42 protein-coding genes, 1 tRNA gene and 1 pseudogene are annotated in these 47,589 nt (G+C 47.7%); 20 read left to right on the top strand and 24 right to left on the bottom strand.

Going from position 1 to position 47,589, the window contains the following annotated elements; translation table 11 throughout:
* The coding region (locus METPAY_RS15565) for a substrate-binding domain-containing protein (protein ID WP_048152975.1) at positions 1–732 on the top strand (732 nt) is incomplete at its 5' end.
* Positions 733–1,142: 410 nt separating this feature from the next.
* Here METPAY_RS15565 and METPAY_RS12770 read toward each other — a convergent pair.
* The 6 genes from METPAY_RS12770 to METPAY_RS12745 all read right to left on the bottom strand — a co-directional run bounded on the left by METPAY_RS12770 (position 1,143) and on the right by METPAY_RS12745 (position 7,169).
* The gene (locus METPAY_RS12770) at positions 1,143–2,423 is read right to left on the bottom strand and encodes a formylmethanofuran dehydrogenase subunit B (RefSeq protein ID WP_048152948.1); all 1,281 of its coding nucleotides are present in this window, start codon (positions 2,421–2,423) and stop codon (positions 1,143–1,145) included.
* Positions 2,420–2,803: a molybdopterin dinucleotide binding domain-containing protein gene (locus METPAY_RS12765; protein ID WP_048152947.1), complete on the bottom strand. Its 384-nt coding sequence runs from the start codon at positions 2,801–2,803 to the stop codon at positions 2,420–2,422. The genes METPAY_RS12770 and METPAY_RS12765 overlap by 4 nt, the downstream gene beginning before the upstream one ends.
* Positions 2,804–2,899: 96 nt before the next feature.
* The gene (locus METPAY_RS12760) at positions 2,900–3,703 is read right to left on the bottom strand and encodes a formylmethanofuran dehydrogenase subunit C (RefSeq protein ID WP_048152946.1); all 804 of its coding nucleotides are present in this window, start codon (positions 3,701–3,703) and stop codon (positions 2,900–2,902) included.
* Positions 3,704–3,719: 16 nt separating this feature from the next.
* Positions 3,720–5,438, bottom strand: a complete 1,719-nt coding sequence (locus tag METPAY_RS12755) for a formylmethanofuran dehydrogenase subunit A (protein WP_084600892.1) — start codon at positions 5,436–5,438, stop codon at positions 3,720–3,722.
* A 4-nt stretch (positions 5,439–5,442) separates the two neighbouring features.
* Positions 5,443–6,762, bottom strand: coding sequence for a formylmethanofuran dehydrogenase subunit B (locus METPAY_RS12750; protein WP_048152944.1), 1,320 nt, complete (start codon positions 6,760–6,762; stop codon positions 5,443–5,445).
* A 2-nt stretch (positions 6,763–6,764) separates the two neighbouring features.
* Positions 6,765–7,169 (bottom strand): molybdopterin dinucleotide binding domain-containing protein, encoded by a 405-nt coding sequence (locus METPAY_RS12745; protein ID WP_013329562.1) that lies wholly within the window; start codon positions 7,167–7,169, stop codon positions 6,765–6,767.
* Positions 7,170–8,108: 939 nt separating this feature from the next.
* Between METPAY_RS12745 and fdhF the strand changes: the two genes are divergently transcribed.
* Positions 8,109–10,175 (top strand): formate dehydrogenase subunit alpha, encoded by a 2,067-nt coding sequence (fdhF, locus tag METPAY_RS12740; protein ID WP_048152943.1) that lies wholly within the window; start codon positions 8,109–8,111, stop codon positions 10,173–10,175.
* Between the two features lie 3 nt (positions 10,176–10,178).
* Positions 10,179–11,435, top strand: coding sequence for a Coenzyme F420 hydrogenase/dehydrogenase, beta subunit C-terminal domain (locus tag METPAY_RS12735; protein ID WP_048152942.1), 1,257 nt, complete (start codon positions 10,179–10,181; stop codon positions 11,433–11,435).
* A gap of 374 nt (positions 11,436–11,809) precedes the next feature.
* Here METPAY_RS12735 and METPAY_RS12730 read toward each other — a convergent pair whose 3' ends face one another.
* The 3 genes from METPAY_RS12730 to METPAY_RS14465 form a co-directional block, all read right to left on the bottom strand.
* Positions 11,810–12,202, bottom strand: a complete 393-nt coding sequence (locus METPAY_RS12730) for a cupin domain-containing protein (RefSeq protein WP_048152941.1) — start codon at positions 12,200–12,202, stop codon at positions 11,810–11,812.
* Between the two features lie 46 nt (positions 12,203–12,248).
* Positions 12,249–13,241: a TIGR03557 family F420-dependent LLM class oxidoreductase gene (locus tag METPAY_RS12725; protein ID WP_048152971.1), complete on the bottom strand. Its 993-nt coding sequence runs from the start codon at positions 13,239–13,241 to the stop codon at positions 12,249–12,251.
* A 493-nt stretch (positions 13,242–13,734) separates the two neighbouring features.
* The gene (locus METPAY_RS14465; protein WP_052418830.1) at positions 13,735–15,888 is read right to left on the bottom strand and encodes a PAS domain S-box protein; all 2,154 of its coding nucleotides are present in this window, start codon (positions 15,886–15,888) and stop codon (positions 13,735–13,737) included.
* Between the two features lie 112 nt (positions 15,889–16,000).
* Between METPAY_RS14465 and METPAY_RS12710 the strand changes: the two genes are divergently transcribed.
* The gene (locus METPAY_RS12710; RefSeq protein ID WP_048152940.1) at positions 16,001–16,369 is read left to right on the top strand and encodes a SpoIIAA family protein; all 369 of its coding nucleotides are present in this window, start codon (positions 16,001–16,003) and stop codon (positions 16,367–16,369) included.
* Positions 16,370–16,600: 231 nt separating this feature from the next.
* Here METPAY_RS12710 and METPAY_RS12705 read toward each other — a convergent pair whose 3' ends face one another.
* The 5 genes from METPAY_RS12705 to METPAY_RS12685 form a co-directional block, all read right to left on the bottom strand.
* Positions 16,601–17,080, bottom strand: coding sequence for a chemotaxis protein CheW (locus METPAY_RS12705; RefSeq protein ID WP_048152939.1), 480 nt, complete (start codon positions 17,078–17,080; stop codon positions 16,601–16,603).
* A gap of 12 nt (positions 17,081–17,092) precedes the next feature.
* Positions 17,093–18,988: a methyl-accepting chemotaxis protein gene (locus tag METPAY_RS12700; RefSeq protein ID WP_048152938.1), complete on the bottom strand. Its 1,896-nt coding sequence runs from the start codon at positions 18,986–18,988 to the stop codon at positions 17,093–17,095.
* Between the two features lie 503 nt (positions 18,989–19,491).
* Positions 19,492–19,971, bottom strand: a complete 480-nt coding sequence (locus tag METPAY_RS12695; protein WP_048152937.1) for a chemotaxis protein CheW — start codon at positions 19,969–19,971, stop codon at positions 19,492–19,494.
* A gap of 11 nt (positions 19,972–19,982) precedes the next feature.
* Positions 19,983–21,878, bottom strand: coding sequence for a methyl-accepting chemotaxis protein (locus METPAY_RS12690; RefSeq protein ID WP_048152936.1), 1,896 nt, complete (start codon positions 21,876–21,878; stop codon positions 19,983–19,985).
* A 515-nt stretch (positions 21,879–22,393) separates the two neighbouring features.
* Positions 22,394–22,900, bottom strand: a complete 507-nt coding sequence (locus METPAY_RS12685; RefSeq protein ID WP_048152935.1) for a hypothetical protein — start codon at positions 22,898–22,900, stop codon at positions 22,394–22,396.
* A gap of 221 nt (positions 22,901–23,121) precedes the next feature.
* Between METPAY_RS12685 and METPAY_RS12680 the strand changes: the two genes are divergently transcribed.
* On the top strand, positions 23,122–24,501 hold the full coding sequence (locus tag METPAY_RS12680) for an alpha/beta hydrolase family protein (RefSeq protein ID WP_048152934.1): 1,380 nt from the start codon (positions 23,122–23,124) through the stop codon (positions 24,499–24,501).
* Positions 24,502–24,651: 150 nt separating this feature from the next.
* On the opposite strand, the gene METPAY_RS12675 is transcribed toward METPAY_RS12680, so the two are convergent.
* Positions 24,652–24,736, bottom strand: a tRNA-Leu gene (locus tag METPAY_RS12675).
* Between the two features lie 159 nt (positions 24,737–24,895).
* On the opposite strand from METPAY_RS12675, the gene METPAY_RS12670 reads away from it, so the two are divergent.
* Complete coding sequence (locus METPAY_RS12670; protein ID WP_048152933.1) at positions 24,896–25,396, top strand: regulator of amino acid metabolism, contains ACT domain protein; 501 nt, start codon at positions 24,896–24,898, stop codon at positions 25,394–25,396.
* Here the strand turns inward: METPAY_RS12670 and METPAY_RS12665 are convergent, their stop codons facing one another.
* From METPAY_RS12665 to artA, 6 genes are all read right to left on the bottom strand, one after another.
* Entirely contained in the window at positions 25,397–25,888 is a 492-nt protein-coding gene (locus tag METPAY_RS12665; RefSeq protein WP_084600890.1) for a TIGR00295 family protein, read from the bottom strand.
* Complete coding sequence (locus METPAY_RS12660; RefSeq protein WP_048152932.1) at positions 25,885–26,406, bottom strand: transcription factor; 522 nt, start codon at positions 26,404–26,406, stop codon at positions 25,885–25,887. Before METPAY_RS12660 ends, METPAY_RS12665 begins: the two co-directional genes overlap by 4 nt.
* On the bottom strand, positions 26,400–27,485 hold the full coding sequence (locus METPAY_RS12655; protein ID WP_048152931.1) for an ATP-grasp domain-containing protein: 1,086 nt from the start codon (positions 27,483–27,485) through the stop codon (positions 26,400–26,402). Before METPAY_RS12655 ends, METPAY_RS12660 begins: the two co-directional genes overlap by 7 nt.
* Positions 27,482–28,006, bottom strand: a complete 525-nt coding sequence (locus tag METPAY_RS12650) for a tRNA (cytidine(56)-2'-O)-methyltransferase (protein WP_048152930.1) — start codon at positions 28,004–28,006, stop codon at positions 27,482–27,484. Before METPAY_RS12650 ends, METPAY_RS12655 begins: the two co-directional genes overlap by 4 nt.
* A gap of 8 nt (positions 28,007–28,014) precedes the next feature.
* A complete protein-coding gene (locus METPAY_RS12645; protein WP_048152929.1) occupies positions 28,015–28,305 on the bottom strand; it encodes a helix-turn-helix domain-containing protein in 291 nt (96 codons plus the stop codon).
* Positions 28,306–28,392: 87 nt separating this feature from the next.
* A complete protein-coding gene (gene artA, locus METPAY_RS12640) occupies positions 28,393–29,220 on the bottom strand; it encodes an archaeosortase A (RefSeq protein ID WP_052418829.1) in 828 nt (275 codons plus the stop codon).
* Positions 29,221–29,729: 509 nt separating this feature from the next.
* On the opposite strand from artA, the gene METPAY_RS12635 reads away from it, so the two are divergent.
* Positions 29,730–30,125 carry a hypothetical protein gene (locus METPAY_RS12635; RefSeq protein ID WP_048152928.1) on the top strand — a complete coding sequence of 132 codons (396 nt, stop codon included), beginning with the start codon at positions 29,730–29,732 and terminating at the stop codon, positions 30,123–30,125.
* 2 nt (positions 30,126–30,127) lie between these two features.
* Here the strand turns inward: METPAY_RS12635 and METPAY_RS12630 are convergent, their stop codons facing one another.
* From METPAY_RS12630 to METPAY_RS12620, 3 genes are read right to left on the bottom strand one after another with little or no spacing between them, the layout of a single operon-like run.
* Entirely contained in the window at positions 30,128–30,832 is a 705-nt protein-coding gene (locus METPAY_RS12630) for a UPF0280 family protein (protein WP_048152927.1), read from the bottom strand.
* A gap of 3 nt (positions 30,833–30,835) precedes the next feature.
* Entirely contained in the window at positions 30,836–31,222 is a 387-nt protein-coding gene (locus tag METPAY_RS12625) for a 4Fe-4S binding protein (protein WP_048152926.1), read from the bottom strand.
* Complete coding sequence (locus tag METPAY_RS12620) at positions 31,219–32,727, bottom strand: homocysteine biosynthesis protein (protein WP_048152925.1); 1,509 nt, start codon at positions 32,725–32,727, stop codon at positions 31,219–31,221. Before METPAY_RS12620 ends, METPAY_RS12625 begins: the two co-directional genes overlap by 4 nt.
* Positions 32,728–32,821: 94 nt before the next feature.
* Here METPAY_RS12620 and METPAY_RS12615 point away from each other — a divergent pair, with 94 nt between their 5' ends.
* The 13 genes and pseudogenes from METPAY_RS12615 to METPAY_RS15200 all read left to right on the top strand — a co-directional run.
* Positions 32,822–33,535: a Nif3-like dinuclear metal center hexameric protein gene (locus METPAY_RS12615; protein ID WP_048152924.1), complete on the top strand. Its 714-nt coding sequence runs from the start codon at positions 32,822–32,824 to the stop codon at positions 33,533–33,535.
* A 17-nt stretch (positions 33,536–33,552) separates the two neighbouring features.
* Positions 33,553–33,912 carry an SWIM zinc finger family protein gene (locus tag METPAY_RS12610; RefSeq protein WP_048152966.1) on the top strand — a complete coding sequence of 120 codons (360 nt, stop codon included), beginning with the start codon at positions 33,553–33,555 and terminating at the stop codon, positions 33,910–33,912.
* Between the two features lie 30 nt (positions 33,913–33,942).
* The gene (gene alaS / locus METPAY_RS12605; RefSeq protein WP_048152923.1) at positions 33,943–36,681 is read left to right on the top strand and encodes an alanine--tRNA ligase; all 2,739 of its coding nucleotides are present in this window, start codon (positions 33,943–33,945) and stop codon (positions 36,679–36,681) included.
* Between the two features lie 10 nt (positions 36,682–36,691).
* Positions 36,692–37,489 (top strand): ArsR/SmtB family transcription factor, encoded by a 798-nt coding sequence (locus METPAY_RS14460; protein ID WP_052418828.1) that lies wholly within the window; start codon positions 36,692–36,694, stop codon positions 37,487–37,489.
* Between the two features lie 978 nt (positions 37,490–38,467).
* Positions 38,468–39,133 carry a winged helix-turn-helix transcriptional regulator gene (locus METPAY_RS12595; protein WP_048152922.1) on the top strand — a complete coding sequence of 222 codons (666 nt, stop codon included), beginning with the start codon at positions 38,468–38,470 and terminating at the stop codon, positions 39,131–39,133.
* 358 nt (positions 39,134–39,491) lie between these two features.
* A complete protein-coding gene (locus METPAY_RS12590) occupies positions 39,492–39,893 on the top strand; it encodes a hypothetical protein (RefSeq protein WP_048152921.1) in 402 nt (133 codons plus the stop codon).
* Positions 39,894–40,084: 191 nt separating this feature from the next.
* Positions 40,085–41,173 (top strand): PepSY domain-containing protein, encoded by a 1,089-nt coding sequence (locus tag METPAY_RS12585; protein ID WP_084600888.1) that lies wholly within the window; start codon positions 40,085–40,087, stop codon positions 41,171–41,173.
* A 210-nt stretch (positions 41,174–41,383) separates the two neighbouring features.
* Positions 41,384–42,307 carry an ABC transporter ATP-binding protein gene (locus METPAY_RS12580; RefSeq protein ID WP_048152919.1) on the top strand — a complete coding sequence of 308 codons (924 nt, stop codon included), beginning with the start codon at positions 41,384–41,386 and terminating at the stop codon, positions 42,305–42,307.
* Between the two features lie 3 nt (positions 42,308–42,310).
* On the top strand, positions 42,311–43,321 hold the full coding sequence (locus tag METPAY_RS12575) for an ABC transporter permease (RefSeq protein WP_048152918.1): 1,011 nt from the start codon (positions 42,311–42,313) through the stop codon (positions 43,319–43,321).
* A gap of 14 nt (positions 43,322–43,335) precedes the next feature.
* Positions 43,336–44,325 (top strand): ABC transporter permease, encoded by a 990-nt coding sequence (locus METPAY_RS12570; protein ID WP_048152917.1) that lies wholly within the window; start codon positions 43,336–43,338, stop codon positions 44,323–44,325.
* Between the two features lie 288 nt (positions 44,326–44,613).
* Positions 44,614–45,699, top strand: a complete 1,086-nt coding sequence (locus METPAY_RS12565; RefSeq protein ID WP_048152916.1) for a hypothetical protein — start codon at positions 44,614–44,616, stop codon at positions 45,697–45,699.
* Positions 45,700–45,946: 247 nt separating this feature from the next.
* Positions 45,947–47,071 (top strand): hypothetical protein, encoded by a 1,125-nt coding sequence (locus METPAY_RS12560; protein WP_048152915.1) that lies wholly within the window; start codon positions 45,947–45,949, stop codon positions 47,069–47,071.
* A 178-nt stretch (positions 47,072–47,249) separates the two neighbouring features.
* Positions 47,250–47,589 (top strand): annotated as a pseudogene (locus METPAY_RS15200) (phosphohydrolase); the annotation flags it as partial.

Raw genomic sequence — 47,589 nt, 5'->3', positions numbered from 1 at the left:
GGAATCGAAACAGGCGAAAGATCGGAGATCACTCTTCTTGCCGATAAACACCTGATCGACAGTGCATTCCTGATCACCGGAAGCCACGACCCCTGTCTGGATTACGTTGCCGATATGGCGGCAGTAAAAGGGACAAACGTGTACTCCTGCCATGTCGGAAGCATGGGAGGAATTCTTGCGCTTAAGAGGCGCATGTGCCACGCGGCACCGACCCATCTTCTCTCCCCCGACGGCGACTACAACACGCAATACCTGAGGAAATACCTGCCGGGCGAGGATCTGGCCCTCATCTGCGTAGCCGACAGGCAGCAGGGGATCGCCTCGAAAGACGGGATTAGGTTCGAGGAGCTCGAAGAGCATACGTATGTCAACCGCCAGAGGGGATCGGGAACAAGGGTGCTCCTCGACTACATGCTCGGGCAAAAGGGAATGGACAGCTCGAAGATCAGCGGATACGAACGCGAGATGAGCACCCATCTCGATGTAGCGCTCGCGATAAAGAACGGCGATGCCGAGGCGGGGATGTGCACTCTGAGCGCCGCAAACATACACGGCCTGAAGTTCGTGCCGGTCGCGACCGAGAAGTACGAACTTGCGATGTATGCCGAAACTCTCGAAGACGAGAGGGCGAAGATCGTCTGCGACGCCATCCGCTCCCAGGCCTTTAAGGATATTCTTGCAGGGATCGGGGGTTATATCACGGAAAATACGGGCGTTATGAGATATGTTTGATTTTTTTATTTCATAATTTACTCAGGCAACCCCTCGCCGCGGGCCGCACAGCAGCCCCGCGGACCGGCCCCGGCCTCGGGGCCTCTCCCTGTGATAAGCCACTCCGGGGATAGCCGAGTATCCCCTGCGTGGCGGGACGCGGTAACACTATACAAAAACTAAATTCAACAGCCCGGGGACCCTTGCCGGTCCCCGGGCGTGCCGTGAGAAAATTATCTTCGGGCAAGGCCCCTGGGCAGGGGCCGTCCGGCGGCCTGACCGCCGGTGCCGGGGTTGCCTAAGTGAAATCTTTAGATATTTTATTATCTGCCGATTTCTCAAATTGCAGTGGGAATAATAAAAACGCTGAAAAAATTATCTGGTGGGGCCGCGGCGAGGGGATGCCAGCGATGTGCTTAATGGAGAGATCATCAGCCTACAACAATCTCATGGATCCTGTTTATTATCTCCGTATCCGTAGGAAAATCCGTCTCAATCAGTTTTTTCGTCATAAGAGGAACTCCGTCCATACGATAGGCGGTCCCGCTCGTCTCTATTCCTGCAATCGCCACGGGAATCTGGACGTCGGCGAAGACGGATGTGCAGTTTACGTGCGGATCTACCAGGATGACGGGAATCTTCGACATATATTCCAGGCACTTTCGCGGGAGATGAGCACCCGGATCGCTCCCGATGACAAACATGACGTCGCATTCCCTTCTTGCAAGAATATCGACGGCACTCGTCTCGCCGGGATTATAATATGCGGTTCCTCTTGCAAAATCGACGGCATACGGATATCCTGTCAGCCATGTAAACGCTTCATTTGCACCATAGACGTTCCAGTGTCCTCTCATTGGTGTTATCGTAAATTTTGTGTGCCGCGAGAGTTCACGTGTCAGTTCGATCGCATTCCGGACGTTTTTATATTTGTTTTCTGACATCGTCAGCCCGAGCCCGAAGAAGATTGCCCCGAATTTTGCCTCCTTGCAGATATCGACAATCCTTTTTAGCTGTGCTTTGGGAACTCCCGAGACGGTTTCCGGGATAAAATCCGATCTGCCCCGGACTATCGCCCTGAGTGCGGACAAAACGGCATAATCGCCGCCGGGATTAATCTGTACAAATTCGTCCGCGAGATCCGCCGATTCTGTCTTTCTCACATCCACCACAATCAGTTTTCTCTCCCTGTGGGCATTTTTCACGAAGAAACCCGACGCATAGGTAGTATATTTGCTTAAATGTCTTGGATGCGATTCCGAGGGATTGCAGCCCCAGTAAATTACGAGGTCGGCCCTGTTCTTCACCTGCCCGAGCGTACACCCGGGGTGACCTACCTCCTGTATCGCAAGAATAGACGGCCCGTGGCATATCGAAGACGTGTTGTCGATAACTCCACCGAGGACTTCACAAAGATTTACCCCGGCACACTGTGCTTCGACCTGTGTGCCGCTCCAGCCGAAGAAGAGAGGTCTGTCGGCATTTTTCAGCAGATCCGCTGAAATTTCTATTGCTTCCTCGTAAGATGACTCTCTCAGCCGGTTGTTTTCACGGATCACAGGGTGCTGAAGCCTTTTATCATCGAGAAACTTTGCATTGGCGAGGGCACAGCCGTTGTCGACGGAGATGATCCTATTATCTTCGATAGTAACCGAGAGGTCGTCGCAGAGGCAACCGCAAAAGGGGCATGTCGCATTCGCCGTGGTTTTCATAATTCCTTGCCCCCGGCTTCGGACAAGAGATCGATTACGGATAAAACATTCTCGTCTGTACGCCCGATTTCGATCTCACACGATTTGAAATCAGGCATCCCCGATCCATGTGTAAGCTCGGAGATCAGCATATTGCAGTACGGTCCGTACGGGATGAACACCGTCCCGGACTTTAGTCCCTCGTCTCCGGCGACATGAAAGACCACCGATCCTGAATCAGAGATCGCCCTGATGTTCTCCCCGTCTTCAAGTTCGAGGTTGACCATGTCGAGAAGATTCATGAAACATGTCGAAGTAATCAGGCTGTAATTTTGCGAGAGTTTTTGCTCTATGCTCTCGCCCTGCTTAATCGATCTTCCGGTCAGCATTATGTACTTCATAAAATAACTCCCGGGAAGTTCCGGGAAAAAAGATCCAGGAGATCTGTTTTCATACAATCCCCACAGATATCTGATTTGCAAAAACGTTCGTGCAAATCAGGCCTTTACGTACAGGTGCGCGTAGACGGTCTTTCCACTCTTCTTCGGGTGGCGTTCCCCGAGGTCTCCTTCATAGACCTTAAAGGTCTCTTTCGCTCCGTCGACCTCAAGTTCGGCATCTTCGGTATATGCAAATCCGGGCATCATCAGGTCAATCGTTCCGAATACGAAGATGTCTCCCTGGACCATCTGGCCGCCGACCTTGCTCTTCGCATTCCCTTTTATGACGATCCTGCCGCCTTCCTGGTGGTTGCCGACATGGACATCGACATTTCCGCCGATCACGACCTCGCCGCCACGCATATAAGTTGCAAGATCCGAACCTGCATTGCCACCGACACGGATAACCCCATCCATCATGCCGCGCCAGTCGCCGCGGTACGCTGCACCGAGATAATTGCCGGCATTCCCTGCGATTATCATCTCCCCGTTCTTCATGCCGAGAGCGGTAAAGTGACCGACATTTCCTTTAACCTCGATCCTTCCGCCCTCCATGAAGGCCCCGGTGTACATATCCGAATCCCCGAAGATTATCACCTCGCCGCCCGTCATCCTGCTGCCGATCCATTTCACGCGGCCGAGACTTTCGCCCCTGACCTCGATCTTCGTCTCTGCTGCAGTCTCACCGGGTTTGCCCGTGACCTCGAAATACTCGCCGAGCTTATAGGTCCGGTTGCCCTCGTATATCGGAAGCTCCCTGATCTCTTCGGGAGTCTTGCCTGCAAAAATATCGGGAACGATATTTTCGGCCTCGATATAGAGCTTCGGGTCCTTTATCATTGTTACCTGAACAGTATTCATCACAAATCACCTCTTTTCAGGCTCCTACCTCGATCACGTACGGGTTCGGGACGTAGTGGTGCTCCTTTACCCCGTAGTTGTTCCTCGTGACCGTATAGTACTTCTTGAAACGCTCGGATATGTCGCGTTCCACCTGATCCGTCAGCTGCATCGGGTGGCTCACCCAGAATGTCCGCTTGTTTCCGTTGCTGACGAACTCGCCGTTGTCGATTATCAGCTCGCCGCTCTTTATGAAGTACTTCGCATTTCCGAATGCGTACTCGATCTTATCAGGGTCGCCGAGATCTTCCACCGGGTTGATTGGGTAGACCGAGACGTCGCCCTCCATGCCCGGCTTAAGAGATCCGAACATGTGCGAGAGACCGAGCGCCTTTGCAGAACCTGCACGCGTCATCTTTGCGATATCCATAAGAGTGAGCTCCCTGTCCGAGAGTTCACTGATATAGCACTGCGAGCGGACGCTTTCGCCGTACTTGCATGCATCGAGGATATCGTCGCGGGCCTTCGAGCTCATGAGCCATTTGATCACACGCGGGTAGCGATGAACCGGGCCGGCGTTCGGTGCGTCCGTCGTAACATAGCACTTCATCGGGTCCTTTGCAAGGAGACCCAGTTCAAGACCGATAGCCCACTGGGCGACCCCGATGAACGAATTCGGGTTGTAGATAAACGGAACTACACCTGCGGCTGTCTCAAGTTCGACATCCTTGTTGACCCACTTCAGGTGGTTCATATGCGAGAGGTGGTATTCGAACGGACCATCGGCTGTCATCGTCGTGGTCTCGTCCAGTGTTATCTGGCCTATATCGAACGTGATGTTGTCTACGCTGTTGATGTAGTCCATTACTTCCCTCGACCTCGACTCGAAACTCTTTGACGAGTAAGAATCCCCGCCGTAACAGTGGAACTGGAGATGTGTATGGTGAAGGACCTGGTCACGATTGAAATCGCCTGCTGGTTTTATGCCTTCTGCGCATTTCAGCGAATCTATCGTAATCTGGTAATTGCCCGGTTCCCCGAGCGAGTTCGAGTGAAGATGCATCGAGTGGGGAAGTTTCAGGTATTCGTTCGCTTCGATAAGACCTTTTATGATCTCTTCGGGCGTGATATCGAAGAAAGGAACGGGATCTTTCGGCGTTATGCAGTTCATTCCCCATGCCCATGCCTCTGTTCCGCCGGGATTTACACATTTTATGCCGTATCCCTTTGTCACACGCAGGAGCCATGCGATATAGCTTGCCGTATTATCGATCTCGTGGTTCTTCAGGTAATCGAGGACGAACCAGTTGTTGCCGAAGACAGGAAGTGCCGCCTCGTCGATGATCGGCGTATCCCTCATCTCTTCATGGGTGTGCTTGGCATAGAGCGGGGGCATCGCGGCCTCGGTCGCAAAGCCGTAGCCCATCCTTGAAAATATGTAACCGGACGAGTATGCTGTGGGTACTGAAAAACCTGCCTCCATCTTCTTAACGCCCGACCGGGGCCTTGTGAATTCCGGGTGATTTCCCTTGTCCTCTGGACGGAAGTTCCTCCCGACATTTACCTTCGGGCCGGCACTGTGCGAATGGATATCCACGCCGCCGGCCATGACGAGCATTCCGGACGCGTCGATAACCTTTGCGTTCGGGCCGGCATCATCGACGATTTTGCCGTCCCTTACCGCAATATCCATCTTTTCGCAGTCTGCCCCGAGAACAGGATCGACGACGAAACCGTTTTTGACTATGTATTCCATCAGGTCACACTCCCTTGATCTCTTTCATCCGTTCGTAGACCTTTTCCAGGAACTCTTCGTCAGTGAGAACACCCTCGGGCGGATCGACGACCTTGTGCGTCTCGATCGGAACGCTGTCCATGCGGTATGCACATCCACCTACCTCCACACCGACAAATGCCACAGGCACGTGGAGATCCGCGACTACGGTAGTCGGCGTGATATGCGGGTCTACGCATACGCACGGCAGTTTGTTCATCTTCTTTACGGCACTGAACGGGAAGTGGGCGCCGGGATCGCTGCCGAGAACGAAGACCGCATCGAGTTCGCCTCTCTCGATAAGATCGTTGGACGAGGACTCGCCCGGATTATAGCGTGCATAGCCTCTCGAAAGATCTATGCAGAAGGGATAGCCGTATTGCCATCCCCACACCTCACCTGAACCCGTGACGTTGTAGTGGCCACGCATCGGCATAATGGACCATTTCGAAAATTCATTGAGGTCGCGGGTGACATTGATCGCCATGTCGATATTATGGTTCTTCGAGATCGACTGGGTCACACCCATGCCGAAGAATATGCAGCCGAACCTGGCCGCCTTCATCTTTTCTCCGACTTCGATTATGGTCTCCTTCGGAATTCCTGCAACAACTTCAGGGAGTCTGTCGCCTTCACCGTGGAAAACGACACGTAGTGCGCTTAAAAGTTCGTAATCCCGCCCCTGCTCTACAGGGAGGTGGTAATCCGTAAGACTCGCCGTATCTGTATGACGGGGGTCTACTACTACGAAAGTCCTTCCCTTGTGCCCTTTTCCGGTAAAGAACCCGCGTGGAAAGATCGAATAGCGTGACATATGGCGCGGGTGGGCGTGGGCGGGATTGCAGCCCCAGAATATTACGAAATCCGCACGGTTCTTGATCTCACCGAGGGTGCAGCTTGGAACGCCGGCATCCTGGATTGCGATGAGTGTAGATCCGTGGCAGACCGTCGCCGTATTGTCCATCTGGGCACCGCAGAGCTCTCCGACCTTGGAACCCATGCTCTGGGCTTCGCAGTTTGTAGAGCTCCAGCCGTACATAAGCGGTTTTACGGCATTCGTAAGCATTTGTGCGGTAAACTCTACCGCCTCTTCATAAGAGATGCTCTTCCAGGTTCCGTCCTCTTGTCTCATCCTCGGGAGGACAAGACGGTCATCGGACTGGGAGTGCATGAACTTCTCGGCACCGATCGCACAGGCGTTATAGATCTCAAGGATCTTCTTGCCGTCGTCACTGATGTCGCATTCGAGATCGTCGCACAATGTGCCGCAGAAAGGACACACTACATCCGTAACTCTGACTACCATTTTTAATCATCCTCCAGGAGTCCCTGCTCGATAACCTCAAGGGAGAGCAGAACTTTTTCGTTTGGTGCGGATTCGACTACGACGGGGATACCTTTGAAGGTGGGCATTCCCATCGAGTAAGTATTCGGATCGGTCAGGCGATTCGCCCACGGCCCCATCGGGATCCAGCCGAGGCCGGGGTGAGGGCCCTGTTTCGTTTTGACTACCTTTACAACAACCGAGCCGTATGAACTGGTAACACGCACGGGGCTGCCTTCCCACAACCCCAGCTTCTTCAGATCAACCGGATCGAGTTCCAGGATTCCGCAGGCGTCCCGGTAGTCGGATTTCTCTTTTCCCCCTTCCATCGATACGCCCTGCTGGATTGTCCTGCCCGTAATCAGGTTCAGTTCAATTTTTTCAGTCAATAACAACACCTCTCGCTTGAGGGCACATTCATCCGGCCCATAGCCTTTAATTTCCCGGAAATCAGATCAAAGGGTTTCATTTCTTATCGCCTCTTCAAATTCGCCGTTCAATTTATTATCGGAGTTTCAGGCGGCATTTATTTACATGAACGTTTTTTTACAAACTGCCATACGCGGGTTCCTTTTGGGCCAAGCCCTGTCTTTAATAACCGGAGAACAATAGCAAGAGGTGTACTAACCGCTTTGCTATCTTTTACAAACAGTTTGGATGGGTGGCCTGTACCAAAGTAAGGTCCTGTTGCCTGCACATATGGCAATCCCGTGTATTCATCTTAACAACTTTAAATCTGGGAAGTGTCTATTTATAATTACTGATTATTTTGATGAATATTGAGTGTATCATTGTAATGATTATTAATGAATATAGTTTGATTTATTGAAATAATTAATAAATATTTGTTAATGTGTTTGGCTCATTTCAGGTTTTGGAATGGGTGAAGCGCAGAATTGATCACTAAAATGATTAAAAATGGGTGGGTGTCGCCACACTCGATAAATCATAACAACATATATTTTGTATATGTTAACTAAACTTATTGTATCTGATCCGGGTGATTCTTCACGGTCAGAATCCGAGTTGTAATAAATTATCGTCACCAACGATTATTGAGATCAGGGCAAAACGACGGAAAAAGATGGTATGCACTCAAATTATTTCGATATGAAACACACTGAAAACCAGGGCGGAAATGGCTGCCCGAATCCGCGCATCAGTTTTGCCCAGCCGAACTGATATGCAGTTTACAGTGTTTAATTAATATATAACAATTATAAATTACAATTGATTGACTGGGGCTCGTTTTACACACCCAACATTAATCAATAGTAATGTAATTTGTTTAATTAGCGATTTTTAGAAATTGCAGCAGAGGTGAATTAGTGGATTTCAAGTATGTCCAGACAACATGTCCGTACTGCGGTACCGGTTGTACGTTTAACCTGGCGGTCAGGGACGGAAAAGTAACCGGGACAGCACCGTATTATCGCTCCCCTATCAACGAAGGGAAGGTCTGTCCGAAGGGAACATATGCATGGCAGTTTATCAATCACAAGGATCGCCTGAAGAAGCCGCTCGTCAGAAAAGACGGAAAATATGTTGAGACAACGTGGGATGAAGCCTACAGTATAATCGCGGAAAATTTTAAAAAATACCAACCCGAGGAGTGTGCGGTGCTCTCGTCTGCACGCTGCTCCAACGAGGACAATTATGCCCTGATGAAATTTGCGAGGGGTGTCCTTAAAACGCGTCATATAGATCACTGCGCTCGTCTCTGTCACGCCTCCACCGTGGTCGGTCTTGCCGCCTCATTCGGCTCCGGGGCGATGACGAATTCGATTCCGGATATATCCGAGTCGAAGTGTATATTCTGTCTCGGCAGCAACACATTCGAGCAGCACCCTTTGATCGGGCGCCAGATTATGAAGGCGAAGGCTGCCGGAGCAAAGTTCATCTATGCAGACCCGAGGTTTACGCCGACGGCACGACAGTCTGATCTGTATATGCAGTTTTACAGCGGCGGAGATGTCGCGATCCTTAACTGCATGATGGGGGAGATCATAAGAAACGGCTGGGAAGACAAGGAATTTATCGAGAAGAGAACGAAGGATTACGAAGAACTCAAAAAGATCGTACTTCTCGAAAGATATACTCCTGAGGTCGTCGGAGAACTGGTCGGCGTTCCTGCAGAATCTCTCAGGACCGCTGCCGAATGGTTCGGCAAGGCGGAGTCGGCGACGGTTCTCTATTCTATGGGTCTCACCCAGCACACGGTCGGTGTCGACAATGTTAAGTCCACCGCGAATCTCCTGATGCTTACGGGCAATATCGGTATTCCCGGCGGCGGTGTCAATGCACTGCGTGGCCAGAACAACGTGCAGGGTTCATGCGACATGGGTGCGCTTCCGAATGTATTCACGGGATACCAGAAAGTAGTCGACGGTCCTGTCCGCAAGAAGTTCGAAGATGCATGGGGATTTCCGGACGGGATCGCAGAGCCGAAGAACGGCTTTGAGATTACGACCATGTTCAATGTCCTTCATGACGACCCGGGCAGGCTGAAGGCGATGTACCTTATGGGAGAAAACCCGCTGCTCTCAGAACCTGACTTAAACCACGTCGAGGAAGCGATCCAGAACCTGGATTTCCTGGTGGTTCAGGATATTTTCTTTACCGAGACCTGCGAGTACGCACACGTCGTGCTCCCCGCGACATGCTTCGCCGAGAAGGACGGATGCCAGACAAATACCGAACGACGTGTCCAGCGCTGGAGGAAGGCGCAGGAACCGCCGGGAGAGGCGAAGGAAGACTGGAGAATTATCTCAGAGCTCAGTGCAGTGATGGGCTATGCCGACCAGTTCCCGTACACGTCCCCGGAAGATGTCTTCAACGAGATCGCCGAGCTCACTCCGTCCTACCACGGCATGAACTATGAAAGGATCGGAACTCCCGAGGCACTCCACTGGCCATGCCCGACAGTGGATCATCCCGGGACTCCGATTCTTCATACGGAAAAATTTGCAACACCCGACGGACTTGGAGTATTTCATGCAATAGAGTGGAAAGCGCCGGCAGAGGTTCCCGACGAGGAATATCCGTACCGCTTCACTACCGGCCGTATAATCTGGCATTATCATACCGGTTCTATGACACGGCGCTCGAAGGCTCTCGACGATGAGGTCAAGACCGGCTGGGTCGAGATCAACGAGGAGGATGCAAAGGAGCTTGGTGTCAGGAACGGTGAGATGGTCAAGGTCGTATCCAGGAGAGGCGAGCTCACGGTTGCCGCGAAGGTGATGGAGGACATCAAGAAGGGCGTCATGTTCATGCCGTTCCATTTCGTGGAATGTGCAGCCAACAGGCTGACGAACAATGCGTTAGACCCGCTTGCAAAGATCCCCGAGTTCAAGGCATGTGCCGTGAAGATTGAAACTATTGAGGAGGCCTGAGATATGACAACTAAAGGCGATATGGTATATGCATGGGCCGAAGATGCGGATATTCTGAAGAGAGGGGAATGCGGCGGTGCGGTTACGGCACTGCTGAAATACGCTCTCGAAAGCAAACTTGTCGATGCCGTACTCGCAGTGAAGAAAGGGCAGGACCTGTATGATGCAGTCCCCACTCTTGTTACCGATCCTGAAAAGATTGTTGAGTGTGCGGGTTCTCTTCACTGCGGGACACTGCTGTTGCCGAAGATCTTCAAAGAGGACTTCAACGGCGGCCGCGACATGAAGATTGCAGTCACTCTCAAGGGCTGTGACGCAAAGGCGATGTATGAGCTGGCCAAGAGAAACCAGGTGAATCTCGACAACTTCTTAATGATCGGTCTCAACTGCGGGGGGACTGTAAGTCCCATGACCGCGAGAAGGATGATAACTGAGAAGTACGGTGTCGATCCGAATTCGGTCATAAAGGAAGAGATCGACAAGGGACAGTTCATCATCGAGTACGAAGGCGGAGAGATGGGTATCTCCATAGACGAACTCGAAGAGGAAGGGTTCGGCAGGCGTGCGAACTGCCAGCGGTGCAAGACGAAGATCCCGCGGCAGTGCGATATCGCGTGCGGAAACTGGGGTGTCATCGGTGATAAAGCCGGTAAAGCGACGTTCATCGAGATATGCAGCGAGAAGGGTGCAAATCTCGTATCCGGGGCGGAGAAGGCGGGTGCAATTTCGACATCCGCACCAGACCCGAAAGGTCTCGCTATACGCGATAAGGTCGAAGGCGCTATGCTCAAACTTGCGGACAAGTGCAGGGAAAAACAGTTCGGTGCGCTTGGAGAAGGTACGGAGCGTCTCAAATTCCTGATGGATGAGACCTCGAAGTGCATCAAGTGTTACCAGTGCATCGAGGCGTGTCCGATCTGTTATTGCAAGGAGTGCAGCACCAAGAAACCGTACCTTGTGCCGAGGGGACAGATCCCGCCTCCTTTCATGTTCCACCTGATCCGGTACTCGCATATTGCGGATTCATGCATCAACTGCGGCCAGTGCGAGGAACGTTGTGCAATGGACATCCCGAATTCTCTCTTCATGCACGCAATCCAGCTTGAGATGCAGGAGATGTTCGGTTACGAGCCCGGTGTCAATCTTGACCTTCCTGTGCTAGCTCTCGTCGAGGAGCCTGCGGAGAGAAAGCGCCTGAACGATACGGGTGACGACCAGATCTTCAACATCTTCGGCCAGGCCCAGGGTTGCCAGAAATAATTCCGGCCCTTCATTTTTTTCATTTCCCCGGTTCGCCGGATAGTGGAAATAAGTGCTTGGGCCTCATATGAAATCTCTCTACAACAACGGTGGAATGATCGATCGGACAGGAATCCGGTGGGCAGCCGGATGGTCTTCGATTGTTCCCCATTTTCGATGGTAATTTGTAATCATTATCTATTTTTTCATAAAATAATTCAGACAGAAAATGCCGGTGGCATACTCCAGTACAGAAGTGGTTAGTTTACTGCTTCTGGGCGATATGGTGTTCCTGTTGTAACTGGCAGACGACCGGGAATCCCCGGTTCCCGAAGAAAAAAAAGATTGATGGAATTTTATCTGAGATGAAGCGAGAGGGAATTTGTGTGCTGCAATCATGCCAGTGCCGGAACGAATACCGCAAGAAGCGATAATTCGTCGTCATATGCACTTACAGTATGATGGATTCCCGGTGGTGTGACGAAAGTTTGCCCGGGGGCGAGAACGACCTCTTTGTCTCCCATCAGGAAGACTCCTTTCCCGCCGATAATCCTGTTGAACTCCCACTGGGTTTCATGGTCGTGATCCGTAACCTCACAGTTTTTCTGTACGCGGACAAGGTGATAGCTGAATTTGCCGTCCGTATCCTTGCCTGTTACGAGATCCTTGAGAAACACCCCTTTGCATGCCGGGTGCTCGTACCATTCCTTCTTGTCGCTTTCTATCTCGATATCGGAGAAGAAAACGACTCCTTTATCAAACGCGTCTCTGGTGTTTTTATGGTACATTTTTATCCTCCTGTTCTTAAAGCTGAAAAGAATGAGGTGGATTTATTTAGTCTTTTACCGCCGGAATTACTTCCTTGAATACGTCGATACCGTAGTTGACGTTCGGGCTCGAGTTGCCGAGGCAGAAGTGGGTAATGCCTGCTTCTTTGAACCTCTCGATCTCTTTGATCAGCCCTTCGGCATCGGTTGCGCAAAGGTAGTTCTTCTTGAGCATGTCGGGACCGACCATATTTGCATGTGCCTGTACTTCCGGCGGGTCGCTCACACGGTACTTGAACATCGACGGAACGAGACATCCGGCCCAGAACCTGTTGCCTTCTACGGCTTTCTCGAAGTCGGGATCCACTGAGTACCAGATAAGCATGGCCTTCTCCATCTTCTTCGGGTCCTTGCCCGCTTCCTTTGCGCCCTCTTCGAACTTCGGGATCGTCATGTTCTTGAGAGTGTTGGTGTCGGCTGCGACGGTCATCAGGTGGTCACCGTACTTACCCGCGAGTTTTGCACCCTTGGGCCCCATTCCACTGAAGTAAAGCGGGACTTCATCTTCGGGCTTGGTGTACATGAACGCCTTTTCAAGGGTGTAATACTTGCCCTTGAAGGTGACGGGTTTGTCACTCTCCCAGAGTTTTCTCATGACCTCGATTGCCTCGACCGTCATCTCCTGCCTTTCCGGAACACTGGGCCACTGTCCGGTGACCGGGACTTCGTTCAATGCCTCTCCGGCTCCTACCGCAATACCGACACGCTTCGGGTACATCTGGCGGAGTGTGGCGAAAGTCTGTGCAACAACACCCGGGTTGTACCTAAGGATAGGACAGGTGATGCATGTCGAGACAAAGACCTTCTTGGTCGCCTGGAGGGTTGCACCCATCCATGCCCATGCCTGGCCCGACTGTGCGTCGTCATGGTACCAGGGATGGAAGTGGTCGTCGACCCAGATGGAATCGAATCCGACTTTTTCTGCACGTACTGACTGTTCAAGTGCATCCATTGGCTTGTACTGCTCAATCGATGCGAAATAACCCATTTTTGTATCCATCTTTAATACCTCCTTTCCGGAAAAGAGGTAATGCATGGAAGGCGGAACCGCGACCAAAATATTGAATAACACTTCGGATCATATATTGATCGGCGTGTTCAGCTGTGTTCACGTATATGAGGGACCTGTCGTAAGCTGTCACCTCTGGTTTTATGTGAATCAGGCTGCCTCGCCCATGCTTTAGTCTGCTTCCGGTTTTCGTGGAATCTTATCCACATTCTGTAATTTCTTTAGGTTGGGCATAAAGCTATTTTTTATTGCTCGCCATTGGGCGGGATTTTCGGGTGTCACCAATTAAAGGTATATTATATCAGCTTAACCGGTTGTAGTCGCCAAATTATCCGATTAAAGATGATATTCGGTGTGTGAAGAGGGATTCTATTGCTCGTCAATGAGCTGTGGAATCATACGTGAAATACAGGTCTGGTATGCAGTGGCGCAAAAAAGGAGTTGATGGTCTGTGGAAATTGTGTATGTTATCGTATTGCTGTTCTCACTTTGCTTTCCGTTTTGAAGGCTTCACATCGTCCTTCACGACATCGGTCACATCTATCATGAAAGATGCAATCTCACCGGAAGGAAGCTTGAACACATAATGCGAGATCCAGGGGAACTCCTCGCGGTTCCTGTACTTCAGCGGTGCGACGAACTCGGGTTTCTCGGTGATCAGGACACGATGAAGCAGATCCCGTACATACGGGTCGGGGAGATCGGGAAATTCTTCGAACAGTTTCTTTCCCACGAGATTTTCCTTCTCCATACGCAGGAGCGATGCGGTCATCCTGTTGACGTCCTTTATGATATAATCCCTGTTCTCGATCGGTTCGTAGATCAATACGCCGTTGCAGGTGTTCTCGAAGAACGAGTGATACCTGGCTTCCTTCAGTTCGGTCCGCCGCAACGCCTCTTCGGCCTTCCTGCGGTCCGTAATATCGAGAATGATACCGTTCCATACGGTCTCGTTTCTGAGACTGACCGGCTGCGATAACACCCTGATATACATCTCCTCCCCGTCCGGTCTGATGAATCTTCCTTCAAACTCCCAGTTCTTGACTGTCTCTATCACGTCCTGGATCGAGTTGAGCCATCTTTCCTGGTCCTCGGGGGCGATGTAATCACCGTAGCGCAGGATCCATGTATCCACCGGGTCCGGGGGTATGCCGTAGACTTCGGTGGAGCGTTCGTCTACATAGTAGGTACCCCATTCTCTTGGACTTCGTGCATAGAACTGGTATACTATGCCCGGCAGGTTGCTGGTTATACCCCTGAGTCGTTCTTCACTCATGCGCAATGCCTCCTCGGCCATCCTCCGATCGGTAATGTCCAAAAATATTCCGTTCCATACGGTCTCGTGCTTCAGGCGTACAGGCTGCGATATTCCGCGGATGTACATCTCCTCCCCGGACGGTTTGATGAACCTTCCTTCAAACTCCCATGGTGCTACCCTTTTTATCACATCGTGGATCGATTCAAACCAGCGCTCTCTATCCTCCGGTGCTATGCATTCCCCGTACCTGTCGAACCAGTTGTTCAGCGGTTCGGTGGGCACCCCGTAGATCTCCTGCGTACGTTCGTTGACATAATAAACTCCCCATTCTCCCGAATCGCGTGCGTAGAACTGGTATACTATACCCGGCAGGTTGTTTACGATCCCCTGGTAGCGCTCCTTCAGCTGCTTTTCGGCGATCTTTTTGGCGGTGATGTCGAGGAAGAGGATGAAGAATTCGCTGGACGACTTGCCTGTTTTATCCGTGACAGGTGCAAAGACGATCTGGAAATACGCGACGCCGGATTTTTTTGTCGATGTTAGGGTATGCGACTTCAGCCGATCAAAGTTGCATGAGAGAGTCAGTTCGGCGATCTCCCCCTGCCTGATCAGGTTCAGGATTATCTCCCTCGAGCACATGATGTCGTAGAGCTTGAACTCTTCAAGGTCTGTGAATCTTGTAAGGCCGAGGATGTCGAGCGACGCCCTGTTTGCATTCAGGATGGTCCCGTCCTCCCGGAAGAGAATGATTCCGCTCGGCACTTCTTCGAAGAGGGTGCGGATCTTCTGCTCGCTGCTCTTCAGCGCCTCTTCGGTCTTCTTCCATGTGGTGATGTCGCGGAGGCTTATCATGATGCCCGGTTTCCCGGTAAACGAGATGGACGGGATTACGGTCGATACGAATTCTGTAAGAAATATCCTGTCCGTCCCTCTTTCGATGAGCAGCATCTCGTTGATGAAGACACGTGAATTGAGTATCCTGTCAATGTTCTCAAGGACCGTAGGATTGTCGAAGAGAGCCAGGTTGATCCTGGATAATTCATTTCCTATGATCTTCTTCCCGGATCTTATATTGAAGGTCTCGATGAAGCTTTTGTTGACCATCAGGATATGCAGGTCCGCATCGAGAATGACGATGGCATCGGAAATATAGTCGAAGAGATCGTCGAATGCCACGTTTTGGGCAATGGTATATAATTTCGATTTTCCGTATGGTTTCATTATCACGTTGCCGTGAGACTGGAGGACTTCGAGATATTTGGCAACCGACCCCCTGTTCATATTCAGCTGCCTTGATATCGTGGAGATCGAAACCGCTTCAGGGTACTTTTCCTGCAGGAACTCCCTGATCGTTGCATAACGGTCTTCTCTTTCACTCATATGTAAGTAGTATGCGGCACCTGATGTTAAGTTAACGCTAACGTCTTCGTATCCGGGAATCTTTCGGATTCCTCCAAAGTATAATATATTCCGCCTGCATTAATAGCGGATTATGATATCCATAATGCCTGAGAGCTCCGGGAAAAATACCGGGTTTTTGATCAGGGGAAAACTGACGGATGAAGACTACAGGAAGACGCTCGTTCCTGTCCTGGAAAAGGCCCTGGAGGAACATGAAAGGATCAACATAATGTTTAAGATGGAGAATTTTGAAGGCTGGACCCCCCATGCAGCGTGGGACGATTTTATCAACTGGCCTAAGATCGCGGCAGTCAATAAGGCTGCGGTTGTATTTGATGAAAAATGGGACGATTTTATGAGCTGGCTTTTCAAATCCTATGCCCTTATATCGCACATTGATATGAAATTCTTCAAAGAAGACAGAATTGACGAAGCGTGGGAGTGGCTCAGGTCCGGATAGCGGATTAAAGTTATGCTCAGTTCCCGGGCGATACCGAAAGACGGCAGAATGAAAATAATGTAAAAAGGGTATTTTATAATGGGGAATTGTTTGAATTCCCTGCCGACATATTTTTTTAAGGTCTTTTGTTCCTTTCCCAGTAAGGATATTTTTGATCCCCCGCGGATCTAAATATCGAAATTTGTTTCATTTAGTTGGAAATCTGAATGGCTTTTTGATTATATGAGATAATCACGCGGCAACTGCAGCATCTTCCTCGTTCAGGGTGTCGGAGAGTATCTTTGCAATGTCAATCCATATGACGAGATTTTTGTTTTCGCTGTTGTTTTTGCCTATCTTTATTATGCCTTTTACATATGCCTCCCTGGACATGGACTCATCCATCTGGTCTATATCCTCGTCTGATACCTGGAGAACACTCTGGACGTCGTCGACGATAAGGCCGACATTCGATCCGTTTGCCGCCTCGGACACGAGTACAATTATTTTTCTGTTCTCAACACCCTCTCCCGGCGGAAGACCCATCAGGTAGTTGAGGTTCAGGATATTGGTAATCTCTCCCCTGAGATTTATTATTCCCGCGATATGTTCGGGGGCTCTCGGTACCGGTGTTATCGGCATCATTTCAACAATTTCGCGTGCAATGTTGATATCCAGTGCGTACTGAACCCCGCCTATTTCAAACTGCACGACATCCTTCATTTCGACCATGTTATCACCCCTTTAGTATTTGAATTTCGAATTAGCATCTTCGAGGTTTTTGATGAGTGCATTTACTTCCTGTATTGCACTTCCGATCTCTTCCACCGATGCACTGGCTTCTTCAGCAAGGGCCGCAAGCGCTTCGGATTCTTTTTGGACTTCTTTTGTCTTTGCAGTGCCTTCTTCGACGGAATGGACTACATTATTGGATATTTTTGCCTGGTCTTCCATAGCTTTCGTTATTTCACCTATATCGTCGGTTACCTGGCCTGCATTTCTTATAATCGTATTCAGGGCCTCGATCGTTTTTGTTACGCTTTCAACTCCGTTTACGATCTCCTGGTTGGCGGATGTAATCGCCGACGCTGCTTTTTCACTGCTTGACTGGACGGCAGAGACTACATTTTCTATAGAATCCGTTGCAGCCCTTGCCTCTGCGGCGAGATTCTTTACTTCTCCCGCGACAACGGCAAATCCGCGTCCATGTTCTCCGGCGCGTGCGGCTTCGATTGCCGCATTCAGGGCGAGTAAATTGATCTGGCTGGCAATATCGTTAATCATCTTTACTATATTGCTGACTTCTTTTATCTTTACAGTCAGGTCATTGATTTCTCCGACACTTTCACTGGCAATCTTCTCGACATTTCCCATCTTGTTATTGGCATCCTTGCCCAGATCCTGTGCTTCTTTTCCGATCTCGACAACGTGAGTGGCAGCATTCAGAACTTCCTGTGAAGTGCTCGCGATCTCCTCGTTGGAGGCTGATAGATCTGCAATCCGGCTGCTGATGCTTTCAATAGTTCCAAGGAGCTCTTTTGTAAGATCTGCCGTCTTCTGGCTAGTATTGGCGACACCTTCCGCAGCTTTTGCAACCTCGTCGGTTCCCTTTGCGACTTCTCCTGAATTAACGGCTACCTGATCGGTAACCCTGTTTGTGACGCCGAGGGTCTCGGAAACGTTTATTCCGATATTGTTAAGCGCCTCTTTGAATTTGAGGAAGTCTCCTTTTACATTGATCTCATCTGAGAAACGTGCTGTAAAATCGGCATCTGCATAATGATTACAGATATCCATTGCCTCGTTGACAGGGATCGCGACGGATTTCAGGAGATCGTTGGTGCCTCCCATCAGTTCAATGTATGCACCTTTGTACCTGTTGCTGTCGACCCTGAACTCGAGCCTCCCGTCATTTCCCGCTTCAACGAGTTTTTGGATGTCGGTCACGATCTCAAGAAGTGTTCCATTGACAAGCTTGACATTGGAAGTTATTTCAAGGAACTGATTCCTGACTTCCCTGGTGTATTCATCTGCTTCTCCTACCTCGAGCCTGATCTCTTCAGGCTTCCCTTCGGCGATACAGTTGAGATCGTGTGCAACGTGTCCTACTTCGTCTTTAATGTAATCTATTATCCTTGCCGATTCGGTGACGTCGATGAAAACGGCATTGATATTTTTAATTCCTCCATGTTCGTTTAATAGCGGGATGCCCTGGATCTCGATAGTTTTTACGTCGCCCCTGAATGTCATGTAAAATTTCCCTGAAATTCTTGATTTGGTTTCAAGGACCTTTTTGACACTGTCGCCTTCAATTGGCCTGAGGTTAAACTCTTTGTAAAAATCCTGGAGATTCAGTCTGCATAATCTTTCTTTTGAGGTGCCTGAGATTTCGACAAGATCGTCGTTTGCGTCAATGATGTTTAAGGCCGGGTCCATAAGAACCATCGAAACCGGAATTTTCATTATGACATCATGAAGAAAGTCGGCCTGGTTTTCTCTTTCATTTTTTTCTTCAACAATCTTGTTTATTATCTCCCCGAGATGAACTGATTCGGGATCGAGTAGTTTTGTGTCGATTTTTGCATTTTTATTTCCGTTTACATAACTTTCAAGAACGGTTTGAATTGATTCGATGGACATGGTATCACCTGAAATTTTTCTTTTGGTTGAAATCACCGCGGGTTTTCATGATTTTTCCATAGCCTTAGCTGTCAATATCGCAAACACTGGAGATAATTAACAAGCAGCCTATGTTCAATGAAAGCCGCTAAAAATTAATTATGAATAATGATATATAAATATGATCAAAATAAATAATATTCTAATAATAATATTCAATAAATATGATCAAATATTGATTATATAAATCAAAGAATTAAAATAACATTTTTACTGTAAAAAATGGCATTTATGTTTCTCAAAAATGCCATATGAGAAATGTTATTTCCATTATGATCAATCCCTCCTGTCCGGTCAGATATTGTTAATCTGCATCCCGGCCGCCTTTATCTTCTTTGTTACGAATTAAAAGACTTCATCTCCTGAATATCAAAAATCCGATGTGAAAGTAAAAAGAAATGGGGCAGGTATTTTTATGTCATCCATATATTCCGGATAAATAATCCTCTCGCATTATATGGCGATCATACGGCGACTGCAGCGTCGGATTCTCTGAGTGTATCGGAGAGTATCTTTGCAATGTCAATCCATATGACGAGATTTTTATTCTCGCTGTTTTCTTTTCCTATCTTGATTATCCCTTTTACGTATGCCTCCCTGGACATCGCTTCATCCATCTGGTCTATGTCGTCCTCTGATACCTGAAGGACGCTCTGGACATCGTCGACTATCAGGCCGACATTCGATCCGTTTGCCGCTTCGGAAACCAGAACTATAATTTTTCTGTTGTCGACTTCCCCTCCCGGCGGAAGGCCCATAAGGTAGTTAAGATTCAGGATATTGGTGATCTCTCCCCTGAGATTTATTATTCCTGCAATATGTTCGGGCGCTCTCGGTACCGGGGTTATGGGCATCATTTCAACAATTTCACGCGCGATATTTATATCCAGGGCGTACTGAACCCCGCCGATTTCAAATTGTACGACATCCTTCATTTCAGCCATATTATCTCCCTCTAATATTTGAATTTCGAGTTTGCCTCTTCGAGGTTCTTGATGAGTGCATTTACTTCCTGTATTGCGCTTCCGATCTCCTCGACCGATGCACTGGCCTCTTCTGCCAGCGCAGCAAGCTCCTCGGATTCTTTTTGGACTTCCTTTGTCTTTGCAGTCCCTTCTTCTACGGATTGGACTACATTATTGGATATTTTGGCCTGATCTTCTATAGCTTTTGTTATTTCGCCTATGTCGTTGGATACCTGCCCCGCGTTGGTGATAATCGTATTCAGGGCCTCGATTGCTTTTGTTACGCTATCTACTCCGTTTACAATCTCCTGGTTGGCCGATGTAATCGCGGAAGCGGTTTTTTCACTGCTTGACTGAACAGCCGATACGACGCTCTCGATAGAACCTGTTGCGGCCCTTGCCTCCGCTGCGAGATTTTTGACTTCCCCTGCAACGACCGCGAATCCTCGCCCGTGCTCCCCGGCTCGTGCGGCTTCGATCGCCGCATTGAGTGCGAGAAGATTTATCTGGCTGGTGATATCGTTTATCAGCTTAACGACATTGCTGACTTCTTTTATCTTTTCGGTAAGCTCATGGATCTCGTTTACACTCTCGCTTGCGATCTTTTCGACGTTTTCCATCTTTTTGTTTGCATCTTTGCCGAGGTTCTGAGCCTCTTTTCCTATCTCGACGACGTGATTTGCGGCATTGAATACTTCCTGCGAGGTGCTTGCGATCTCTTCGTTTGAGGCGGATAAATCTGAGATCTGGCTGTTGATGTTTTCGATGCTTGCATTAAGCTCCTTTGTGAGGTCGGCTGTCTTCTGGCTCGTGTTGGCGACGCCTTCAGCCGCTTTCGCGACTTCATTCGTTCCTTTGACGACTTCAGTTGAATTGGCAGCTACCTGGCCTGTAACCTTGTTTGTGACGTTGAGGGTCTCGGCTACGTTGATTCCGATATTGTTCAATGATTCTTTGAATTTTAGGAAATCTCCTTTTACCTTTATGTCGTCGGAGAATCGCGCTGTAAAATCGGCATCCGCGTAATGATTGCAGATATCCATCGCTTCGTTTACAGGAACCGCAACCGATTTGAGGAGATCGTTGGTACCTTCGATCAGGCCTGTGTATGCGCCTTTATATCCGCTGCTGTCGGCCCTGAATTCGAGTCTTCCGTCATTTCCTGCAACGACGAGTTTGTGGATGTCGGCTACAAGGTTGTGAAGCGTCTCATTGACAAGTCTGACGTTGGATGTAATTTCAAGGAACTGTTTTCTGACTTCCCCGGTGTATTCGTCAGCTTCTCCTACTTCGAGCCTGAGCTCCTCCAGTCTCCCCTCTGCAATACAGTTGAGATCGTACGCTACGTTCGAGACCTCGGCTTCAATGTAATCTATTGTCCTTGCCGATTCGGTGACGTCAATGAATACGAGGTTGAAATTCCTGATTTTTCCGTATTCGTCGAGCAACGGGATTGTGTGAGCCTCCATTATTTTCACATCGCCTTTAAAGGTCATGTGAAATATTCCTTCTACCCTGGATTTAGTTTCAAGAGCTTTTTTTACTCCGTTTCCTTCCATAAGTTCGATTTTGAACTCCCTGTAAAAGTTCTGGAGGTCCAGTTTGCAGAATCTTTCTTTTGATGTACCTGAGATTTCAACAAGATCGTCATTTGCATCAACTATATTGAGGCTCGGGTCCATGATGGCTATAGGGACAGGAATTTTCATTACGACGTCGTAAAAGAAATTTTTCTGGTCCTCGTTTTCATTTTTCTCTTTGATAACCTGATTTATCATCTCTCCAAGACGGACCGATTCCGGTCCGAGTAAATTTGTATCAATTTCTGCATTTTTATTTCCATTTACATAGTTTTCAAGAACGTTCTGGATAGTTTCGATGGACATAGTATCACCTAAGGTTTGTTTTTCGTTGAAATAGCAGCGATTTTCAATTTTCTCCAATAGTACAAGGTGAAATATACCGCTTTTACGGGCAGTTAACAAGCGGCTGATGTTTAGTGAAAACCGCTAAAAAATAATTATTGATAATAATATATAAATATGATCAAAATAAATAATATTCTAATAATAATATTCAATAAATATGATCAAATACTGAATATATAAATCTGAGAATTAAAATATCCTTTTTATTGTAAATTATGAAATATACATCTCATAAAAAATACAATTATGGAAATTATATTTCTTATAGCTTAATATTGTCGTTCATGTGTCACTATATTGATAAATATTTTCTCCTGCGATCCTGCCCTGGATTATCCGTCGGCAGATCAATGGAAAATTCGGGTGTTATGGCCTGCATTTTAGAATTCAAAGTTGCCGGTATGGTTCAGGTTCGGTCACCTGAAACACGGAATTCTTGTCAAAAAAGTTTAGGAGATCAAAAGACCGGTTCGTTATACCAGCCCGAAATTGATCTTTAGGTTATTCATCCATTTCATGGTTTTTTCTGATTTTATTATCATATTGATCTTTCTTTCCCCCGCCATAATGAAATCAAGGTTGAAATGCGCCTTTTCCAGGTTGAATTTGGGTTCCGCGTTGTATGCGATGATTACGGCCTTTTCAAGGGACTGAATTATTGAGTAGAGATCGTCTTCGATGTCCACCGCTCCGAAAGGTTCCCTCCTGATCAGCTCCTCCTTTCTTGAGGGTAGTTCTCCGAATTTCATATATATTTCCTGGTTGATCTGGTTCTCCAATGTTCCCGACAGGTCGAGTCCGGCATCGATAACAGGGATTTTAAAGCTGACTTCTCCTCCCGCACTGGTAGCTATTATCGTTTTCAATGTCAATTCGAAGGATTTTACTTTGATATTTTTGGCACCTGAACTAATGATTGCTCTCTTGATCTTATCGATTATTTCTTCGACATCTATTCCTTCGATCTCCTTTTCGGGCATAATCTGGATTCGAGATTTATAATATAAATGAATTTTGGTGAAACAGGGGTCTTCGAATATTATTGTAGTTCAAATACCTGTTATGAATGAATTTCGTCCGAAACTGAATCAGGATTAACTTTCCGATCCTGTTGATCCGATGAAAACCGGGATTATAGTTCTTCCTTAGGGATTTTCGTAACTCTTATCATCATTGTTATTCTATCATTTCAAAGTCCACTATGAAATCCGGGAGAACCTGTATAATCACGATCACCGTCCTGATAGCAATTGTATTTTCTATTTCTGCAGGCTGTACCTGCCCGATTCAGCAATCGCAGGATTCATCTGCTGTAACTCCGGCCGACGAATCTGCCTATGACTCAACTTCGCTCATATTTGACGATCAGGAATTTGCTTTCGAGCTCCAGCGGACACTTGGCGCCACGTATTCGGGAGAGGCCGATATCGGTGAGTGTCTTGCCACTGCCTCCCGGATCGAAGAAGGAGACTTTGAGAGTTGGTACAGCGAATGGAAGAAGACCGCGGACGCCATCAGGACTGCGGGTGACGAGAGCCTCGCAGCCGGGCACAATGTTACAGCAATGGAAGCATACTACCGGGCCGCAACATATTATCGCACAGCCGAGTTCTTCCTTCATGGCAACTCAACCGATCCCCGCATCGTTGAGACCTGGGGATTAAGCCGGGAAACGTTTCGCGATGCACTAGCGCTCGACGACGTTCCTTACGAGATTGTCGAAATCCCTTACGAGAATACGACGCTTCCGGGGTACTTTTATATGGTCGATGATTCCGGCACACCTCGTCCGCTCCTCATCATCCAGACCGGATTTGACGGCTGTCAGGAAGAGCTCCATCCTTATGTGATGGAGGGAATAAAACGCGGATACAACGTCCTGACATTCGAGGGGCCGGGCCAGGGAGAAGTGATACGGGTCCGGCACATACCGTTCCGTGCCGACTGGGAGAATGTGATCGAACCTGTTGTGGACTATGCGGTGAACCGTTCCGACGTCGACGAAGACCGGATTGCACTCTGGGGAATTTCCCTAGGGGGCTACCTCGCTCCCCGCGGTGCCGCATATGATCCCCGGATCACGGCGCTGATCGCCGACGGAGGCACTTACGACGTCGGGCAGAACCTCCTCCGGAACCTGCAGGAAGGCGGGGGAGCGGCCGCGAACATGACGGAAGAAGACCTGAAGGAATGGCTGCAGACGGACCCGGTCGAGTTCAACGATGCCATCTGGGCTGTCATGGCTAACGATACCGGAACCCGCTGGCTGAACGAGAACGGTATGTTCGTCTTCAATGTGAGCTCGCCGGCACAGTTCTGGGCGAAATGGATGGATTTCTCACTCGTTGGAATCGCCGAAAATATAAGCTGCCCTACGTTGGTCACTGCCGGTGCGACAGATCATTTCGACCCGGACGGAGAACAGGCAAAGGAACTTTACGACCACCTAACCTGCGATCGTGAACTAATAATATTCTCCGAAGAGTACGGTGCAGGGTCACACTGTCAGCTCGGGGCGTTCGGGCAGTCTTTTGCCGCCAAGTTCGACTGGCTCGATGAGAAGATGGGACTAACGGGATAATGGGCCGGGATGACGGCTACCTTTTTTTATTTTGTAGAGGAGCTGGGAAGAGAGATCTTTTTTAGCAAACTCTGAAATTTATATTAATGCCATAAATGAATTTTAGTCAACACGGACATTTTGAAGAAAAAACTCAAAAAAACAGAACAATGCGAGGGAAGGGATTCGAACCCTCGAACACCTACGTGACTAGGCCCTCAACCTAGCGCCTTTGACCTGGCTTGGCAACCCTCGCCTGTGACCTTAATAAAAAGGACTTCCAAGATAAAATAACTTGCGATTTTGATGTCAGGATTTTGGCTGTTTTTGATTTTAAAAGAGATCCGGTATTTAAAGTATCCTGCATTTCCTCAAACCGATGTATATTTACATACAAAGATGGATATGATTATTCATGTGGACTCAAATTCTCCGTGAATTTGCCGATTCGCCGTCTCAGACGATGGTAGTCAAGTATTTTTTGGAGAATGGACTGGGAATAAACGAGAAGGGGCGCATAGTCTGCAACGGGATCGAGATCCCTGCGACGCATATCGCAAAGAAGATCGGAACCGACCGGAGAGTAATCGACGCCACCGCAAAAAGGATACTCAGCCTTAAGGAGATCAGGGATATATTTCTCAACCTGCGGGTGACGCCCGACCTGACGCAGGTTGCAGACGCACTCGGCCTAGCCGTTATCACGATATACCCGAAGGACGCCGCCCAGAAAGGAATTGTCGGTGCGGCAGTCAAGGTGATAACCGATCACAATCTCTCGATAAGACAGATATTCGTAACCGACCCCATCCTCTCCGAGGACCCGAAACTCGTAGTAATACTTGAGTCCAACCTTCCCGCAACCGTATATGAAGAGCTCAGGTCGCTTCCGCAGGTCAGAAAAATAATAATCTAATTACCTGTACTTCTCGATCTCGTCCGAGAGATCCTTCATCCTTTTCCTGGCAGCCTCCGGCAGGTTTGCCGAATGGTCGAGTCTTTCATCGATTGTAATCTCTTTTGTTCCCTTGATCAGGTTGTCCGCGTGGGCGACAATCTTCTCTTCCAGAGTTTTCGGTACGCAGTCGACCGGCTTAAGCCCTTCTCTGCGGCATTCTTCGGCGGTAAGTCCTGCACCTATATGGGTCTCGACGATGCGGCAAATCTCTTCCGGGAGCCCGTAATCCCTGCAGATCTCCGCACCAACCTGTCCGTGGGCAATCGAATGCGTCCTGCAGCGTCCGATGTCATGAAGAAGTGCTCCCTTTTCGACAAGCTCTTTGTCCACCGGTGCATTCCGGGCGAAGACCATCGCAAGATCCCGTACTGCAATACAGTGTTCGATGACGTTGTCGGGACAGCCTGATTTTTTTAAAAGAGGTATTGGATCTATATCGGATATCTTCACGCTTTTCCCAGGTTTTCCTTTATCGCGTCGACACGGCGCTTCAGCGCTTCGGCAAGGAGATCGTTGTCGAAATGGTCCATCTTCTCATCGCAGTTGATGCATATGAAGTCCCTTGCCATCGCCTCGTCGAACGTATATCTCAGGCCGCATTTACCGCAGATATAGAAGTCGTTGAGGAGCTCGTAATCCTCTCTCGCCTTGAGAATATCGAGGATGTCGTCCATCTCTTCCGAGAGCGTGGCATCAAGGTTTTCGAACTTCAGGACCCAGAGATAGGTGAGCCAGCCGGTCTCTGAATTCTTTATACGGCGGTATTCGGCCAGGCGCTTCCCATAAAGGGTGTATAGAGTGTGCCTGACGCTGTTTAAGTTGATCCCCGTGCTCTCGGCAAGATCTTCGTCGCTGTATTCACCCTCCACAGGAAATTTATCGATTAAATCAAGCCCCTCTTCCCCGACGAGGCGGAAGAGATATGCTCTTACCGCATCGCTTTTAAGTGCATCTTCTACAGCTACCATCTGCTTATATATCTGCCAATTTCTTTAATAGTTTTATCCAGTGATGATTCGGCACCAGCAAGAGTGTCTCCTTCCCCGTAAACACTGATTATCGCTCCGCCTTCCTCGATTTCGCTGTTTTCCCGGGGAATATCGGCTACATGCGGGTGGAATTTCTTCAGGTCGTCCCTGATGATCAGGTCGCGCTCCGCGAACATGATCCTGCGTGCGACCACTTTTTTCGCTTTCGGGGAAGATTCCGGGAGAATCCCTTTGCAGGCGTTGATATGCGCTTCGAAGATGTTGAATCCTGTCGACATCTCGATGATATCGAGTGTCGCCTGGAAACGCGGGTTGACCTCGATTGCATAGATCCCCTCATCCGAGAGGATGAAGTCGATTCCAATCGAGCCGGTACATCCTGATAAAGAGGCGATCCTTTCTGCCTCTTTCATGAGTTCGCCGGCCTTTTCGTTCGTAAACGGAGTTGCGGCGCCTGCAAAACCGTAGGCCCTATCGCCATCTCCTCCCCTGAGATACTGGAGATTCACGGCGATCGCCTTCGCCATTCCGCCGGACGCGATGCACGATACGCTGCATGGCACTCCTTTCACAACCTCCTGCCGGATATATGGAGTTTCAGGCCACATTTCGCAGAAGTTGTTCTCTTCCGGGGGAGATTCTACGACCGTATTTCTCCATCCCCCCGCTCCTTTGCAGGGCTTGAGCATAGCCGGGTAGCTTCCGTCGGCAAGAATCGCAGGAACCCTGATCGAGTTTTCCTGGAAAAAATCCTGTATCTTCTGCTTGTCCGTAAAGATTCCTGCCTTATCCTTACAGCTCCCGGAAATCTTCTTAGAGACAGAGATCTCCTCCGCACCCGAAGTTACCACGAGATAATCGGGATTGATCTCTTTGCAGATCTCTTCTATCTGCCCGGGAAGCGATTCGAGATCCTCAAAGATAGTGCATGATTCCGTGTTCCACTGCAGGTCCTGGTCGCAGAACGCATCTATCGCATGGACCTCGTATCCGGCATTTTTCGCAGAGCAGGCAACATGCCGTGTTGCAAACCCGGCGATAAGAACACGCCCCTTCAATACTTGAACCTCTTCCCTCTCTCGCAGGGATCTATCTTCAGATCTGCATCCGGAAATTCGAGATTGAGGTTTTTGCCGTCGGAGAGGTGGTCGAGAAAAAGAGCAAGGCTCGAGATCTCTGAATGCGGCTGGGTGGTAACCGAGACGTTATAATCGGTCATGTTGTAGATGTCCGCCGGAACCTTCTCTGCACCCACGACCACCAGAACCTTTTCGTGTTTTTTGATCTCTTCGATGGCTGATGTCATGGGAACGCCGTACATCGTAAGATGGACAACCACGCCCCCGTTGGCCTTCCAGTCGTTGACGCATTTCTTCCATCCGACTCCCGTTTCTACGAAGAAATTTCCTCCCCATCTTTCTGCAACGTCATCGATGGACTGTTTTATATTCTTGTCTTCGGATGCCAGGTACATACCTTCGGCACCAAGTGCACGGGCTGTAAGTCCGACATGGGTTGTAACTCGTCTGTCCCTCTCCGGCCTGTGGCCAAGACGGAGGACACATACTTTTTCTGTCATTCGGCACCTTATCTCTTGTAATTCGGGTTCTCTTTGATAACGCCGTTTTCAATAATTATGGGGCTCTCGGGATCTGCTGCGGCATTTTTGATACTGCATTTGAGGAGCATCTCGTGAAGAGAGAGTATCCTTGCCGTTTCGCCGTCATATTCTATAAGACTGCCCGACTCGAGCCTTTTCAGCGATCCCGTTACTGTTTCCCTGTCAAAACCGGTTTTGGATAAAATATCGTCTGCGGAAACGCTGTTTTCGTCGACGACAATATGGTATATTTTCCAGTCGATATCTTCCTGACGCACGCAGTACTTATTTTGCGAAGAGCGGGATATAATTATCTTAATTGCTCTATAAAATCCCCGGAAGTTCAGGGAGTTCGGATATGTGGGTCAAATATCTTTCATGTCTAACCGGCACCCGGATATCCTTTTCAATCCGTTATAGTAAAAATAGAGAATCTCGCGGTAAAATCTCCTCAAATCCGGGATGAAATACGTCAGCCCCCACCCGACGAGGATTATCGCCAGGAACGTGAAGCTGATCCTGCCTATGACATTGTGCGCCCAGAAGAAGCTCTCGTGTCCCGGAAATCCGCCCGATGCAAAGTCCGTGAAATAGGGGAACCACTGCTCCGAGTACGCCTTGACTACGAATACGAGCCTTGCTATATTGAGGGCGGCCAGCGAGAGGATCACGAATCCGGCAGCGAAGATCTTCTGTTTCAGGTTTGCATCCACACCTGTTGCCATTCCGAGCATCACCGCAGTTCCGACGATCGGTGTGCACGAAAATGTGATTATAATCCCGTAACCGTTGCTCAGGATGCAGTCCCATGAAGGGGCGGCGGCAGGATGTCCGATCATGGCGAGTGCGAGGATCGTGTTGTCCACCTGCATCCTGATCAGCCATTCCGATATCGCCTGGTTGGGTGCGATTACCGAATAAATGATGAACGCCACTGCCGCAACCGTCGTTATCCGGAATGCCGTCCTGTTCCCGGAATAAGATGCTGCGATCGTTATAATGAACAACGGGAGTGAGAGCACAGCGGCCACCGGGTAGATGAATTCGTTCTCCGCCACGTGGCCGAAAGAGAAGAGGACAAAGAAGATCCCGAGGAAAGACCAGCCTCCCGCTGCAAAATATCTCCTGAATCTTGAGGGGATCAGGAATAGGACAAACAGGACTAATGACAGTATCAGGAATACCTGGAACATCGCTGATGAGTAACTGCTATCTTAAATTTGATAAATGATACGCTTTGCTATAAAATCCGGGTCCTTTAGGCGACCCCGGCACCGGCGGCCAGGCCACCGGACGGCCCCTACCCAGGAGCCTTGCCCTAAGAGAATCATCTCACGGCACGCTCAGGAGACCGGCGAGGGTCCCCTGAGCTGTTGAATTTGTTTTTTTATATTCCGTTCCGTACACACTATGAATCTACCGCGTCTCTCCGCTCAGGGGATACTCGTCTATCCCCTAAGCGGCTATCATGGTATAGAGGCTCCGAGGTCGGGGCCGATCCGCGGGCCTGCCAAGCGGCCCGCGGCGGGGGGTTGCCGGCGATGCAACAGATGGATATAGGTCTGGGTATATAAGCAGATCTCAAATTATTTCGGGATGGAACACACAGGTAAGACCGGTCATCCGTCATCATTCAGGTATTTTTATTATTGCATATTCTAAATAGGATGAATCAGGGAGGATTAGAATAGAAAGAATAGTTATGACCGACAGCATCGAACTTGCCGAACTTGCCGATCAGATACTTGATATTGCCGAAGACAATTATGACAGGCTGTCATCGATTATCGACGATCTTGACGATGAAGTCAAAAATGAGCTCCTGGTATCCGATTTTCTGCATGCGTTTCAGGTGTTCTATTATTATTTCAGGATGGACCCCTCGGAGATCGTAATCGACCGCCTGATGCTCCAGCCCGCCTCATCGCTCGAGAAAGGAGTTTTTATAGAAAATTTCGATATCTTCGAACTATGGTTTATTATCGAGGATAATAACGGGATCATCTATGTTTCCGACGGGGAGAAAATCCTGAAGAAGTTCTCGGGAAGGAAAGCGTACACCGAAGCAGTAGAATATGCAGATTCCCTTGAGTGGTAGGTTCAGCCCGAAGTTATCAGGCCGGTGTCAACTATCGCCGCCCTGATCTCAGGCAGAATACCCCACCCTGAACTCTCTTTTCCGAACGTTGCGAATACGCCGTCTACCCCCATCTCATCGATATTCATGGGATATTCAGAGATCGGCGATCTCAGATCATTGCAGATCATCGTCGCCCATGCATCGGCAAGGGAGACGTCGGCTGAAAATACGGTGACAGAATCGGCGATGCCGAACGAGATCGACGGGCCTACCGTTGCAGAGGACGTGCACACTCCATAGATCTTTTCTTTCGGCGGAATGACGAACGCCGATTTTTTGCTCATCGCAGAGTTCCCCGCATACAGTCCGATCCTGATCTCCTTATCCGAGAACAGGGCGATGTCCCCGCCGTTGTCTATCACCGCAGCTTCGGCTCCGCGGTCTTTCATCGCCTCCACTCCCGCCCATGCAATCGTTCCGGCGACCGCGGCCATCGGACCCGTTCCGGTTTTCTTTGCGGCATCGACCATCCTCTCCACGTGTAGCGATTCGGTTTCGTTTTCTACCGGAACAAGGCTGGATAAAAAAAGAGGGTTTACCGAGATCTCGGATTCGATCTCAAGTCTCGCGTCTATCATCGCCTTCTTTGCCGGTTCGAAGAACTTCGCATCGTCGGCAAGTATCGTGGCGAATGTGGTCTTATACCTGAACAGTTCCCTGAGCATATCCTACTGGTGAATGGAGAGTGCCGAATGCGGGCACGACTCAACACATTTTCCGCAGAGAACACAGTTCTCCTGCTTCATCGTGATGTTCCAGTCCTCGTCGAAGGAGAACACTCCCTGCGGGCAGATGCTGATGCACTCCCCGCAGTCGATGCATTCCTCTTCTTTGCGCCTCACCGATTCTTCGAGCCTCTCGACTTCGGCCCCGAACGCCTTCAGCCTCTCGCATACAAGCTTCGCCTTGTCGTTGGGGACATCTATCAGAACCTCGCCGTCCATGGATTCGATGTATGCCCTCTCCACGTTTATCAGTACACCTGTGTCGAGGACGGTCCTCGCGATAATCGGTTCCTGGCCGCGTCTTTTATGGAACCTGACAAGGAGTTTCACTTGTACCACCTCCTTCCGAGCAGTTTGCCGAGATCCGTTCCGGTAAGAATACCGAGAAGTTTTCCTTCGGGATCTATAACCGGCAGGGCGCTGATGTTGTTCCTTTCGAGTTTCATCGCCGCGATATCGACCGCCTCTTCGGGAGTCGTCGTGATTACGCTCCTCGACATAACCACCGAGACGTTGTCGTTGACATTCTCTTTTATGATCGCCTTCGAGACATCGTAAGTGGTCACGATTCCTACGACCTTGTTCTCGCTATTCAGGACGGGAAGATGGTTAGTCTCGCCCCGGAGAAGCTTCTTCGCTGCGGTTTTGATATCGGCGTCCTCGGAGATGCAGGTAATGTTGCGCTCCATGATCTCCATCACCCGTGGTGTCCGTTTCGACTCTTTCATCGGTTTGACCGTCCGTGATGCATCCGAGGGCCTTGTGGGAAGCGCCATCGTCATCTGGCCGGAGGAGACCCACCTCTTCAGCTCCCCTGCGATCTCGCGTGCCTTCTTGAACGAAGAGAGCGACGAAGTTTTGATCTCCTCGCCGTTGATCTCGACGCTACCGCTTTTGAGTTCAGCGTAGCTTACTGTCTTTATTGTCGGCCTGTTCCTGCTCGGGACACCGTAGTCGACGATGTTTGTCATAATATCCTCATCCCGTACCGCCGTGTTCCTCACGATCTCGGTGTCGGTCACAGGGATCGGCACACCCAGACCTATGTAGCATGAGACCCCGTAATTTTTGAATGTCGCCGCCCGCAGATATTTCGGGGACATCTCCTTGAGATCTCCGGTCGTCATCAGGGTTGCGAAGAGCGTGCCGGGCGAGGACTGTGTTCCCTGCCCGACGATCATTCCCTTTGCTCCGCAGAGGAATATCGGAACCCCGCTTCCGATCATTCTCAGCTTGGGATCGTTGATCAGAGGCGAAAGGAGTCCCGCTCCCGAGTAGCTCACGTTTCCGTGCTCGGGAAGGAGCGTTCCCATGTATGTATTCAGGGTATTCTCCGTGGAATTCGTCGCGGCCGCATACCTCTGGTACGCGTTCCTGGGGTTGCACATTATCGCTTCGTTGAGATCGTGGAGCAGCAGATCCGTCGAGAGAGTTTTTCTCGGGTAGCAGTCCGTGCCTTTCGAAGACGCACGGAGTTCGACGGACTTCCCCGATATGAGATCCTCGATGACATGAGCTCCGCCGTACGCACTTCCCTGCGTTTCGGACTCCTGTGTCGCACCCAGGTATGCGTCTACCGCCGCAATGCCGGAATATAGCTCGACATCGTTCATCCATGCCCGCTCCATCCGTATCGGCGGATCGGAATGGCCGAAGTTGAAGAAAGCCCCTGAAGAGCACATTGCCCCGAATGTACCGGTGGTTACGACATCAACTTCTTTTAATGCTCCTTCCTCCCCCAGTTCGTCGACAATGCCCGGCATCTCCTCGGCCGTCACTATATGGGCACTGCCTTCCAGTATTCTCCGGTTTATCTCTTCAATGGACTTTTCCATATTAATGTATTCTTTTTTGAGAATATATAAGAGCTTCTATTATTACTATTGGTAATAAAGAAAGATATTCAAGAGTAGCGGCCCAATAATCTGTATGAACACCGGCCGGTTTATATCGATTCTTGAAGAGATTGCTCCTCCCGAGCTTGCGGAGGAGTTCGACGAAGGAAGGATCGGCCTGATAGTGGAGGGAAAGGAGGATATCGAATCCGTTGCATGCTCCCTTGATGCGACGGGGCACACGGTCTCGCAGGCGATTTTATGTGATGCCGACGCCCTTGTGGTTCATCACCCCCCGATCTGGTATCCCCTGGCCAGGATCGCAGGGAAGGATGCGTTCATACTTGGAAGAGCCCTCTCCTCAGGCCTGAATATCTACGCGATGCACACGAATTTCGATCATGCAGAAGGAGGCATCAACGACGCCCTCGCAGAGATCCTGGGCCTGTCCGCGACAGAGAAGATGCCTCTCGGAGTTGTGGGCGACTGCTCGCTGACTCCGGCGGAGATCTCCAGAATCCTGGGCGGAGGGCTGAGGCTCTACAACTGCCCTGAAAAGATCGAACGGCTTGCAGTAGTCGGAGGGAGCGGCTTTGATACCGAGCTTATAGAATGTGCATACGAACTCGGTGCCGACGCCCTTCTCTCGGCCGAACTGAAGCACAATATTATGATAGACTCCCCGCCGGAACTGGGGTTGATGGAGTCCACCCACTATGCACTCGAGTCTCCCGGCATGAAGCGGCTTGCCGGGAAAATGGGCTGGACCTATATCCCCGATGAGCCGAGGCTATCGGTAATTCCGTGACCATAATGGTGACCGCAATGCCAGGACGTTTCTCCCCCGAAGAAATACTGCTTGAAGAAACCATAGAGTCGATCCTGAAAAAATATCCGCAGAAGGGGCGAAAGGCTCTTGACGCAGTTCAGGACGGAAAGATCCACAAGTACCTCGATTTTTTTGTGGTCGAGGGTACCTCTGATACCTATGTCGTCGACGATGATTTCTGCGCCTGCAATGATTTCTGTTTCAGGGGAATAATGTGCTGGCATATCCTGGCAGTCAGGATCGCAAGGTTAACAGGTGGTTACGACGAAATTAATGAGTGGTATCAGGATCGGTGGTCTGTTGCCGGAAAAAATGGCGGAGATACTGAAACAGATAGTAATAATAACATTTCTTGAGAATAATTAAGGAGTTAAGCGTGGTTTTCTATGCTCGAAGAAGAGTATCAACTTGAATATTTTAAATCCAATGGCCTTAAACGTAAAATATGTAAAAAATGCGGTGCTGCTTTCTGGACGAGAGACGACGACAGGGAAGTCTGCGGGGACGCCTCCTGTGCACCTTACAGTTTCATTGGAAATCCCGTGTTCAAACCTCATTCGCTGGATGAGATGAGGGAAGCATACCTGTCCTTTTTTGAAAAACAGGGTCACCAGAGAATAAGCAGATATCCGGTCGCGGCAAGATGGAGGGACGACATCTATCTTACAATCGCATCCATCGCCGACTTCCAGCCTTTTGTAACGAGCGGTGTTGTCCCCCCGCCTGCAAATCCCCTGACGATATCCCAGCCGTGCATCAGGCTCAACGATCTCGATTCCGTCGGGAGATCGGGGAGACACCTGACGACTTTCGAGATGATGGCCCACCACGCTTTCAATACCGATAAAAATGAGATATACTGGAAGGACCGGACCGTCGAACTCTGTGATCTTTTTATCGAATCGATCGGCGGCAACCTTGAAGATGTCACCTACAAGGAGCACCCGTGGATAGGCGGAGGAAATGCGGGTCCGAGTGTCGAAGTGATGATCGGCGGGCTTGAGGTTGCGACCCTCGTCTTCATGAGCCTCGGCAAGATGGCGAATGGCAAAAAACCGATCGAACTCGAAGGCGTTCCCTATTACCCGATGGATCTCAGGATCGTCGATACGGGCTACGGGCTTGAAAGATTCGTATGGGCATCGAAAGGTTCGCCTACAATATATGATGCAGTCTTCCCCGAGATGGTCAACGACCTGATGATCTCTGCGGGCCTTGAAAATCTGCTCCAGTCCTCCGAACTTGCAAAGATACTGGCGATGAATGCCAAATATGCAGGCCAGATGGACATATCGGGTTCGAATCTCATCAAAATGCGCAAAGAAGTGGCAAAAACGATCGGCGTTGGATTCGAGAAACTCCAGGCCCTGATGGACCCTGTTGAGAGGGTCTACGCAATCACCGATCACACCCGCTGTCTTGCCTATATGCTCGGCGACTGTATCGTGCCTTCCAATGCGCAGGAAGGCTACCTTGCACGTCTCGTAATCCGTAGAACCCTCCGGATGATGAACGAGATAGGCCTCGAGGTCCCGCTTTACGAACTGATCGACAAGCAGATGAAGATAATCGGCCCCGACTCTTTTGAGCAGAAGCCTTCGGTTATAAACGAGATCATCGAGAATGAAGTTGTAAAATACGAGCAGACGATGGAGAGAGGCGCCAGGATAGTCAGGAAGATCGCCGGTTCGTACAGGGGGAAGAAAGAGCCTGTTCCGCTGAAAGAGCTCATTACATTATACGACTCACACGGTATTCCCCCGGAGATAGTCCGTGATATTGCCGCAGAGGAGTCCGTCGAGGTCGATCTTCCCGATGATTTCTATTCCGTAGTCGCCGACATGCATTCGGAGAGCGACGAAGGGGTAAAGGAGGATCCCTATGCAGCGCTCAGAAAACGTATCGAAGGTCTTCCCCCGACGAAGAGGCTCTATTATGAGCAGGTCGCCGATACGGAATTCGATGCGATGGTCATCGATGCGTTCGACAATTACGTAATCCTCGACCAGACTCTCTTCTATCCCGAGGGCGGAGGACAGCCGGCAGATATCGGCCGTCTCCTCTCTGAAAATGCGATGGTGAAGGTTGTTCACACCTTCAAACTCGGCGAGGTGATCCTCCATGAGATCGAGGGCGGAGATATCAGACGCGGAGTTCAGGTCAAGGGAGTGATCGACGAGAATTTCAGGCTGACGATGATGCGCCATCACAGCGCAACTCACGTCCTCCTTCACGCGGCAAAACATGTGCTCGGCCCGCATATCCACCAGTCCGGAGCCCAGAAAGGATTTGAAAGCTCAAGGATCGATCTCCGGCACTTCAAACACATAACTCCAGAAGAGCTCCAAAAGATCGAGATCGAGGCGAACCGGATTATACTCGAGAATCAGAAGATCGTCATCGAATGGGAGGACCGGACGACCGCGGAGCAGAAGTACGGCTTCGATCTCTACCAGGGAGGTGTTCCGCCCGGAAAGATGATCCGTATCGTGAAGGTCTCCGGGGATGTCCAGGCGTGTGCGGGAACGCACTGCAGGAGCACGGGAGAGATCGGCTGCCTCAAGATAATCCGTGTCGAGCATGTCCAGGACGGCATAGAGAGGGTCGAGTTTGCTGCGGGTCTCTCAGCGATTGCATATATGGAGAAGATGGAAGGTCTGCTTGATTCTTCATGCCAGACTCTCAGCGTCCAGAGGGAGAACCTCCCTTCGTCGGTCGACAGATTCTTCACCGAATGGAAGGATCAGAAGAAGGAGATCGAAAAGCTGGGTAAGGAGCTTGGCGAACTCAGGCTGGAGGGTCTTTCTTCCGAGGAGATCGGAGGGATATCCGTTGCAGTCCACGAGGTGAACGCATCCCCGAAGGAGCTCGTGAGTATTGCCACGAAGTTTGCAAATGAAGGCGGAGTGGGCCTTGTTGCAGGCGGAGAGGACAGAATTCATGTTGTTGCGGCGTCGGGAACCGAAAGGATCAATGCCGCCGACCTGATCACAAAAGTCTGCGGTATGATCGGCGGAAAAGGCGGCGGAAAGCCGGGCCTTGCGCAGGGTGTCGGGACGGAAAAGGAGAATCTGACCGAAGCACTGCTCCAGGGAAAGAATATGATTAGTGAATTACTAAAATAAAAATAAGGTAATGTCAGAAGGGGTTTTGGTTCTCGAGCCCGGCGATGAAAGGGCGAAAAAGATCGGCAAGGCGATGGCTAACGAAAGTGCCACCGCTATCCTTTCCGCCTTAAAAGAGGGCGATCTGACTCTTTCGGAGATCTCCGAAAGGATGAACCAGCCGATGACCACCGTAAAATACCATGTCGAAAATCTTCTCGACGCCGAACTGATCGAAGTAAGAAAGATCAAATACAGCGAGAAGGGACGGGAGGTCAAAGTCTACGGTGTCAACGACAGGCTCGTTATCGTGGCTCCTTCCGGCGGGGATATCAAGGATACGCTCCTGAAATATGCATCCGTTTTTGCAATACTTCTGATAGCGACTCTTGCGATGGTGGCTGTCTCGCCGTCATTTAATTTCTTCCCCCAGGAATCGGGAACGATTTCATCTAATGATGTCATGATGACATATGCCTCCGGAGTGTCGCCTGCTGAAGTCTCCGGTACCCAGGCGGTGTATTCCGAAGGAGATAACAGGACACGTGTGACTTCAACGGAAGCGTATGCGGCTAAAGGCACGGTGGAAGGGAATGCTTCGTCAGAGACGGCTTTATTAGGAGAGGAGTACACGGACTATGACGCGGTCCCTGAGTCTACTGTCGCCGGGTCTGAAGCTGAAACCCCTGAGGCTCTGGTCCACCTGTTCATAATCGCCTTCTTCCTCGGAGGGTGCCTGATTCTTGCGATTATGATGATCTATGAAGTTGTCATCTGGAGAAGGGATAAGAAATTCTGGAGCGACGTTAAGGATCAGGAAGAAAAATAGAATAATTTATACTGGATTTTTTATGGATCTTTTTGATTGAAACTTTAAATCAGCGTAATAATGACAACATTTTATTTATTCACTGCTAAACTTGAAAAAATATTGTTAATCAGATGTTCAATTCAGTCTTGCAGGTACAAGTAAATACCAGTGAATTCAATTAGATCTAAAAGTTGATATGAAACAGTTGTTCCAGGCACTGTTTCATGGAAAATCTAGAAAACAGTTTCAAAAGTCCGTGTTCTTCTAAAGAACCCGTACAAACTGCATCAATCATCCGGATTGACCTGTCCAGAACTGAACAAAGGCTTAAAGTAATTTTCACTTGGTAATATATATTGTTTTTGATCGTTATCTGCTTATGTATGAAATGCCATAAATACCGGCATCTAAAATAAATGTCTTCTAAATTCCCTGCATATGATAATATCGTCTGGATATGATTCTGCCAAACCATGTTCATACATCTTTAAAACGCAATAAAAAAAGAAATAACCAACAGGTATCTGGGCTCCTTTATGCCTCTTCCGATCACTGAGTTTTTTTCAGCCATTTTATTTCATAAATTCTGCGTGTGGGACTGCATTGGATAGAAATTCGTTTTTTTCAGATCATTGAACGAGATCTCTCACAAATGTGTAGACGATTGTTCAATAAGACGTTTAATATATCGGAATATATTCTTTAGCATGGGCAGTGGGGGGCACAAGCAGTCCTCATTTAATGTGGAGATGATCCACTGCCATGCTTGGATCAAATTTGGCAGATGTTTCCTGTTGCATTATTGAGTCATATGAAATGGCTACCCGGCAGTCATGTGTCTGAATAAAAAGTAGAATAAGCATTCATTGCGTGTTTCGTCAGGAATCCGTTATTTCTGGTAGATTTCTGATCATAGGGCAACATGAGTCCATCCGTATTCAAAGATCATTAGATCCGATCCCTTCATGATCGCAATAAATAGGTGGAAATAAAGAGATGAAAAAAATCAACCGGGCAAAAATCATCTTTATGATGATAATTGTTTCAATTACTGTTCTCGGTATATTTTATAGCTCATGCTATTCGAGAATTCTCGAAGATCAGCCCGGTTTTGTCGCAACATTCAGGGCTTTTATGGCATTCAACATTTTCCCTCCAATGATGTTCAGGACAGTCACCCGGAAGAATATTCTTGAAAACCAGATACGGTTCGATATCTATAAGCTTATTGATGGGAATCCAGGCATATATTTTAGTGAAATTTTAAGGGATGGCGATCTGAAAAAGGGCACATTAGAATATCATCTTAAAATTATGGAATCAGAAGGAACTGTCTGGTCAATCTGTGAAAACGGAAAACATCATTACTTTATCGGTGATTCATCTTATTCAAAGGAGGAAAAAGAGTTATTTTTAATTATGCGTGACGGTACTCTTAAAAGAATAATTACAGAGGTCTATAAGAACCCAAGGATCAATAATAAAAAAATTGCTGAAAATACCGGATATTCGGAATCAACTACAAGCAAGCATCTTGGATTTCTTAAAGGAAAAGGTGTCATTGAATCACAAACCAGAGGGTGGTTTACAATGTATAACATTAGTGATGATTTTTACAACCTTTTTGAAAAACATATTTATTCAGAATTCCGTGTAAAATGACACTCTCTGGTAAATTATATGGGCGCAGTTGCGTCTAAAGAAATATTTTTTTGTGAATTCTATTCATACAAACTTGATATTCAACGTTAAATTTTCTTAAAAAAAGCGAGACAATATATTTTCTAAATCAAGAAAAAATTCTGCATTTTTTTGGGCGTGATATTAATAGGACAAACTACGAATTAGTTCGCATTTTGTCTTAGAAATGATATATAGCTCCAGATTAGACGACTGAATGAAGATTACGAAGAAGGACCAGCCGATGTTTTAAGGAGTCTCTTTCAGACCAGATTCCCTGCATTTCGACATGATCCCGATATAGCGTTGTCTTCAATAAAATAAAAAAGAAGGTAAAAAAATGAAAAAAATCAGCTTTGGAAAAGCAACCCTGCTGGTATTTATGATACTTGCGGCAGGGGCTGTTCTTGCGATGCCTGTTAGTGCTAATACGCAACCAATTGGGCCATATGACGTGACCGCTGATGGAGACTGGATCAGCAGTTCTTCTGATCAGTTCCAGGCTCTTGGAAAGGCCGAGAGTATAGTCGGTGATGTAGACTGGATTACAGTCAGACTTACAGTGTCAAACACGCGTTTCTCTTTCGGTCCGTTTTCTGAAACATCATCTGGAACTTGGTTGGTCAGTACAGGATATAAGACCTATCAAGATACGCAGGAAGAACACCGGAGTCATGTTATAACAACCAAGCTAACTAGTTCTACTAGTAACACTGGTTACGTAAGATATACTCTGTCTTAATTAATGAGATCTATACTAAATTCAGGAATAACTGGATCAGGTATATAACTCTAAAATCAAACCATTTTTTCAGGATATATTAGTCTGGCATAATGAAATCAAATCGGTTCGGACTTTGTCCGAGAAACGACATATATTATTGAATTAGATATTTTTCTGAAACAGCATCGGCTGGAATTCAAAGTGATAATATGGTTAAAAAAATAAATTTAATTTCATTGATCCTGCTAATGGCAATTATCTTAACTACGGTTTTCATTTCAGGTTGTACTTCTACTACAGAAAATACACGGATTACAGAGAAACCAACGGTCCACCCTACGGAAAAAGAGACTCCAGCTCTTGCCTCTTCTTCGGGGAATTCTACGATAAAGGTACCCTGGCCACAGGATGAGAATCCTGTCCCTCCATACAGTGATGAAGAGAAGGCGTCGCTTGTCGAGGAGGCAAAAGAGGAAATCATAAGAGTTTTTCCTGAGATCGACGAAGATACTCTTGACAGTTATTCCTGGGGATCTAAATATTATTCCTATATTGCTCCGGCGATCGTTTTTACCCATGTGGTGGATAACACAAAGCTTGAGGAAAGGAAGGCTCTATCAGAAGATTTTGACCGGAGATTTGTTGATATTAAATATGATCCGGAAAGGAAGGTAATATGCTCATACGCATTTAATGGCAGTGCAGATTTTAACCCGGATGATGAGCTTGTAATGTCTTCCGAAGAGGCGGAGGACCATGTAATTGAGTTCTATAAAAATGTAATGGGTGATGAATATGATGCACACAAAGATGATTTGATAGTGATTAGAGATGATGGAGAGGACTTGAATTCTGTATTTCTTAATGTTGAAATATGTACTCAATATAAAGGAGTTGTTTACCATTATGATTGCTCAAATGTGATTTATGATATGACTCTCAACTGTGTCGATGTACTTTCTGTTTGCCAGAGGAATCCTGACATTCTGTCTCAAATCACAACTTTATCAGAGGTACCTGATATCACAATTGACGAGGCAAAAGAGATACTTGAAGCCCAGCTAAAGGAGAACAACGATGGTAATGATGTGGATATAGAGTACTGCCAGCGCCTTGGCTATTATTATTTCCCTAACCTTCAGTGGCTTGATACTTCTTATTATATGGACATAGAGGACGGTTATGTAACAAGTCCGATAAAACTGATCTGGGAACTCCCGTTTACAACAGCAGACGGAAGTATACATTATGGTATTATTGATGCACATACCGGCGAAATTATTGATATTCAGTCATAATATAAAAATAATTTTTTTGTGAACTATAAATCAATTCGTACTTTGTCCGAGAAACAGGATATAATATTAAATTATATATTAATTTTAAACAGGCAGAGTTAGGTACGTAATAAATAGCCAAATAAGATGTCTGTTTTAATAATCCAGGGAAAGCATTGAGGTTTCCCAAATTACTCCGGAGAACAAAATACAGTCAATAACGGGAAGTACATGATAAAAACTGAAAATCTCACCAAAGAATACAACGGAAAAAACGCCGTTGACAACCTGAATCTCGAAGTAGAAGACGGGGAAGTATTCGGATTCCTTGGTCCTAACGGGGCAGGAAAAAGCACGACTATCCTGATGCTTACGGGAATGATCGAACCTACATCCGGCATATGCACGATAGATGGGGTCAATGTCGCACTAAACCCCCTAAAGGGAAAGGAGATCCTCGGCTATCTTCCTGAAGATGTCGGATTCTACAGGAACCTGACAGGATACGAGAACCTCGACTACCTCGGAAAATTCTACCCGATAGAAAAGAGCGAGAGGGAAGAAAGAATCGAAAGGCTACTGAAAAGCGTCAGGCTCAATGGAGTTACCCAGAAAGTCGGCGAATATTCGAGGGGAATGAACCAGAGGCTCGGGCTTGCACTTGCTCTTTTGAACGACCCGAAGGTAGTAATCCTCGACGAACCGACTGCAAACCTGGACCCGGAGGGAGTATTGAGGTACAGGGAGATTATAAAAGAGCTCGAAAAGGAAGGGAAGACCGTCCTCATATGCTCCCATATCCTCTCGGAGGTTAGGGCAGTGTGCACTACACTCGGAATAATCTCGCAGGGAAGACTTGTCGCGAAAGGATCAGTCGAGGAAGTCGAGGACGAACTTATCAGGCAGAGTGGCACAAGACAAAAGATTGTTATCAAATCCATTAAACCGAACCTTTACACTGAGATCGAATCGATTAAAAATCCCGCCATTCTTGAGATCGAAAGGACAAAGGAAGGAATAGAAATCTCGGTCGAAAATGATATCCGTCCCGTTCTTGCAGAGAAGTTAAAAGATCACTGCTCCGGTATAACCGAGATGTACCTTGACCGACCGGGGCTTGAAGATCTCTTCCTGAAAGTCTACAGGAGGGAATAGACGTTGGATCTTACAAGGCTTGCGATAATATCAAAAAAAGAGTTTATCGATCATATCCTCAGCAAAAGGCTGTTCTGGATAATGATCATCTTCTGCCTAGTACTCGTGATTGAGACGGCAAGCGGTGTCGATGACTACAATAATGCGCTTGAGAGCTACAAAAGTGGAACCAGCGGTGAATATTTATTATTCCAACCTTCGGCGTTAAGGGTTTTTTCAGGAATTGTAAGTTCCATCGGTGTTGATGGTCTTGGGATAGTTATCGGACTTGCACTTGGTTTTGATCTCATTTCAGGAGAAAGAGAAGGACGTTCGATAAAAACAATCCTTTCACAGCCGCTATACAGGGATGAACTGATAAACGGAAAGGCGATAGGGGGTATAATGGCCCTGACTGCAATAAGTATAGCCGGTTTTATCATCATCTTCGCGGTTATGCTGATCCTTGGCATTGTTCCGGATATAGACGAAATAATGGGTATAGGCCTGATCTGGCTGATAACCCTGCTCTTCATGATTGCATCATTCACAGTTTCATTAATGACATCCGTGATAACGAATACAAGCAGCGGTTCGTTGATTTTGGCACTTGCAATTGTTTTTATCATGCTGTTCATAATTCCCACAGGCGGAGGCGCATTAGGAACTTATTTGTTAGTTGGAGACCCCCCGGAGGATATCCCGGACATGGCCTCTTCCGCCCAGTACGCTGCGTATCAGGAGGCTATGGATGAATACAATGGAAATAGTATGGCAATTTACGGTTTTTTCAATACATTTTCAATAAGATATGTATACCAGCAGATAACTCTTCCAATTACAATGCCTTCAGGGTATGTAATCAACAAATTCGACCTAGACTTTGTTGACTCCGACATAGACCAGACCATCGAAGAACCCACATTCTGGACTTTAATAGAAGATCAATGGATAAAACTAATTGTTTTCATTATGTGGCCGGTGTTTTTCTTCGGGATAGCCTATGTTAGATTTATGAGGTCCGATCTCAGGTGAAATGGAGGTATAACATGGATTTACACAGGATCGGGCTCATTGCAACCAAAGAAGCACAGGATCATTTAACCAGTCGCCGTTTTATCGGTCTTCTGTTTTTACTTTTGACAATCTGTGGGATATATATTCTTAAGGAAACCGGCACCTATCTGGAGGAGTTAACCAGCTACAGCAGCGGTACTTCTTCAATCTACAACCTGCCTTATACCGTCAACATATTCGGTGGAATCATGAGTGCGATCGGGGGTAGCTCAATCTTCGGCCCGATTATTGCAGTAGCGCTTGGTTTTGACCTTATTACTAAGGAACGTGAATCAGGTTCGATTAAGGCGATATTATCCGTTCCCGTTTACAGGGATGAAATAATCAATGGAAAAGCCTTTGGCGGAATAATTGTGCTGGCAATTACGACAAGCATTGTCTTTGTTCTGGCATTTGCAGTACTTCTTGTCCATTCAATCGTTCCCGGGATTACCGAAATGAGCTATATATTCATGTTTTGGCTGTTTACTGTTCTCTTCCTCTCTGGAATATTCATTATGTCACTAATGATATCCACGTTTTCCAAGACAAGCGGGATGTCACTCGTTTTTTCACTGTTGGCATTGCTATTCATCACAAGTGTGATTTATACGGCCGGAAGTTACGCAACAGAATTTATTATGGGACCTGACCCTTCTACTGAATATCAATACATTGACAGCCTCGATAATAACGAATTGTACCAGATGTCCGTGGATTATAATAAAAATAAAGATGAGTTAATGCAGTTTGTAGAATATATTTCTATTAGGATGGATTATTGGGAGTTATCCAAGGTTCTGACATGGCCCCAGCACTGCAGGGATTCTAGCGGCTCATGGAGAGAAGAATTTGAAAAGGGACTGCCTCCAGTGGGAGAAACACTCGCTTCAATCTGGGGCTATATCCTCTTCCTTATCGCATATCCCGTGGTATTTTTTGGGATAGCATATGTCAGATTTATGAGGACGGATTTGAGGTGAGACCGGAAGAAAAATGCATACGCCGGTATGGATTATTTTAAGGTGATGTGAACTTCCGGATGACAAAGAAAAAACACAATAAATATTACTAATTTTTTTTGTTTGAAAATCCTATTGTTGAAGGCCTTTGAAAACCGTTATCGAAATTCGATGTATTTACTTTTGAGATCCGTTATCCTTTTACATTTGTCTGGTCGTTTATAATTCGAAATCTGCCATAGAAAATGCATATATTATTAAGCCAGACACTAGCCTGAAATGTTTCAACCAGGATGTTGAGGAAATATAATGAAAAAATCAGAGAAAATTAAATTCGTCATTTTATTTATATTCATGTTCACTGTCGTAACGGTATCGGGATACACTCCCGGTTCCAATGAGGTGGGGGTTTCGGAAACGTCAACTGTTCAATCTACAGGAGAACAATATCCTTTCGTAACTTTTTCGTCGGAAAATTCCACGATAAAAGTGCCCTGGCCTCAGGAAGAGAATCCGGTCCCTCCTTACAGCGAGGAAGAGAAAGAATTGCTTGTAGACGAGGCAAAGCAGGAAATTATAAGACTTTTCCCGGAACTGGATGAGAATACTCTTGACAACGTTTCATGGGGACGACTATATTGTAGCGGGTATATCGTGCCCGCGATTGTCTTTTCAGATGTACTAGACCTCTCAAAAGTGGAGGAAAGAAGAGCAATCTACAAGTATTACGACCAGAATGATCCGAGAACTGTCAATGTCATATATGATCCCGAAAGGAAAACGATCGGACGTTACGGACCGGACGGGTTCGGGATGGATGGGGACGATGAAGCGATCATATCTGTCGATGAGGCTGAAGAGCATGCACTCAAGTTCTACAAAAAGATGGTCGGCGAAGAATATTATGAAGAGCATAAGGATGAGTTCTATATTGCCAGGCGGGATTATGACGATGACCTGTTCCTTGACCTGGATATCTGCACAACCTACAAAGGTGTAGTCTACTTTGAAGATCACAGCAGCGTAAATTATGATATGAGGCTTGATACTGTCAACAATTACTTTGATACCAGGAGGGATCCTGACGCACTATCGCAGATTACTACACTGTCGCCGGAACCGCATATAACAATCGGCGAGGCAAAGGAGATACTTGAAGAACGCCTGAAAGAGAATAACGGGGGAAGTGAAGTGGATATCGAATACTGCCAGCGTTACCAGTACTATTATTATCCCAATCTTCAGTGGCTGGATGAGCCTTATTATATGGACATTGAAGACGGTTACGTAACAAATCCGTTGAAAATAATCTGGGAGCTTCCTTATATTACTCCTAACGGGAGAATGCATTACGGAATTATTGATGCGCATACTGGCGAAATAATCGACATATAATTTTAATCCATAAACATTTTTTTGAAAACTCAAATCGGCTCGCACTTTGTCCGGGAAACGGATAGCATATATCAGAATGAGGACGGATCTGAGGTGAGACCGGAATGAAGCCGCAAAATAAAAAAACGACTTTTCCCACATAAATCCCTTATCAGGTGATTAAAAAAAGATCACGTGTGGGATTAAAAGTAATAATTATTAAAAGAGACCTACGGTTCTTTTCACGGTTTTGCAGCAGGGTGATTTTATGAAAAAAGAACAAACGGCAATTTTGGTTTTTGTGATGACAATATGTTTAATTTTTACAATCCTTGCTTCAGGCTGTACATTTCTTGAATCAGATCAGCCGGAGAACAACCAGGTTTCACCGGCAGATCTGGTAACGGCTCAAACAACACAGCAGGTTCAACCGGAAAGCACACAGGCGGCAGTCTCGTGGAGAGATTATTATCCGGATTACGACGAGCAGACAAAGTCCGGGCTGATTGAAGACGCGAAGGATGAAATTGTAAGGTTATTTCCCAATGTGGAAAGATCGGAACTTGAAGGGTACTGGCAGGATCACGAATCATCAACTTATGGTCCCCCGGGAATTGTCTTCGCCAACGTGGACGACACATCGGAAAAATACATGGAGATCCAGAAAATAAGATGGAAAGGACTTGAACAAAACATACATAACAATATCGTTGCAGTCAAAGTCGATCCGGGATCCGGGGACGTTGTTTTTTATGGAAGAGAATCATGGTACAAGCCTTTAAAAGAAGAGATCAGGACGGTCTCAATTGAAGAAGCTGAAGATAAGGTGCTGGAATTTGTAAGAAATGCGAAAGGGAATGATTTCATTGAAGAAAAGGAGAATGATTTCTATATCTGCAAAATCGATGTCGATTCAAGCAGTGGCATGGGCCTTGCATATATAGTTCTTTTTAATACCTACGGCGGTGTCCAGTACTTAAATGACCAGATATACGTTCAATACGATCTTATCGAGGACGTTGTCAGGAGATACAGGGACGAGTTAAAAGATCCCGGACTGATGAAGAATCTCACCACCCTTTCACCCGTACCGACGATTTCAGAAAATGAAGCAAAAAGGCTTTTGGAGACAAAACTGAAGGAAAGCTATCCGGGTGAAGACCTGAATATACAATACAGGATCTTAAACGGCCACGAAAATTCTCTCAACTGGTACGACCAGGACGAACTGGTTTATGCCGATCAGCCGGACCCAATCAGGCTGATCTGGTACATAACCTTCAGCGACTCTGAGATGCGGAAAGAAGATTCGCGAAAGACAACTACTGCTATTATCGATGCACATACAGGAGAGATTGTATCGCTGAACTTCAGGGACATTAAAATATCATAACACAAATTTCATTTTTTTATAGCCGATATCAGATGGTCGCTCTTAATATTTTATCGGATTTTTGTAGTGATTTACAACATAGATCTCTCAGTTGTTGGATTATAATGCCTGATAGCATTCAATAGGGTACCGGTTTTGTGAATAAACCAAACATCCTTTTTTAACAATACAGACGAAAATGATCATTGTGCAGCTCAGCAAAGAGACGATCGACAGGATAAAGGAGCGGAGTGCTTCGGTCGGTAGCAGTTATTCGAAAGGTGCGTGCCTGAACAGCGAGGCGGTTAGGAGAAAGAATTCAAAGCCCGAAGATCCGTGGCTTCGTCCTCCTTTCTTCCGCGATATCGACCGGATCATCCACTCGAAGGCCTATTCGAGATATATCGACAAGACGCAGGTCTTCTATTTTATCGATAACGAGCATATCACCCACCGCTCGATTCATGTCCAGCTCGTCTCGAAGATCGCGAGAACGATCGGACGGGCGCTGGGCTATAACGAAGATTTAATCGAAGCTT

It is taken from the genome of Methanolacinia paynteri (assembly GCF_000784355.1).
GTDB classification, from domain to species: Archaea; Halobacteriota; Methanomicrobia; order Methanomicrobiales; family Methanomicrobiaceae; genus Methanolacinia; species Methanolacinia paynteri.
This window is presented reverse-complemented; position numbering and strand designations above follow the sequence as displayed.

Excerpts from the sequence above, each read along its gene's own strand:
- METPAY_RS12770 (WP_048152948.1), bottom strand. The coding sequence starts at position 2,423 with ATGAAAACCACGGCGAATGCGACATGCCCCTTTTGCGGTTGCCTCTGC.
- METPAY_RS12765 (WP_048152947.1), bottom strand. The coding sequence starts at position 2,803 with ATGAAGTACATAATGCTGACCGGAAGATCGATTAAGCAGGGCGAGAGC.
- METPAY_RS12760 (WP_048152946.1), bottom strand. The coding sequence starts at position 3,703 with ATGAATACTGTTCAGGTAACAATGATAAAGGACCCGAAGCTCTATATC.
- METPAY_RS12755 (WP_084600892.1), bottom strand. The coding sequence starts at position 5,438 with ATGGAATACATAGTCAAAAACGGTTTCGTCGTCGATCCTGTTCTCGGG.
- METPAY_RS12750 (WP_048152944.1), bottom strand. The coding sequence starts at position 6,762 with ATGGTAGTCAGAGTTACGGATGTAGTGTGTCCTTTCTGCGGCACATTG.
- METPAY_RS12735 (WP_048152942.1), top strand. The coding sequence starts at position 10,179 with ATGACAACTAAAGGCGATATGGTATATGCATGGGCCGAAGATGCGGAT.
- METPAY_RS12730 (WP_048152941.1), bottom strand. The coding sequence starts at position 12,202 with ATGTACCATAAAAACACCAGAGACGCGTTTGATAAAGGAGTCGTTTTC.
- METPAY_RS12725 (WP_048152971.1), bottom strand. The coding sequence starts at position 13,241 with ATGGATACAAAAATGGGTTATTTCGCATCGATTGAGCAGTACAAGCCA.
- METPAY_RS14465 (WP_052418830.1), bottom strand. The coding sequence starts at position 15,888 with ATGAGTGAAAGAGAAGACCGTTATGCAACGATCAGGGAGTTCCTGCAG.
- METPAY_RS12710 (WP_048152940.1), top strand. The coding sequence starts at position 16,001 with ATGATATCCATAATGCCTGAGAGCTCCGGGAAAAATACCGGGTTTTTG.
- METPAY_RS12705 (WP_048152939.1), bottom strand. The coding sequence starts at position 17,080 with ATGGTCGAAATGAAGGATGTCGTGCAGTTTGAAATAGGCGGGGTTCAG.
- METPAY_RS12700 (WP_048152938.1), bottom strand. The coding sequence starts at position 18,988 with ATGTCCATCGAATCAATTCAAACCGTTCTTGAAAGTTATGTAAACGGA.
- METPAY_RS12695 (WP_048152937.1), bottom strand. The coding sequence starts at position 19,971 with ATGGCTGAAATGAAGGATGTCGTACAATTTGAAATCGGCGGGGTTCAG.
- METPAY_RS12690 (WP_048152936.1), bottom strand. The coding sequence starts at position 21,878 with ATGTCCATCGAAACTATCCAGAACGTTCTTGAAAACTATGTAAATGGA.
- METPAY_RS12685 (WP_048152935.1), bottom strand. The coding sequence starts at position 22,900 with ATGCCCGAAAAGGAGATCGAAGGAATAGATGTCGAAGAAATAATCGAT.
- METPAY_RS12680 (WP_048152934.1), top strand. The coding sequence starts at position 23,122 with ATGAAATCCGGGAGAACCTGTATAATCACGATCACCGTCCTGATAGCA.
- METPAY_RS12670 (WP_048152933.1), top strand. The coding sequence starts at position 24,896 with ATGTGGACTCAAATTCTCCGTGAATTTGCCGATTCGCCGTCTCAGACG.
- METPAY_RS12660 (WP_048152932.1), bottom strand. The coding sequence starts at position 26,406 with ATGGTAGCTGTAGAAGATGCACTTAAAAGCGATGCGGTAAGAGCATAT.
- METPAY_RS12650 (WP_048152930.1), bottom strand. The coding sequence starts at position 28,006 with ATGACAGAAAAAGTATGTGTCCTCCGTCTTGGCCACAGGCCGGAGAGG.
- artA (WP_052418829.1), bottom strand. The coding sequence starts at position 29,220 with ATGTTCCAGGTATTCCTGATACTGTCATTAGTCCTGTTTGTCCTATTC.
- METPAY_RS12635 (WP_048152928.1), top strand. The coding sequence starts at position 29,730 with ATGACCGACAGCATCGAACTTGCCGAACTTGCCGATCAGATACTTGAT.
- METPAY_RS12630 (WP_048152927.1), bottom strand. The coding sequence starts at position 30,832 with ATGCTCAGGGAACTGTTCAGGTATAAGACCACATTCGCCACGATACTT.
- METPAY_RS12620 (WP_048152925.1), bottom strand. The coding sequence starts at position 32,727 with ATGGAAAAGTCCATTGAAGAGATAAACCGGAGAATACTGGAAGGCAGT.
- METPAY_RS12615 (WP_048152924.1), top strand. The coding sequence starts at position 32,822 with ATGAACACCGGCCGGTTTATATCGATTCTTGAAGAGATTGCTCCTCCC.
- METPAY_RS12610 (WP_048152966.1), top strand. The coding sequence starts at position 33,553 with ATGCCAGGACGTTTCTCCCCCGAAGAAATACTGCTTGAAGAAACCATA.
- alaS (WP_048152923.1), top strand. The coding sequence starts at position 33,943 with ATGCTCGAAGAAGAGTATCAACTTGAATATTTTAAATCCAATGGCCTT.
- METPAY_RS14460 (WP_052418828.1), top strand. The coding sequence starts at position 36,692 with ATGTCAGAAGGGGTTTTGGTTCTCGAGCCCGGCGATGAAAGGGCGAAA.
- METPAY_RS12595 (WP_048152922.1), top strand. The coding sequence starts at position 38,468 with ATGAAAAAAATCAACCGGGCAAAAATCATCTTTATGATGATAATTGTT.
- METPAY_RS12590 (WP_048152921.1), top strand. The coding sequence starts at position 39,492 with ATGAAAAAAATCAGCTTTGGAAAAGCAACCCTGCTGGTATTTATGATA.
- METPAY_RS12585 (WP_084600888.1), top strand. The coding sequence starts at position 40,085 with ATGGTTAAAAAAATAAATTTAATTTCATTGATCCTGCTAATGGCAATT.
- METPAY_RS12580 (WP_048152919.1), top strand. The coding sequence starts at position 41,384 with ATGATAAAAACTGAAAATCTCACCAAAGAATACAACGGAAAAAACGCC.
- METPAY_RS12570 (WP_048152917.1), top strand. The coding sequence starts at position 43,336 with ATGGATTTACACAGGATCGGGCTCATTGCAACCAAAGAAGCACAGGAT.
- METPAY_RS12565 (WP_048152916.1), top strand. The coding sequence starts at position 44,614 with ATGAAAAAATCAGAGAAAATTAAATTCGTCATTTTATTTATATTCATG.
- METPAY_RS12560 (WP_048152915.1), top strand. The coding sequence starts at position 45,947 with ATGAAAAAAGAACAAACGGCAATTTTGGTTTTTGTGATGACAATATGT.